Source organism: Paenibacillus sp. FSL K6-1330, assembly GCF_037976825.1.
Lineage (GTDB): Bacteria > Bacillota > Bacilli > Paenibacillales > Paenibacillaceae > Paenibacillus_AQ.
Map to the genome: position 1 here is coordinate 318,015 of NZ_CP150269.1, position 57,671 is coordinate 375,685.

Genomic DNA, 57,671 nt, shown 5'->3' on the forward strand with positions numbered 1-57,671 from the left:
GAAGCCTTCCGCACTCTTCACGCCGCGACCGCCGGAAATGACGATTTTGGCTTCCGAGAGGTCGATTTTTCCCGTGGTTTTGCGAACGACGTCCTTTACCACAGAGCGGAGGGAAGGAGCCGGGTAAGCGATGTCCTCAATACTGGTGCCCGCACCTTCGATGGCTTCCGCGGCGGGAATATTGTTCGGACGCACCGTGACCACCCACGGTCCGTTCTGGAAGACGCGCTTCTCAAAAGCTTTACCCGCATATAGCGGACGCGTGAACACCGCTTCTCCACCTTCAGTCTCGATCGCGATTACGTCGGAAATTTGCCCGGCATTCAGGGAAGCGGCGACAAGCGGTGCTAAATCGCGGCCGATGGCCGTATGTCCGAAGAGGACGGCATCAGGCTGCGCTTGACCGATGACCGCTTCAATGGCCGATATATAAGCTTCGGGATTATAGCTCTCCAGATCATCATGCTCAACCGTATAGATCGTGTCGGCACCGTAGGCTTTCAGGGCCGATACGGCCTCGGTAATATTCGAGCCTGCGACCAGAATGCGGATGCTGTCACCGTCACCAGCAATCAAACGAGCTGCACCAAGCGTCTCGAGGGCAACCTGGCGCAGCTTTCCATCCCGGTTCTCGGCATACACTAATATCGTTTTGCTCATATCATAACCTCCTAGGATCCATTTGAGATTGAAGTGAAGAGAGTTTGACGATTTAACCAGCCTGAGCAACCTAAGCGAATTCAGGAGATTTCCTCCGACCGCTGCTGCTCCGGATTCCCGAAACGTATCAAGCGAAAAGCGTGCATGACGGACATCCCGTAAACCATACAATCAGAATACATAAGGAATGATGACATGGCCCTCTGTCGGTTCCGTGTAACCGCATTCAATAGCGGGTGTCAAAGGGTACACCCGTACACCCGTTCATTAGATCACTTTCGACTGGGTACGGAGCAAGGATACCAGCTCATGTGCTACTTCGGCGGGCTCACCCTTCAGAATACGTCCGGCACTTCGCTCCGGCGGCAGTGACAGCTCGCTTTGCTTTGTTGCCGGCTGGATATCAGCTTCCGATAGCCCGAGATCATCTAGTGTCAACGTCTGAAATGGCTTTTTCTTAGCCTTCATGATGCCAGGCAGCGATGGATAGCGGGGTTCGTTCAATCCCTGCTGTGCCGTGAAGATCGCCGGGAGCTGAACCTCCAGCACTTCAAGATCGCCTTCGGCATCCCGATGCACTTCAGCCGTGGTACCGTTCAGTGTAAGCTTGGTAATGGAGCCGGCATGCGAAATACCGAGAAGGCTTGCCAGGCGAATGGCCACCTGACCCGAACCGCGGTCTACGGAGAAGTTGCCGCCAAGGATCAGATCCGGGCTTTCCTTGGACAAATACGCATGCAGCACCTTCGATACCGCATATTCATCGTCCGGAATTCGCTCGTCGGAGATCAGCACGGCATCATCAGCGCCCATGGCCAGCGCAGTCCGCAAGGCCTCTGCCGTACGATCCGGTCCGACGGACAGGAGTGTCACGCTGCCGCCGTGGTCATCCCGAAGCTTCACGGCTTCTTCCACCGCATATTCGTCATACGGATTGATTACGAATTTCACCCCATCCTCGGCAATCGATCCGTTCTCAATCGTAATTTTTTCCTCCGTGTCAAAGGTCTGTTTAAGCAATACCACAATCTTCATCGGTTAAACGCTCCCTTCAATATGAATATCAGCGGGACTTATTGTCCGCTGGAAACACCGTTCAGGAAAAAGCTAAGCGTCTCATCCGCCTGATCGGACAGAGAATACTTGCGGCCGGAGATCAGCCAAGAGGTTACCGCTTCATCCATCGCGCCAAAAATCAGGTTGCGCACCAGTTTGACGTTCAGATCGGAACGGAATTTCTGTTCTTTGATACCCTGTTCCAGGATATTCTCGATCAGCACAATATATGGCTTCAATGCGCTGCCGATTTCCTTGCGCAGCTCCAAATCGCTCTGCCGCAGCTCAATCTGCGTGACATAAGCAAGCTCAGGATTGCTCTCCAGCTCTGAGAAATGGATGCTGCAAACCGTCCGCAGTGCTTCCACCGCGTCCGTGGTTCCTTCCACGCTTTCGTGGAATTTGCCGACCAACTCGCCAAGCTTTTCCTGAAACAGGCGGATCAGGATATCCTCCTTCCTCTTAAAGTATAAATAGATGGTGCCGTCAGCCACGCCGGCGGCCTTGGCGATCTTGGATACCTGGGACCGGTGGTAGCCGTTCTCGGCGAATACTTTCAGGGCGCCCTGGAGAATAAGGTGGTATTTTTCATTTTTTTTACTTGTCATATGCTCACCCCGATGTTAGAATACAGTTAAAATTATGAATGAATACTCATTCATTTCTTGTATCCATCATAAAATACGTTCATGTCGTTGTCAACGATGGGTTACGAAGAAGCGCGAAATGGATGAAGCAGATGGATCAGAGCAGCAGAATAAGGCGTTCATATCAGAGCAATAGACGGCAGTTCAACCGGAAGAAACAAGTCACTGGGTATCCGCAGGCAAGTACAGATGAGAGCGTTGTACGGATGAAGAGATGCAGCCAGAAAAGATGAAGTTCGGTTTAGCGTGGTCGGCACGGCACGATGTGGAGGTCTATTTTTGTTCTCGCAATGAAAGCGCTTCATATATTATCCCGACCTGGACATATGACGAGAGTTAGGAAGGAGTGACAGGAGCTTCGGAAAATGGGACGCTGCACCAGACTACCAGAAGAAAGAAGGATTTTTTAACGCAAGGGGCTGAGAGAGATGTTTCTAACCTTAATCAACGCACTGCTCTTTGTCTTGATCACCGGTTGGGCGGTGTACATGTTCGCCACCGTAGTGTATCGCCGGTACCTGTATATCCGTTTGGGCAAGCCAGCGAATCTGAAGAAGGACCTGAAGGAACGCCTGAGCCAATTCGCTATCCAGGTATTCGGACAGAGCAAGCTCTTTAAGGACCGCAAGAGCGGCATCATGCACTTTATCGTTTTTTACGGATTTATCATTTTACAGTTCGGTGCGCTCGACATCATCTGGAAGGGATTGTCCGGCCACAGCCTGCCGATCCCGGGGCACGCCGGCTTTATCCTTATGCAGGAGATTACGGTTGCGCTGATCCTGCTCGCTATCGGTTATGCGGCCTATCGCCGCTATGGCGAGAAGCTGAAACGGCTCAAGCGGGGCTGGAAGCCAAGCATTGTCGTGTTTTTCATCACCACGCTGATGGCTTCGGTGCTGCTGACGATGGCTTTTGAACGGCTCATGGAAGGACTGGCGTGGTCGGCAATGGCCCCGATCTCATCCAGCGTTGCGGCCGTGTTTGCCTGGATGCCGCCGGTGGCGGTGACGGTTTGTTATTACCTGTTCTGGTGGCTGCACCTGTTGATTCTGTTGTCTTTCCTCATCTATGTGCCGCAATCGAAGCATTTTCACCTCATTACAGCGCCGATCAACATTCTGGTCCGCCGAACCGATCCCCCGGGCAAGCTCAGCAAGCTGGATCTGGAGGATGAAGAGGCGGAGGAATTCGGGGTAGGCAAAATCGAGGACTTCACGCAGAAGCAGATGCTCGATTTCTATGCCTGCGTCGAGTGTGGAAGGTGCACCAATGTATGCCCGGCATCGAATACAGGCAAGCTGCTGTCGCCGATGCATATGATTGTGAAGCTTAGGGATCATCTCACGGAAAAAGGTGCCGCGCTCACCTCCAAATCAGCGTGGATGCCAGCCTCGGTGTTTGGATCGCCCGGCGTCCATACAATGGCTGCGACAGATCTGGCGCTTGTTGGCTGGAAGGGCGAGGGCGTTACCGATATCGGTCCGACGATGGACGTGCAGAAGCGCTCTTGGCATCAGGTCGAGGGCGTAGACCCGAAGGACATTCAATTGATCGGCGGCGTCATGACGGAAGAAGAGATTTGGGCGTGCACGACCTGTCGCAACTGCGAGGATCAGTGCCCGGTCGCGAATGAGCATGTTGACAAAATCGTGGATCTTCGGCGTCATCTCGTTCTAATGGAGGGCAGCGTGCCGCAGGAAGGCCAGCGCGCGATGCAAAACATCGAGCGACAAGGCAACCCTTGGGGAATCAGCCGCGCGGACCGGAGCAAGTGGGTGAAGGAGGTCGACCCGGAAGGGACGTTGGATCTGAAGATTCCGACCGTGAAGGAAAACCCGGATTTCGACGTGCTGTTCTTTGTCGGCTCCATGGGCTCTTACGACAATCGCAGCCGCAAGATCACCAAGGCTTTTGTCCGGCTTATGAATGAAGCGGGTGTCAACTTCGCCATTCTCGGCAACGAGGAGAAGAATTCGGGCGATACGCCGCGCCGCATGGGCAATGAATTTCTGTTCCAGCAGCTGTGCACGGAGAACATCGAGACATTCCAGAAATACGATGTGAAACGAATCGTTACAGCTTGTCCGCATACCTTCAATATTTTGAAGAACGAGTACCCGGAGTTTGGGCTTGAAGCCGAGGTCATTCATCATACGGAGCTGCTGGACCAGCTGGTGAAGGAAGGGCGTCTTCAGCCTAAATATCAGGTTCAGGAGAAAATTACTTATCATGACTCCTGCTACCTGGGACGGTATAACGATGTGTACGATCAGCCGCGCAGCGTGCTTCGCGCCATTCCTGGCGTTGAGCTCCTGGAAATGGAGCGGAATCGCGAGAACGGGATGTGCTGCGGGGCCGGCGGCGGGCAGATGTGGATGGAGGAAGACGCGGGCAAGCGCGTGAATCTGGCACGCACCGAGCAGGCGCTTGCCGTATCCCCGACGATGATCAGTTCAGCCTGTCCGTTCTGTCTGACGATGCTGGAGGACGGCACGAAGCTGAAGGAAGTGGAAGAAAGCGTAAAAACGCGAGATATCGCGGAAATCCTGGAGTTATCCGTATTCGGTCTATCCGAAATCCATGAACAGGAGGTCGTTGTGCAATGAGTAATACCATTACCAAGGAATCCGTCAGCGGTTCCGGTATCGCCAGTCGAAACATAACCAAAGCCGCCGTGATCGGCTCGGGCGTCATGGGGTCGGGGATCGCCGCCCATCTCGCCAACGCAGGCATTCCCTGCCTGCTGCTCGACATCGTTCCGAGTTCCTTAACCGCGGAAGAGGAAAAAGCCGGATTGTCGCTGGATCATCCGAAGGTACGAAACAGGCTGGCCTCCAAAGCGATTGCCGCTCTCCCTAAATCCAGCACGGCTCCGCTGTACAGCGCTGATTTTGTGGGCCGGATCACCCCGGGCAATACCGAGGATCATCTGAGCCAGCTGAAGGACGTGGACTGGATCATTGAGGTGGTCACGGAGCGTCTGGAAATCAAGAAAAGCATCTTCAAACAGATTGAGAGCGTGCGTAAAGAAGGATCGATCGTCAGCACGAATACCTCCGGCATTTCCGTTAATGCGATGGTCGAGGACTGCAGCGAGGAATTTCGCAGCCACTTCCTGGGGACCCATTTCTTTAATCCGCCGCGTCATATGAAGCTGCTGGAGATTATCCCGGGCTTTGATACCGATCCGGACATTACGAAGTTTATGGTTGATTTCTGCACGAAGCGCCTTGGTAAAGGGGTTGTGCTGGCGAAAGATACGCCGAACTTCATCTCGAACCGGATCGGCACCTACGGGCTCCTGGTCACATTGCAAGAGATGGTGAAGAACAGTTATACCGTGGAGGAAGTCGATGCAGCCACCGGTCCTGTTCTCGGGCGTCCGAAGAGCGCCACCTTCCGTACGCTGGATCTGGTCGGCATCGATACGTTTGTCCATGTGGCCAGAAATGTGTACGACTCCGTTCCGGACGGGAACGAGAAGGATGTGTTCACGGTTCCCGATGTCATGAATGAACTCGTCACCCGCGGCTGGATCGGTGAGAAGGGCGGCCAGGGATTCTATAAAAAAGTAAAGAGCGAACAAGGCAGCAAAATCTTATCGCTTAACCTATCCACGATGGAGTATAATCCGAGCGCCAAAGTGAGCTCTGCTTCCATCGAAGCCGCCAAAGCGGTGAAGGGAGCCAAGAGAAAGATCAAGGCATTCCTCGGTACGCAGGACCGTTACTCGGAACTGGCTTGGAATGTATTGAAGCAAGTGCTTGTCTATGCGGCCGATAAGTTGGGAGAAATCGCCGATTCCATTCAGGACATTGACAACGCAATGAAATGGGGTTTCAACTGGGAGCTCGGTCCATTCGAGACGTGGGATCTGATCGGACTGCCTGAATCCGTGCAGCGTATGGAAGCAGAGGGCATGACGGTTCCGGCTTGGGTGAAGGATTGGATTGCCGCCGGCAACAAGTCCTTCTATCAGCAGAAGGACGGCGAGGTGTTCCATTATTTCAAAGGTGAGTATAAGGGCGTTGAGGTTCAGCCTGAGCTGATCTCGCTGCAAGCACTCAAATCGCAAAACCGGGTCATTCGCTCGAACACGGGGGCGAACCTGATCGACATTGGGGATGGCGTAGCGTGTCTTGAATTCACTTCCCCGAACAATGCAATCGGTGCCGATATTCTGGTCATGATCCAGCAGAGCGTAGAAGAGGTTCGGGCGAATTATCGCGGGCTGGTGCTCGCGAACGAAGGCCGCAACTTCTGCGTCGGCGCCAATCTGATGCTCATGCTGATGGAAGCGCAGAGCGGCGACTGGGATGAGGTGGATGACATCATCCGTCTGTTCCAGGGCAGCATGATGAAGCTGAAAGCGCTGGAGAAGCCGGTTGTGGCTGCACCTCACCGGATGACACTTGGCGGCGGCGTGGAAGCATGCCTGCCGGCCGACCGGATCATCTTCTCGGCGGAGACCTATTTCGGCCTGGTGGAGACGGGCGTGGGCCTCATTCCGGCAGGCGGCGGCTGCAAGGAGCTGGCGCTCATGACCAGCAACCGTCATCCCGACAAGGACAGCGACCTCCAGCCGGAGATCAACAAAATCTTCGAGATGGTGGCGATGGCGAAGGCGTCAACCAGCGGACATGAAGCGATCCGCATGGGTTATGGGCGCAGCGGGGATTCGGTGGTCATGAACCAGGACTACCGGATTTATGAAGCGAAGCAGGCGGTATTAGAGATGGACCGGGCAGGCTATGTTCCGCCGCAGCCGGGCAAAGCCCGCGTTGTTGGCCGTGATGGCCGGGCCGTGCTCCAGATGGGCGCCATCGACATGAAGCGCAGCGGTTATATCAGCGATCACGATCTGTTGATCGCGAAGAAGCTGGCGCACATCCTGACGGGCGGCGATGTTCCTGCGGGAACCGTGGTGAGCGAGCAGCATCTGCTCGACCTGGAGCGCGAAGCCTTCCTCAGCCTGCTCGGCGAGGTCAAGACCCAGCAGCGCATGCAGCATATGCTGGCGAAAGGCAAGCCGCTGCGGAATTAGGGCTTTAAGAGAGCTGCTTCAGCTAAAAGAGATACACCATCTTTCGCAACGTGCGATTCGCCAAATCGACGCTGCATACAGCACATGGTGGCAGGTTATCCATGCTGGCGAAGTTTAATGATGGAGACTCTTTAATCAGTTCCGCCGTTACGAATTCATTTCACGGCCGATTAGCGGCCCGCAATCATATCGGTATTGGATCCAACCATTTCAAGTTGATGAGGTGAATGGCATGAGAGAAGCAGTCATAGTATCCCTTGCCCGTACTCCGGTGGGGAAGGCGAAGAAGGGCAGTTTTGCCCAGACGCGCGTGGAGGATCTCGGCAAAGCCGTACTGGAAGCCGTCATTGAGCGTGCGCCGGGCCTGAAAAAAGAGGACGTCGAGGACATCATCCTCGGCTGCGCGATGCCGGAAGGCGAGCAAGGCCTGAATGTCGCGCGGATTATCTCGCTGTATGCGGGATATCCCGTGACGGTACCCGCGCTGACCGTCAATCGTTTCTGTTCCTCGGGACTTCAGGCGATCGCTTTCGCGGCGGAGCGCATTATGCTCGGTTATGCCGAGGTGATCGTCGCTGGCGGCGTCGAGAGCATGAGCCATGTGCCGATGACCGGCTTCAAGCCGGCGCCGCATCCGACGATTGTCGAAGAGATGTCAGAGGTGTACATCGGCATGGGGCATACCGCGGAAGAGGTGGCTCGCCGCTTCGGCATCACCCGCGAGGCGCAGGATGCCTTCGCGGCCAGCAGTCACCGTAAAGCTGCCGCCGCTATCTCCGAAGGCAAGTTCCGGGACGAGATCGTACCGGTGAACGTAACGCTGGCTGCGGCCGACGAGCAGGGCAAGGTGCGCAGCAAAACCTTTGCCTTTGATACGGATGAAGGGGTTCGGCCGGACACGACTCCGGATGTGCTGGGCAAACTGAAGCCGGCCTTTGCCCTCGGAGGCTCAGTTACCGCGGGTAACGCGTCGCAGACGAGTGACGGCGCGGCGGCGGTTGCCGTTATGAGCCGCGAGAAAGCGGAGCAGCTGGGCCTTACCCCGCTGGCTACCTTCAAGTCGTTTGCCCTGGCAGGCGTAGAGCCGGAAATTATGGGCGTCGGCCCCGTCGAAGCGATCCCGAAGGCGCTGCGCATGGCGGGGATCGAGCTGGATCAAGTGGATGTGTTCGAGATTAACGAAGCGTTCGCTTCGCAATGCCTCCACATCATTCGCGCTTTGGGTATCGACGAGAGCAAAGTCAACGTCAATGGCGGCGCCATTGCGCTCGGCCATCCGCTCGGCTGCACCGGTGCCAAGCTGACCGTCAGCCTCGTCTCCGAGCTCGCCCGCCGCGGCGGCGGCTACGGCGTCGTGAGCATGTGTATCGGCGGCGGTATGGGCGCCGCGGGGGTGTTCGAGGTGCACGCCGCAGGGGCGTAAGGAGTAGGTTGTGGCAAGAAGAAATTTCCTTCCATACCCCAAAGGGGCTTGGGGAGGGATTCCCGCATTAGTCCTTGCCGCTGCTCAGCGTGGTTCGATTCGCGCTATCAGTTCTCAAGGAACTAGTAGCTCCCAAGCAAGGTGCTAGGGAATTTTAGTTCAACAATGCTTCTGAATGTATTCAATGAACCAGATCTAGGTTTTCGATATCTAAGTTCAATGATCTTCTAATGATGCATGACTAGCCAATTCACACTGAGATGTAGTCTTAGTGCGGTGTCCGTTCCGTACCCGGACCGGACACTGCACCACTCACTCCAACCACAGGGGAGTGCAAGGATAGCCGTCGGTACGGCTCAGGACCTGAGTGCTCTAGCCTAGCGGAGAGAGCGGAATTGTACTGGAGAAACGAAGTGGTCGCCTTTGAGTTTGGATTTCTTCTACTTATAGAGCCATTCCTTGAAATCCAAACTCAACAGCGATCGGAAGTACAATCCGCACGCGGAGCGCCACTAATGAGCCACGAGTTATACCTCTATGCCCAGCCCGCAACCTAGCAATACCAAGGCAGTCCTTGCACTCCACCTTATTCCACATTCCGAAAGGGGAAATCAATCATGAGCGATAACCAAACCAAAGAACCGAAAATCAAAGGCGGCAGCTTTGTCATCGATAATCCCGATATGCAGCGCATCCTGACACCTGAGGATTTCACGGAAGAGCACCGCATGATCGGCGAGACGGTGCGTGATTTTATCGATGGGGAAATCGTGCCGCACGATGAAGAGCTGGAGAAGCTCAATTACGAGATGACGGTAGATTTGCTTCGCAAAGCAGGCGAGCTGGGCCTGCTCGGGGCCGATGTGCCGGAGCCGTTCGGCGGGATCGGTCTGGATAAAGTCAGCTCCACGATTATTAACGAAAACTTGGCGAAGGGATCGTCCTTCGCGCTTTCCTTCGGGGCTCATGTCGGGATCGGTACACTGCCGATCGTGTTCTTCGGCACGACCGAGCAGAAACAGAAGTACCTGCCGGATCTGTCGACTGGCGCGAAAATCGCGGCTTATTGCTTGACGGAGCCAACCTCCGGCTCGGATGCGCTGGGTGCCAAAACGACGGCACGCCTGACCGACGACGGAGACTATTATATTTTGAACGGATCGAAGCTATATATAACTAACGCCGGATTTGCGGATATCTTTATCGTCTACGCCAAGATTGACGGAGAGCACTTCACCGCGTTCATTGTCGAGAAGGAGATGGAAGGCTTTACACTCGGACCGGAGGAGAAGAAGATGGGCATCAAGGGCTCATCGACGCGTCCGCTCTTTTTCGAAGATGTGAAGGTGCCGAAGGAGAACCTGCTCGGCGAGATCGGCAAAGGCCACCGGATTGCATTTAACATCCTCAACATCGGAAGGTATAAATTGGCAGCCGGCACCGTCGGTGCGGCAAAGGAATCCATCGAGCTGAGCGCGAAATATGCTAACACCCGTAAACAGTTCGATACGCCCATCTCGCAGTTCCCGCTCATGCGCAAGAAGCTGGCCGAGATGAACATCACCACCTTCGTGATGGAAAGTATGGTGTACCGTACGGCAGGTCTGCTGGAGGAAGCGATGCAGGACATCGATTACAACAACGAGGATGCCGGAATCCACTCGGCTGCCGCGATCTCCGACTATGCCATTGAATGCTCGATCAACAAGGTGTACTGTTCGGAAGGACTGGATAACGTAGCAGACGAAGCGGTGCAGATTCACGGGGGCTATGGGTATATCCAAGAGTACAAAGTAGAACGCATCTATCGGGACTCCCGCATCAACCGCATCTTTGAAGGCACGAACGAGATCAACCGGCTCCTGATTCCGGGCACGCTCGTGAAGAAGGCCATGAAAGGTGAAATCGCACTCCTGCAAAAAGCGCAAGGTCTCCAGGGTGAGCTGCTGCAGCTGGTACCTGGTCAAACCTTTGAAGGCACACTGGAGCAGGAAGCGCACTTCCTGGACATGAGCAAGAAGATTTTCCTCCTCGCAGGCGGCTTGGCGGTACAGAAGTTCGGCACGAAGCTGGAGAAAGAGCAGGAGGCCTTGTCTAATCTGGCGGATATGATGATTGATATTTATGCCCTCGAGAGTGCGCTGCTGCGTACCCGCAAGCAAATCGAACGCACCTCGGAGGAAAAGGCAGCCAGCATGATCGAGATGACGCAGGTGTTTGCATACGAGGCGTTCCAGCGCATTGAAGCACTCGCAAAAGAGACGCTGGCCTCGGTGGAAACCGGTGATATGCTCCGCATGCAGCTGTCGGTGCTCAAGAAACTGACACGCAGCACGCCGGTCGATACGGTGGCCCTCAAGCGCAGCATCGCGGCCCGTGTCGTCAAGAACGAACGGTACACCGTGTAGCATCCGGCACCGAAAGAGATGTGAATGTAGTCTGAAAAGAGAGAGATTTTTCTTGGAGTAGGAAAGAAGGAGCATTCCTTAGGAAAGGGTTGGTTTTGTATGGATACAAAGCCTTGGCTGCCGTTTTATCCGCCCGAAGTAGCCCCCGCTTTTGATTATCCGAAACAGAATTTGGCATCATTTCTCGTGACGTCGGCACAGAAATTTCCGAATCGGCCGGCCATGTATTTCATGGGCAAAACGATCAACTATAGGAGTCTGCTGGAGTCGTCCTATCGTATGGCGAACGCGCTCCGCAGCAAAGGGATTAAGAAGGGCGACCGGGTAGCGATTATGCTGCCCAACTGCCCACAGGTAGTGATTTCGTATTATGGCGTGCTGCTCGCAGGAGCCGTGGCCGTTATGACCAACCCGCTCTATATGGAGCGGGAAATTGCACATCAGATGAAGGATTCCGGAGCTAAGATCATCATCACGATGGATATGTTTGTGTCCCGCGTTGAAAAAGTCATCGAGGAGACGGAACTGGAGCATATGATCGTCACATCTGTGGCGGATTATCTACCATTCCCCAAGAATCTCCTCTACCCGATCAAAGCCAAGAAGGAGGGTCCCCTTCCGGTCGTCAACTATGGAAGCCGCGTTCATGCCTTTAAAAAGCTGCTTGCCAGTGCGCCGAATGACCCGATCTGCGAATCCGTGAAGGCGGAGAAGGACTTGGCCCTGCTCCAGTATACCGGCGGCACGACCGGTGTTCCCAAAGGCGTCATGCTGACGCATATGAATCTGATCGCCAATACTGTGCAGTCTGCGAACTGGTGCTTTCAGGTGGAGGATGGGAAGGAGCGGTATTTGGCGGTTCTCCCCTGTTTTCACGTATTCGGGTTGACCGTACTGCTTAACCAGGCGATCTACCGTGCCGGCATGCTGATATTGGTACCGAAGTTCGAAGTGACGATGATTCTGAACCTGATCAAAAAAATGAAGCCGACGCTCTTCCCGGGCGCGCCGACCATGTATATTGCACTGATTAATCATTCACGGATCAAGGAATATGACCTGTCTTCGATCAATGCTTGCGTCAGCGGCTCTGCCGGGCTTCCGGTCGAGGTGCAGGATAAGTTCGAGGAACTGACCAAAGGGCGGCTGATCGAAGGCTACGGCCTGACCGAAGCGTCCCCGGTTACCCATGTGAATCCGATCTGGGGAAGGCGCAAAATCGGTACCATCGGCTTACCTGTCCCGGATACGGACGCCAAGGTGGTCGATCCCGATACGGGCGAAGAAATGCCGGTCGGCGAGCCTGGCGAGCTGATCGTGAAAGGACCGCAGGTGATGATGGGGTACTGGAACCGGCCGGAGGACACGTTCGACACGCTGCGCAACGGCTGGCTGTTCACGGGCGATATGGCAACGATGGACGAAGAGGGGTATTTTACGATCATCGACCGCAAGAAAGACATGATCATTGCAAGCGGTTTCAATATATACCCTCGGGAGATCGAGGAAGTGCTGTATGAGCATCCATCCGTGAAGGAAGCCGTCGTGGTCGGAACGAAGGACGATTATCGCGGCGAAACCGTGAGAGCTTATATTGTGCTGAAGGATGGCGCGTCTCCGGACCCTTCGGGCCTCGAGAAGTTTTGCCGCAGTCAGCTGGCTGCCTATAAAGTGCCGCGTGAGTACGTGTTCCGTGATTCGCTGCCGAAGACAATGGTAGGCAAGGTGCTGCGCCGCAAGCTGCTGGAGGAGGAAGAGGAAGGCAGAACGGGCTGATGCGCAGAATAGCGGAGTAGGCACGATAAGCGATTCATGTTATCCCGCTGGAATGGATACAGTACTAACGACGTCAGAAGAAAAAAGGAGGCGGCCTGATGAATCATACCAATGCCAATCCGGAGACGAAGGCCGGACAGCCGGAATTCGACCGGGAGGCGTACATTGAAGCCATGACCCAAGCGGCGGAGCCCACCTTCTGGGGATATCTCGGCTGCAAGCTTGCGTCTGCCAGCTCGGAGGCGGTTGTTGTGACGCTGGATGCCCAGCCTCATCATATGAATATGGCGGGCATCGTGCATGGCGGCGTACTCTCCTCATTGATGGATAACGCCATGGGCATTGCCGTCATGCTGGAGCGCCCTGGCGAATCAACAGTGACGAGCAATTTGAATGTGCATTTTGTCATGCCAGCCAGAGCAGGTATTCTCACCGTAACGGCAAGCATCGTGCATCAGACGCACCGTTCGGTCACGACGGAATGCAGAATTACGAACGAGAAGGGCGAGCTTGTGGCGATCAGCACAGGATCCTTCCGAGTGAAATAAAGCAGCCTTGGCTGCTATGAAACAGGTGGTCTGCCAACGCTGGAGGGGCAGGCCATTTATTTTTTTGGTGAGCTGGAAATTTTGTGGGTGAGTAGTTTGAGTAACTATTGGTCAGTAGCTTCCCGTCAATTGAGCTTATGACAGGAGGGGGCGCTAACCCCCGTCCTCTCACACCACCGTACATGCGGGTCCGCATACGGCGGTTCCAAAAGGTTAACAAAGCTCCAGATCCACCTGGTACGGGGTCTTCTTTATGGGATTAAAGCCGAGAAGCAGAGATGGCATGTTCGTGGTTGGAGTTATGAAGCGATTCCCCCGTACTCCTTGTCAGGTCGATAAAGCTGTGGTACAATAAGAATGCTGTTTTTCATGTAGAATCTAGAATGTCTCTTAAGATAATAAATTCAGATGTTTACATACGTAGGAGGTGGAAGTCATGGTTGTATTTTTTGAAGTGTTGCTTGTTATTTTCTCCATCGGGTTGATTACTGTCGTTCTTCTCCAAAAAGGGAAAAGCGCAGGTCTTGCCGGTGCCATCTCCGGCGGTGCGGAACATCTTTTTGGTAAAACAAAGGCTCGCGGTATGGATCTCGTACTGCAGCGTACAACGGTAGGTCTTGCAGCAGGATTTATGATTTTGGCCATCGTTGTTGCTATGTTGAAATAACAATGAACGTTACCCTCGCTTTTTCACTCTTGGAAGAGCGGGGGTTTTTTATTTGCCTGAATTTTGGAATACATAGGTGAAGACGGTGTTCGGAAGGATACCGGAGATTAAATTCGTGTATACTAGGGTATGAGTATATGAAGGTAAAGAATGGATAGCGGAACGATGAAATTGCAGGTTCCCCGAGGTGATAATGATGATAACTGAAGAAATATTACTGAATTTTATGCGGGAAACTGCATACAAACCGATGACGTACCAGGAATTGGAGCAGCATTTTGCCATTAAGGATGCTCATGAATTCAGGGAATTCTTGAAGCTGCTGAATGAACTTGAACAATCCGGAAAAATCATTCTGACCAGCACCCAGCGTTATGGCGTGCCGGAACGGATGAATTTGCTGCGCGGACGTCTGCAGGCACATGCAAAGGGTTTTGCCTTCTTGATTCCTGATGATCGCGAGCACCCGGATGTGTACATTCATGCCAATGACTTGAAGAGTGCGATGAATGGAGATATCGTGCTTATCCGGATCAGTTCCAAACAGAACGATGGCGGCAAAATGGAAGGCGAAGTGGTCCGTATCGTGACGCGAGCCGTCACCCAAGTCGTGGGTGTATTCCAGAACCATGAAGCCTATGGCTTCGTGCTGCCGGATGATAAGCGGATCAACCGGGATATTTTTATTCCGAAGCATGCGATTAACGGAGCCGTTGATGGCGTGAAGGTCGTGGTGAAGCTGGTCAGCTATCCGGAAGGAAGAGCTGCGGCGGAGGGTGAAGTAGTGGAGATTCTGGGTCACAAGGATGATCCGGGTGTCGACATTCTGTCCATTATCCGCAAGCATCAGCTGCCGGAAGGCTTTCCGGAGGAAGTGCTGGCCGAAGCGGATGCAGCGCCCGATGCCATTACGGAAGAAGAAATCGTACAACAGGGCCGTCGCGATTTGCGCGGTCTGAACATCGTGACGATTGACGGCGAAGATGCCAAGGATCTCGATGATGCGGTGAATGTGGAACGTCTGCCGAACGGGAACTACCGTCTGGGCGTTCACATTGCCGATGTCAGCTATTACGTACGCGAGCGCTCCGAGCTGGATAAGGAAGCTTACGATCGCGGCTGCAGCGTGTATTTGGTGGATCGGGTCATTCCGATGCTGCCGCACCGTCTGTCCAACGGGATTTGCAGTTTGAATCCGCAGGTGGATCGTCTGACGATGTCCTGTGAAATGGAATTCAACGAGCAGATGAAAGTCGTGAAGCACGATATCTTCACCAGTGTTATTCGTACGAAAGAACGGATGACGTACAATAATGTGCGCAAAATCCTCGTCGATGAGGATCCAGAGCTAATCGAGCGCTACGGTGACCTCGTGGAGGATTTCCGTTTGATGCGCGAGCTGGCGCTGAAGCTGCGGAACCGCCGGATGCGCCGGGGCGCGGTGGATTTTGATTTTGTGGAATCCAAGGTCATCGTGGACGAGAACGGCAAGCCCGTGGATATCGTCAAAAGAGAACGCTCCATTGCGGAGCAGATCATTGAGGAATTCATGCTGGCAGCCAACGAAACCGTGGCAGAGCATTTCCACTGGCTCAAAGTACCGTTCATCTACCGGATCCATGAGGACCCGGATCAGGAGAAGCTGCAGAACTTTATGGCGTTTGCGGCCAATTTCGGGCATCAGGTGAAGGGTCGGGGCAACGCGATCCATCCGCGCGCCCTGCAAAACCTGCTGGAAGCCATTCAAGGCACGAAGGAGCAAACGGTGCTCAGCACGATGATGCTCCGTTCGATGAAGCAGGCGAAATATGATGCGGAGAGCACGGGCCACTTCGGTCTTGCTGCGGAATATTACTCTCACTTTACGTCTCCGATTCGGCGTTACCCCGATCTGGTCATTCACCGGGTCATCCGGGAAGTGCTGGAGAGCGGCGGCGCACTCGATGAGAAGCGCCATGAGCATCTGGCCGGCCGGATGGCTGACATCGCTCAGCAATCCTCCGAGCGCGAGCGTGTGGCTGTAGATGCGGAGCGGGATACGGAAGCGCTCAAGAAAGCGGAGTTCATGCTGGATAAGGTCGGCGAAGAGTTCGAAGGCATTATCAGCAGCGTGACCAGCTTCGGCATGTTCATTGAACTGGAGAACACGGTCGAAGGCTTGATTCGTCTCAGCGCGATGACCGACGATTATTATCACTTCGATGAGGGTCATATGGCGCTGATCGGGGAGCGGACCTCGAAGGTATACCGCATCGGTGATGATGTGAAGGTTCGCGTGGCGAAGGTGAACATGGACGATCACACCATCGATTTTGAGATGGTGGATATGAAGCCGCGCCGTCAAGGGCGCGGCGATGGCGACCGCGGCGGCAACGGTGGCCGCGGATTTGGTGCCCGCGATGGCGCAGCCCGCGGGGGTAAGGGCCGCGGCGGTAAGCGCGGCGCGGCTGAAGCTGGCGCGCCAGGCGGACGCCGCAATGACAGCGCCGGCGGCCAGGGTGGCCGCGGCAAGCGCAGCGGCGAGGCACCAGCTGGAGCGGGCGCTGCTGCTGGTGCCGACGAGCAGCAGGCGTCGAACTTCGCCTTTGGCTCCGGCAAAGGCGGCTACAGTTCCGCAGGCGGCGGCGCACTAGGCTTCGATCGTAATGCTCGCAGCTCTGGCGGTGCCGGCGGGAAGAACCGGCGCAAGAAGACGGCGGGCAGCGGCATTTTCATCGGCGAAGGTCCAACTCCAGGCGGCAATGCTGGAGGCAACTCCGGCGGCGGCGGTGGCCGCAAACGGAAGAGCAAGGGCGGAAACGGCACGGCAGCTTTTGTCCGGAAGAAGAAAAAGTAAGCTTTTCCTCCTGTTCTAACGCTGGAGGCACTTGCCCCACCTTGCTTTTGGAGGCTGACGTTTGATACAATGGACTTCTGGTGAGATTGCAATTGGCGGTCTGCCGGAAGTCCTTTTTCCATTATCATTGTTGATGACGAGGGGTGAGACCATGGGTAAGAAAAGTGACGGGAAGGTTCTGGCCCAGAACAAAAAAGCTTCCCATGATTATTTCATCGAGGATACGTATGAAGCCGGAATGGTGTTGACCGGAACGGAGATCAAATCCATACGGAACGGCCGTGCCAATATTGGAGATGCGTTCGCAACCATTCGGAATGGCGAGATTCATATCCATAACATGCATATTAGCCCGTTCGAGCAAGGAAACCGTAACAATCCGACGGATCCTACGCGTACACGGAAGCTGCTGCTGCACAAGGAGCAGATCCGCAAGCTGCTGGGCTTGTCCAAGCAGGACGGCTACGCGATTGTACCGCTTAAAGTCTACATCCGGAATGGCTATGCCAAGTTATTGCTGGGCCTGGGTAAAGGTAAGCGTCAGTACGACAAGCGCGCCGATGCCGCCAAGAAAGACGCACAGCGCGATATTCAGCGTGCGCTGCGCGAGAAGCAGAAGATTGCAAGGTAATGGAGCAACTAGCAGGATGGCAGCTTTTAGCTGTGTTACCTGCAATGTATATATCATTTTGATGTAAAATGTGATATACTAAGTGATGTGAGAGAGATCAATAAGATCTTTGACAATCAGCATACAGCTTGCGTTTTCTTTCTTGGAGGGAAAGAATGCGCATAGATTGACTGCTATGACTGAATACATTCTTTGATTTAATCCGATAGCCCTTTTTGGCAGGAACGCTCAGGTGCAATGCACCAGCATTTCTCCAACTTAAGGGGGCGTTTTTGGATTCGACGGGGATAGTTCGGGCATGAGTAGCGGGTAGTGGGGACGCGTCCACTTCATCAACGCTAAAGCCAATTAAACGGCAAACAACAAAACAACTACGCTTTCGCAGCTTAATAACCTGTGAGCGTGCTCTCGCTCTGTATCGCCCATGTACCGGGATGAGGGCTCAACTTTAGTGGGATACGCTGTCTAGTCTCCGCCTGGGGCTAGCTGAAGAAGACAATCAGGCTGACCTGAAGGGAATCCGGTGACAGGGAGTCTCTAGGGTGACATCAAATCTGTCACTACACCCGTAGAAGCTTGTGTTGTCGTTATCTTCGGACAGGGGTTCGACTCCCCTCGCCTCCATACATAACAATGATAGAGCCATCAGCCAGTGATCTGGTTGGTGGCTCTTCTGTTTATGATATAATAAGCGTAATTAGAAAACTGGAGGGGACTCAGGATGGTTGCCAATCGAGAGCAGCTCCAAGAAATTCTGAAAAAAGCGAATCAACATGCACGCAAGCAAGCTAGAGAGTCAGGGGCATCCATTTACTATATCAAGAATAATAAACGAGTACGTGAGGATGCTAACGGTAATAAGTTCGAAATCATTTATGATGCAACCGGAAAACGACATGAGTTCGAATATCATGAATAAACTAAAACCAGTTATGACGGTTTTTGCAGGAACAAATGGGGCGGGAAAAAGCACGCTCAGTATGCAGATGAGAGCATGGTTAGGCGAGTTGGTTGACCCTGATCAGATTGCCCGTGAACTAAAACCAGATGATCCAAGAAGTGTCGATCTTTCGGCGGGAAGAGAAGCGGTCAAAAGAATCAGATCGTTGATAAAAAGACAGGAGCATTTTGCAATTGAAACTACACTATCAGGTACATTTGTTCTAAAGCATATGCAAATTGCTAAGGAAAGCGGTTATGACATCGTCATGTACTATATTGGACTTCAAGATGTGCAAATGCATATTGACCGTGTGGCCTCTCGTGTCGAGCAGGGTGGACATTGGATTGCAGAAGAGGATATTCGTTTTCGATACGGTCAGTCATTGCAAAATTTAAAGCCTGCACTAGCCATTGCAGATCAGGTTTTTATTATAGATAACACAAACCAACCAACGATTGTTGCTGAAATCGCAGAAAGTAAGCTGATATATTGCATAGAGAATATACCTGCTTGGTCTGCGAATGTTATTAGGGATCATAGTTGGTAGTGCGTTTTGGGGTGTTATGGCAATTAGCTTAATAACCTTGCACGTGTGCTCTCGCTCTGTATCGCCATTGTACCGGGATGAGGGCTCAACTTTAGTGGGATACGCTGTCTAGTCTCCGCCTGGGGCTAGCCTGAAGAAGATAATTAGGCTGACCTGAAGGGAATCCGGTGACAGGGAGTCCCTAGAGTGACATCAAATCTGTCACTACACCCGTAGAAGCTTGTGTTGTCGTTATCTTCGGACAGAGGTTCGACTCACCTCGGTTCCATCATAAAGAACACCATCCGCATGAGGATGGTGTTTTTGTTTTATATTAATACTATAGGTTAGAACATGTCGTACAGATGGAGTGAAATCGATGAATCATAGTCATGATGGAGAGGAACCATTGATAACGGTACTCAATATGGATGGTCAACAACTAACACCATGTTTACCCCATCGGGCTTGGCGGGAAGTTGAGCGAGCGCGAGCTGTCTGGATTGATGAGCAGACGATCCAATTGCTTTATAATCCGTTCTTATTTCGATACTATCGAAAAGCTGCACTGAAACGAGATCATCACATTTGTTTGTGGTGCGGACGCCACGCCACGACAGTGGACCATATTATCCCCTCAAGCAAAGGCGGCTCGGATCTTCCGCAAAACCTGATCGCTTCATGCAGCGAATGCAATACGAAACGAGGAAACCGTTCTGCATTGTCCTATCTCAAAGAAAACGCACACTCTGTTCCAAATCTTATGAAGCTTTGCTGGCGTATCTTTCTAGCTAAATACAGACATCGTCAAATGAAAAAAGGGTCACTTGAGTAAAGGCTTAGATTTATGATTTTGGGAATCGTGGTGCAGTGAGCTTCAATGATCGCAGCCGTTTGTTGACGATCGAATTGATGGTTAACCATATCCACTGTAAAATTTTCGGCTTTTTTGCATCCATCTTGAAGTGCAGGCCATTTAAAGCGTAGGATGCCTGTGACAATCACCAATAATCACGGACGTTCTTAACTCCAATGAATAGGTAGAACAAAATGGTGTGGCTTCTTACTGCAATGTTAGCTAATTGACAATTGAATACAATATTTTTAGCCGCGAATTTCATGCAACGCTTCCACATGAGAAAGGGTCACGGACATTACCTATTTTCCCTTCGGACAATCGTTCCTGTACCTATAAGGAATACTTTTTTCGAACGTTAAAATGAGGTAGAACGCGTTCTAAAGATTGGTTGTTTTTCCTGTAACAACATACAGAATCAAATATTAAGAAATACACTCTTCTCTTGCAACTATACGTATACCCGTACCACATATTGAAATTGCATATGGTAGTATTATCTAATAAGTAACTTAACACAATGAGAAGAGGAGAATCCCATGCCAAGCTTCCTGGAATCCCTATATTACGGAAATTTGAATCCTGTAGAGAAGGCTGTTTCCACCGACCCTCAGTATCGCCAATTGAGTCGGCAAATATCCGAGTCCATGGATGCCTGGAAGAAGAGGCTTTCCGATGATGATTTTCATGAGCTTGAGGAGTTATCAGATTTGTATCGACAAGTACAAGGGCTGGAAATGGCGGCTTCTTTTACTGATGGTTTTAGGCTGGGAGCGACGATGATCATTGAGGTGTACTCTGAATAGTGTGATCAGTAAGAACACTCATAGAAATGCCGTAAAGACACGAACCGTGTCTTTTTTTATATCGTAAAATATTGACTATCAGCCCCTACTTCAGACATCATAAAAAACGAATTTCACACGCAACAACTCCTATAAAAGGTATCCTCGCTCTATATTTGCTCCACACGGCAGGAATATATCCCCAATTTATAGAAATCTCTCTATATAACATCGATTACAGATACAGAGAGGCTGCTATGGACCAAGAGAAATTTATGATGATTGTTAAAGGTGATGACAAAACACAGGATGTATCTTCATACGAAAAAGATCCTCCAATAGTAAGGATTGTATATAAAGGTTATCCCGAGGTTTATACATATAAGTCGAGTGATATACAGTTACTAACGCCGACCGTTCAGGATATAACGGAGGATATGGCTGTTTTTCATAATGGGTATCCCTTTTATAATGTAGAGCGGGTGCTAGATTTCGGTCCAAAGATTCGGGTGTGTTTCAACAATGGGAGTATTCGTACATACGATAGTCGACGTATTCAAGTTAGAAGTAGTAGTACCCAAAACGCTGAAGGGCGTCAGATTCTGGACTATTGGCGCGAGATTTCAAAACATGTGAAGAGTGAGGATGAACAGGAGAACAAGGAAGCTTTTTTGGCCAAGCAATTTGCAAAACTACATTATGTAGATCCGGATAGTGCTTTGAGCCATTATCTTCTGAAAAAACCTATAAAGAGCGATATCCCGGTTACAAGCGAACCGATTTTCCCGTTCAGGTACAATTTGAGTCAAAGGACCGCGCTTGAACAGGCTTTAAAAAGCACCATCAGTATTATCGAAGGCCCTCCGGGCACGGGTAAAACCCAGACGATCTTAAACATCCTTGCGAATCTGGCGGTTATGCAAGGGAAAAAGGTAGCGGTTGTTTCCGGTAACAACGCTGCAGTTCTGAATGTGCAAGAAAAGATGGAACGGCAAGGGTACCACTTTTTTGTAGCTAGTTTGGGCAACCAAGAGAACAAGAAAAAGTTTTTTGCTAATCTACCCGATTGGGATGTATCGGAATGGTCAAGTGACGTGCCAGAGGACGAATTAAACGCCAAACTACAAGATTTGGATCTACGTATTCACCGCCTGATGGAACTGGATCGGGAGAAGGCACAGCTTATGCAGAAGCTGTCGGCTTATTTGCTTGAACAGGAGCATTTTGAGCATTATTTTGCTAGGCAGGATGTTCAGCCTATAGAGAAGTGGTCATTTTATCGGCAGACACCAAAGCGGATTTTGGAGTTTATGAAAGACAGTTTTCTGGCTGTAGAGGTGAAAAGGAAATATAAGCTCCTGTACCAATTCAAGTTATTCTTCAGGCATGGTTTTACGGATTTCAAACGATTGAAGGAGCAGGGGCTGGATGTCATCTTGAATGTTCAGCGTGAATTTTACACGTTAAAAGTTGAGGAGCTATCAGATCGTATACAGGAGCTTGAGAAAGAATTAGAGTCCCAGGACTATCAAGCCTTAATGGATCAGCACCAGCAGTTCTCCGAAATGCTTTTTCGGCACCGATTACATGAGAAATACCATAACCGTTCGGCTGTGGGCTGCAATGAGAAGACATACACTCACAACAACAAGTTTAAAACGTTTATCGAGCATTATCCGATTGTGCTTAGTACAACGCATTCTTTGCGGAATTGTATACCTGCGAATTACTTGTTTGATTATTGCATCATTGACGAATCCTCGCAGGTTGATCTGCTGACAGGGGCTCTGGCCTTGTCCTGCTGCAAGCAGGCTATTATCGTGGGCGATACCAAGCAACTGCCGCATATCGTGGGGAAGGAGATTGAACAGAAGATCCAGAGCCAGGCGGCTCCTGACATGGATGAAGCTTACAGTTATATCGAGCATAATTTGTTGTCGTCCATGTTGGCTTTATACGGGGACTCCGTTCCGAAAGTGATGTTACGAGAACATTACCGCTGCCATCCCCAAATTATTGAATTCTGCAATAGGAAATATTACGACAGCGAATTGATTGCTTTTACCGATCCGGGGATTTCCGAGTCTCCTTTATTGATCTACAAGACGTCACCGGGCAATCACATGAGGGAAGTGACCCATGGCAAAAAAGGAAAGTTCAATGCCAGGGAACTTGATGTCATTGAACAGGAAATTCTGTTGGGGTACCTCGAAGCGGCAGCCGGTCATGCGGATATCGGCTTTGTGACGCCATATCGAAAGCAGGTGGAGAAAGCGACCCAGCAATTCACTGCTGATATAGAGAGTGACACGATCCATAAATATCAGGGACGTGAGAAGTCCGTTATGATCATGTCTACGGTGCTTGACCGAACGAGAGCAGGAGGCATGGGGATGAAGTTTGTTAATGATCCTTGCATGATTAATGTGGCTGTGTCCCGTGCGCAGGAGAGGTTTATTCTGGTGACCGATCAGTCTGCGTTTCGCAAGTATGGGAATGAAGTGGGAGATCTCATGCGATATATGGAATATAGCACACTGGACAACAATGTCGTGGAGAGCGAGATTCATTCTATATTTGACTTGCTATACAAGGAATACTCGGATAATCTCCAGGAATTTCGAGAACGCGTTCGTTTCTTTAATAAATCAAGGCATCGGAGCGAGAATATTATGCACGCCTTGCTCGACCAGATATTACAGGAGCCTATGTTTAAGGATTTTGAACTAGGGAATCAGGTTTTACTAATGAATTTGTTTACCGACCTGGAACGGTTAAATGAGGAAGAGCGCAGATTCGTCAGAAATCGTTCTTCTGTTGATTTTGTGATTTATCATAAACTGGACAGATCGCTAGCGCTGGCGATCGAAGTCGATGGATTTGCCTTTCATGAGAACAATCCTGAACAACTAAAGCGAGATGAGAAAAAAGGAGAGATTTTCAAGAAATTTGGAATGGAATTAGCAAGGTTCCGTACAAACGAGAGCGGGGAAGAACAGAAGATTAGGGAGCTATTAAGCTCTATGTTGTATTAGGTGGAATGAATTAAATAGAGCTAATCATCACCGATTCAACTTATTAGTTGCAGGTTTTACCTTTTAATGTTCGACTCCCCTCGCCTCCATACATAAAATTTTAAAATCCACAACCGCCTGAGGTTGTGGATTTTGCTTTTCCGGCATCTACAACTTTACGATAAGCCCCGCATGTTCATTGAACTTGGATAGCAGTTGACGTAGACTACTTCTGCATGAGACACACACGTGTTTGTTATGAAAATGGTGAGTATGCTTTTAAACCACATCCTTAGAAATAGATATAAAGACCTATCTTGCTGTCGAATTAAGTCGACCGATAAGTCTTATATGGGCTTTTCTATAAAAAAGGAGTGGGGTTCATCATGAGGATTTCTACTTGGATTAAAACGATGAGCGGAGTGTTTATTTTACTTACAGTTCTGAACGGAGTTAGTGTCTATTATCTTCAAAAGAGCGTAGCGCTTGAACGCGAAACAGTAAAAATGCAAGCAGAATTCAAGCAATTAGGTATTGATTTAGCCAGCTCCTCGGATTATTTGAGTAATGAAGTAAGAGCTTATGTGCAGTTCGGAGAAAAAGTTCACTATGACAACTACTGGAAGGAAGTAAACGAGACCAAAACGAGAGATCATGTAGTGGAGAGTTTAACTGCATTGGGCGCGCCTAAAGAAGAGCTGGATCTTATAGAAGAGTCAAAACAAATTTCGGATACCCTTGTCGAGCTAGAAAATGTGGCAATGAAAGCTGCGGAGGACAAAGATTTTACCAAAGCTCGGGAACTCATGTTTGGCAGCGAATACGATACTATTAAAGAGACCATTATGGAGCCGCTGCAGCAGTTTCAGGAAAAGATGAATACTAGGACGGAAAATGAAGCAAACGCTGCAAAGCAAAAAGCGAGCCTGATGCTTACGGGAACTATTGTTTTGCTTGTAATTACATTCGGGGCATTACTTGTGATTTTTGCTGTTATTTTCATCAAGTTGAAGCCACTTAAATTAGTCAATGAAAAGATCGCCGAAATTGCACAGAGTGGAGGCGATCTTACCGGACGACTGGATTACTCCGGCAAGGATGAAATAGGAGAAATTTCAAAATCCTTAAATGCCATGTTTGAGACTCTGCAATCCATTATTAAAGATGTCCGTAACGCTTCCCACAGTGTATTGAATTCGTCAAGTAAATTGGTTGAAAATACGAAAGAAACTGCAAGCGCGACAGAGGAAATTACGAGACAGGGGGCCAGTATTGAGCAAGGGGCGACCACCTCAGTGCAGAGCACACTTGATGCTTCGCATGCAATCAATGAAATGTCCATAGGTGTGCAGCGTATCGCCGTATCTGCTGAGGATCTTGCTACTGTCGCAACTGAGACGGAGCGAGAGGCAGCAAGCGGTGTGAACTTTATACAGCAAGTTAGCAAGCAGATGGTCCAAATTAGCGATTCTGTCGGGTCTACAGTAGAAATTGTATCCAATTTGAAAGAACGCTCTTCTCATATCGAGGAAATTGTAAATGCAATTACTGAAATTTCGAATCAAACGAGTCTGCTTTCGTTAAATGCATCAATTGAAGCGGCAAGAGCGGGCGAGCATGGAAGAGGCTTTTCTGTAGTGGCCAGCGAAATCCGGAAATTGGCAGATCATTCCTCTGCTTCAGCGGGGCAAATATTCGGATTGCTGCAAGATATTACGAAAGACTCTCAAGAAACAGAACATGCGATGCAGCAAGTGACGAGTGAAGTATTGACGGGGCAAAAGAAGATGGAAGAAGCAATTGAATCGTTTGAGAACATATTGAAATCCGCTCAGAAAGTGGCCTGGAAAGTTCAGGAGGTCTCCGCTGTTAGCGAACAAATGGCGGCAGGCTCTGAAGAAATTGCAGCATCTGTTTCCGAAATGGCAACTATAGCTGAAGATTCGCTTTCAGGAGTTAAGGCAGTGAACGATATGACTGCAAAGCAGAGCTCTTTAGTTCAGGAGGTTGCTTCAGTTACGGACTTGATTAGCAAAAATTCTCGAAGCTTGGAAGCACTCGTTATGAAGTTTAAAGTCTAAAATGAATAGAACGTGATTCATATGGTACCTAGGTCATTACCCGAAATAATCTCAGCAATATGCGTCGGCGAATTGTGGATTTGCCAAGCCACGGTTCGCCTCCATACATAGAACCCGCTCATTGAGCGGGTTTTTACATTTATATCTGAAACAAAGTATTGAGTATTAGATCTCCGAATTGGATGGATGCATCAGCTCTTTGATCTCAAGAAACTGTGAATTCGTTATTTGTTGGGATTGATGGAGGGCGTTCAGCTTATATTCTATTCTTTCCATTCGAAGTTGCGTATCTTTTTGGAGTTTCTCGGTCTGTTTTTGTGTTTTGGAGTTATCCATGACGACTAAGATGGTCAGACCCGCACTAAAGATCGTTAACCCTCTAGCGATTTGATTTAAATCGATTGAATTCATGGCAATCAGGCAGTCGGCAAATCCTGCTCCTATAAGTAGACCGCCAATCGTGACAATCCCCGTTCTTTTCCATTGTTCTGGGATGATATTTAATGAATGTTTCATGTAGAGATCTCCTTCAGTTAGGTAGTAAACGTGAAATTAGGATAGCTTCATTCTATATTTAATAAAACACAAATCCTGGAACAATAAAAGGAAATACATAGAAGCTTATTGCGTAAACATTAAGGATTCAGTTTGTGGAAATCTAGTGATCAGCGGTAACGTATTATTTGGGAATGACTTGGAAAGAGGAGGCAGGACTGATACTCAAAGCAAGAAGGAATTAGGAGACTTACGGAGAAATTTTCTAGTGGACATTATTTATATGAGATTATCCTGGGTCGACGGATCTTCGCTCACGCGATCAGGTTAAATATGAACTGTAGATTGGCTGGTGATCTGGAATGAGTGAACAATTCTGGTTAGTGGTACAGTATCCTCTGAAAAGTGCAAAAGGCAGCCAACGTGACCACTGGTTAAGAGAAAAAGTAATGGAATATTTAGAAATATCTCTAGCAGATGCTGGTTTAGGCTATGTAGATGGGTTTGACATGGGGAAATGCATTTCCGACCCGAAGAAATATGCGCTTAATATATTTTGTGTTGTTACGGAAGAAGAACGAAGTATTGCCTTGGTGAAAAGAGTGTTAAGAGAGGGTCGACTTGATTATACTCGAATAAAAATCGCTACAATGTCCTATGGGAATGAAGAAACATATACTCTGAAATATGCCTATAAGAAGGGTGTTACGGAATTTTCACTATAGCATGTATTATGTTTATTGGTGTCGCCTTTGTAGCAGTCTAGTTGTAGAAAACAAGGAGGGAAGAGGTTTATGATTACCATTTATGACTGGTTTGGCTGTGAATTGCCCAATCAAAAGCGTTATCAGTTAATAAAAGAAGCTGGATTTGATGGCGTTTTAATATGGTGGAGTGATGGCTTTGGTCGTGACTGCTTTGGTCGAAACGATTATCGCAACGGGCCGCAAATCGCACGAGAAGCGGGTCTATTTATAGAAAATATCCACACACCAATCCAAAACGAAAACAACCTCTGGCTTGACAATCTGGATGGTGAAGCGGCAGCTGAATGCTATCTGCAATGTGTTGCAGATTGTGCTGAATTTGAGATTCCGACAATGGTTGTGCACTTGCCGGGCGAAGACAATCCATATAACGAATTGGGACTGGATAGAATCAAGAGAATCGCTGACAAAGCTGAACAGCTTGGTGTCAATGTTGCAATGGAGAATTTATGGAACTTTTCCAATTTGGCATATGTGCTGGAGCAAGTGGATTCCCTGCGTATCGGATTCTGTTATGACAGCGGACATCACTACCGCCATTACCCGGAGAAAGATTTATTATCCATGTACGGGTCTCGGCTGATGGCACTACACTTACATGATAATAACGGAAGTTATGCCCAGCACGGGTTACCCCTTGATGGCACGATTGATTGGTCTACAACCATGAAAAAAATTGCGGAAACGAACTATTCAGGCCCGATTGCAATCGAGGCCATGAATTGGGATTATGAGGATTTATCGGCACAAGAGTTTTTACATAGAGCGTTTGAGCAAGCCAAAAGACTGGAAGCGTTAAAAACTGATTCCTCAAAGACGACTGTAACAGAATGAAATTACTATAAAACTAGGCACTCTACATCCATCATGCAGAGTGCCTAGTTCATTTATGCCCTTATTCATCTTCCCAAATGGCGTTGAACCAGAGACTGTAGCTACTAATGTCGCGCCTTCCGAACACCTGATAGCCTGTTACACCCGCATTGTCCGTTGAATCATTAATGGGGTCACTTCAGAGATTGTGGTTTTTTGCTGTGTTCGATTAAAAGTGTAAAATCCTTAGCTATAAGTTTGCAAAACAAGGCACCTCAATCAAAGAGTGTCAAATGCACGTTATGCTGAAGAAGGGCCTAGAGGTCCTTCTTTTTTGCTTTCTTTTTTCTGACATTTGTCATAATCGGCTTGTGACAACCCACACTAATTGGTTCTCGCGCTTTTTCAATATAATGAGGACATCAAGTAACGAAAGAAGAAATTAGCGGAGGTTAGTACAAAATGACAAAGGCGATTGAATGTATAAATCTAGTGAAGAAATTCGGCAACTACTGTGCCGTTGATCATATGAATCTATCATTTGAGAAAGGTCAAATAACAGCATTGCTCGGACCGAATGGGGCAGGCAAGACAACAACCATTTCCATGATCCTCGGAATGATCAAGCCAACATCAGGAGAAGTCAGGGTCTTGGGGATGCCGTCTGGAACAAAAGAATTACGGCAACGCGTCGGAGCGCTTATGCAGGATGTTAAAGCTGCAGATGGACTTACGGTCAAAGAAGTGCTTCAATTGTTCCGCAGTTATTATCGTAATCCGATGTCGCTAGAGCGATTGTTAGACATTTCGGGTCTCCACGCGGATCAGAAACGGCGCGCATCCTCGCTGTCTGGAGGACAACGTCGTAGATTAGCTTTCGCCCAAAGCTTGGCGGGAAATCCAGAGCTTCTCCTGCTGGATGAACCAACAGTCGGAATGGATATCGAGGCTCGTGGCCGCTTTTGGGACACCATCCAAGCGCTGGCAAATGACGGACGTACGGTACTCTTAACTACACATCATTTAGATGAAGCGGATGCTGTCGCAGATCATATCGCAGTAATCGCCAGTGGACAGGTTGTTGCGGAAGGGACTCCAGAAGGTTTAAAGGCTCAAACAGCGCTTAGAACCGTTTCATTTCGAGCGGCGAACGCGCCAGCCCATCAGGAATGGCTCACATTACCTGGTGTAGAAAAGGCAGAATGCAACGGCGAGCGAATTCGTCTGTATGCTCAAGAGACCGATGTATTGTTATTTACACTGATGCAGTCTGAATGGGGAATTTCAGATATTGATATACAATCAGCCAGCTTAGAAGATACATTCCGAAGTCTTACAGGCTCAAATAAACAAACAATTATACGATAATAAACATTTTTAGGAGGAAAATAGCCATGTTACATATGTTTGTTGCCCAAACCAAAGCAGAAAGTATACGAATTATCCGCAGTCCATTTTTCTTACTCTTCTCCATTGCGATGCCGCTTGCTTTCTACTTTTTATTTGCGAGTATGAATGGTGTAGATAAATCGATTCAATCAACAACTTGGGGTGTCTTTTCATTGATGTCGATGACTGCATTTAGTTTGATTGGTACAGCCGTATCTCAATTCGGTATCCGTCTATCGTTCGAGCATCAAGATGGGTGGGTACGCTTGTTGAAGCTAACTCCACTATCTCCTGCAGTCTGGATTGGCAGCAAAATTGTATCGCAAATGGCTGTTCACTTGATCGTCATTGTAGTTATATTTTTATCTGCTGGCCTTGTTCATGATATACAATTGACAGCCGGGCAATGGATTTTATGCGGACTATGGTTATGGATTGGGAGTATATCTTTTCTGGCGCTTGGTGCATTGCTAGGAACGCTTAAAAATGCGAATACCTCCGTTGCCATCGGAAATGTATTACAGATGGGACTTGCCATTGTGGGGGGGCTTTGGATGCCGCTTAGTACTTTGCCAAGTTGGATGGGCTCGGTCGGGGAATGGCTTCCATCTCACCGTTATGCCAATGGGGCATGGAATATGATCGCTGGAAAAAATCCAGCAAGTATTGATTTCATAATTTTGACAGGATGCGGTCTCCTCTTTATGCTACTATCAATCTATATATATAATCGACGGGATGCGGTCTAATTGAATAGAGAAAAGTGGCGTCTCTTTCCAAAATCGGAAGGAGTCGCTCCTTATATTTTGTTAACAAATTTAATGATACCCATGTACTTTCTACTCTATGAGCCATCAAGTCTACAGTGGCTTGGCTTTGTTCTGTTAGGCATATTCGTTCTATCCTTTCGACAATCCTACTTTTATGCAAAGTGGGCCACGCCAATATTGATCGTTCAGGTGGGTATACTTTTAATTTTAGCAGCTGTATTTCACCCTATGTATACGTTTATAGGTTTTATGATAGCTGCTCCGCTGAGCAAACAAAAGCTGCCGATATTACTCTCTATAACGATCGTTTTCACTGTAGCTATGGGATTTATCGCTGTTCCTTACTTGGAGAGGATGGGCAGCCTAGTATGGATAGGGCTGGTGCCTATGTTTGGCATCTGTATTCTGCCGTATCTTATACGAACATCGACTCGATTTCAACAGAAGTCTGCGCGGTTGCGGGCAGAAACGGCTGAACGAATGGCACAGCAGGAGGAGCGCCAGCGGATTGCACGTGAACTCCATGATACATTGGGCCATACGCTGTCATTAATCGCACTAAAAGGGGAAGTCGTTGAAAAATTGGTCAATCGCCATCCCGAGAGAGCGATAGCAGAGGCTCGTGAAATACGAGAAACGGCACGCGCAGCCTTGAAACAAATGCGTGAATTGGTTACGGAGATGAAAGTCACATACTTCGCTGACGAATATAAGCATGCTGTATCGTTATGTTCAGCTGCGGGCATACCGCTTTTATTTCAATATCAATCGATTTCTGATCCCAGACCTTCTAATGTAGGGACGGAAGACGCATTAGTGAACAATCCGCTTCCGTTAACACCCTTGCAGGAGACGATTTTGGCGATGTGTTTTCGCGAGACGATTACCAATGTGGTACGACATAGCCGAGCAACAAGTTGCAACGTTCTTCTCGACATTCAGGAAGGGGAAGTTCGTGTATCTGTAAGTGATGACGGTATTGGGGCAGATATGGATCAATTCTATACAAGCAGTAATGGCCTCGCCGGATTGCGGCAACGGTTGGTTATGATCGACGGGCGTATGTCGCTGTCCTCATCCTCAGGCAAGGGGACGGAAGTCACCTTACATATACCTAGGGTAATACGAAATGAAAAGGTAGGTAGTGCTTAGATGATTCGTATTGTTTTGGCAGAAGATCAAAAGTTATTAAGGGGAGCACTGGCAACTTTACTCTCGTTAGAAGATGATATTGAAGTAGTCGGACAAGCTGAAAATGGGGAAGAAGTGATGTCCATGATTCAGCAATATGAACCCGATGTAGCTGTTTTGGATATTGAGATGCCACTAAAAACGGGGTTAGATATTGCGGAATTGGTTCAAAAAAATAAGTTAGCTGTTCGTGTCATCATCTTGACGACATTCGCGCGTCCTGGATATTTCCAGCGGGCTATGCAGGCAGGAGTTTATGGATATCTTCTCAAAGATACGGGCAGCGAGGAATTGGCTGATGCGATTCGTCGGGTCTATGATGGGAAACGTGTCATCAATTCAGAATTGTCGCTCGCGGTATGGGATGATCCATGTCCATTATCACCCAGGGAGCGTGAAGTCATGAAGTTGGCTGCCCAAGGCTTAGTTCTTCAAGATATTGGAGCACAGCTGTTTCTATCCTATGGAACGGTACGGAACTATATGTCAGAAGCGATTGGGAAGCTCGGGGCGAATACACGGATCGAGGCGATAGATATCGCACGTAGCAAGGGATGGTTGGATTAAGGAGAGCTCCGAGGTATGGAGGTAAGCGGATCACCCCTCTCAAGAGATGATGCAGCCAGCCCATAGAGAGCTTTAGAAGCTCTCTTTTTTATGATCCGCTACTTAGCATACCGTAACCTAATCAATACATTCCGGCGAATTGTGGTTTTACACAGCCACGGCTCGCCTCCATACATACCATAAAAAGGCGACCGTGATCGGTCGCTTTTTTGCATTTCCTGGACATGCAGCTTTAAGATAATGTCACATACTCTTATAGACAATCATTTTTTATATGTGACTGACGATGAAATTTCTAATCTCTAACCGCTGGAACTTCCGGTCAGTGACGACGCCTTTGAAGCCAGCCAGCAAATTTCGTAGAGACTAGTATGACATCCTCTTCTTTTTTATATGACTATTCCAATGAATCTTACTAATGAAGTATTCCTTCTACTTTTGATGTACAATTGGAATATATTATTAAAAAGGGGAGATAATCCTATGGATCTACTCAAAGGGCAAAAGATAGAAATTACAAAAGGTAGAAAGTTAACTGCCCTTAGTTTTCAATTTGGTTGGACGAAGAAGGAAGCGACGATGAGCATCGATGCAGCATGTTTTCTTTTATCGGAGAAGAATCGATGCGAGCGGGATGAGGATTTTATTTTTTACGGGAATCCCTTTGATCTTTATGGTGCAGTTTCACATAGTGCAACTACTCAAGGGGACCAAGAGACTATTGAGCTGCATCTATCGAAACTGCCGAAAAGCGTTGCAAAAGTAGCCCTTTCTGTGACTATTCATGCTGGGGACGAGCATGGGCTTACGATAAGTGATGCGTCAGACTTTTATTTACGGCTTGTAGATACGATTACGGGAGAAGAATTATTTCGTTTTGAATATGGGAATGATCTGTCAAAGGAAACAGCGATTGTCGTGGGTGAGTTGTACCGATATAACGAGGAATGGAAGTTTAATGCCATTGGCAGTGGATTCTATGGGGGGTTGGCTGCGCTTTGCACGAATTATGGGCTTGTGGTCGAGCAGGCGGAAGAGATTGTCGAAGCTGTAGCAGTCGCGGAAGAGATCGTATTGTCTAAAATAGATTTGCGTAAGAACATTGTGGCGTACACGTTGGAAAAGAAGAAAATGACCCATCTATTGGCTAGAGTAGGCATCGTGCTAGATATTACAGGATCTATGCGGACCTTGTATAAGAATGGGACGGTCCAAGAAGTTGTTGAGCGTATATTGGCGGTAGCTAGCAAATTTGATGACAATGCTGCTTTGGATGTGTGGGTTTATGATCATGAATTCAGTCGATTACCCACTGTGACGGAGCGAGACTTCATTTCCTATGTAAATACTCAAATTTTAAATAATTCGAATATCCATAAGTATGGTCGCAATAATGAGCCTCGAGTTATGGAGGATGTTATTAAGAAATATACCATCGAAGAGGAATCAAGCCTGCCTGTATTCATTATCTTTATCAATGATGGAGGCGTAGTGAAGCCGACTAAAAAAGTGATCGTAGACTCTGCGACTCTTCCAATATTTTGGCAGTTCGTGGGGATAGGAGATTCTGATTTTGAAGTACTAAAACAACTGGATACGATGGAAGGGCGGATTGTCGATAATGCAAATTTCATTCATTTGAAAGATATTTCGGCGGTATCCGATGAAGTGTTGTATGACCAACTCCTGAATGAATTTCCGAAGTGGATCAAGGATGCGACAGAGAAAAAGATTATTCGATGATCATGCAGCCTTTTTACATTGCCATTCTGCTAGCGGGAAACAATGGTTAAGTCTTGGCTATGTTATTTAGGAGCAGACAAGCAGACAGGTTGACTACTCAACTTCCTCAAACGATTTCAGCATCACATTCCGCGAATTGTTGGTTTTGCACAGCCACGGTTCGTAAACACCATCCGCATGAGGATGGTGTTTTTGCATTTTTTTATTTTGAAATCATGATGCAATGATCTTCAATGATCGTGGCCGCTTGTTGACGATCAAATCGATGATTAACCATATTACCTTGAAATCCTCGGCTTTCTCGGTATCCATCTTGAAGCTCAGACCACTATATCGCAGGAATATAACCAGTGTTGTAAAAGCAGTTCTTTTATTTGCGTTGTGGAATTGAAATTCAACATATCTAATCAACGCTAAAGCCATTTTCTTTGAAATTCTAAATATACATAGTCGCGGAATGCCGGGAATGTCTCTTCCAGAAGCGCTACCGTCCACAGCCCGTACGGCGCCACTATATCCCGAAGAAAGACGGTCGCAAGCGCCCGCTCGGCATTCCGTCGATCCAAGACCGAGTTGTACAGATGGCGTTAAAACTGGTGATGGAACCGAATACTCTACCGGGATTATGCGGTGCATACTCCTGTGCTATAATTAGATATAGCGCAGTTTCATTCAGAGAAATCACATTTCTATACATAAATCTATTGGCAAGGGGTGCATTGACCAACCATGCACGATTATTTGCACCACAAGTTGATTATTATCGGCGCAGGCGCATCAGGACTCATGGCCGCCGTTACTGCGCGGGATTTGGGTATTGATACCGCCATTCTGGAGGGTAACGACCGGATTGGGAAAAAAATCTCAATGACAGGCGACGGTCGTTGCAATATTACGAACGATTCCACTACGACGGGTACGGACGACGAAGCGGTGGTCTTATCGCGCAAGTATCACAGCAGTCAGGCTAAATTTCCGTTGCCTGTGCTGCAGCAATTCGGCATCCGTCAGACCATTGATTTCTTTCACGTGCTCGGGCTGCCGCTTACAAAATTGAAAGAGGGCTTAATGTACCCGATGTCGCTACAGGCTGCATCTGTAGTGGATATTTTCGAGCTTGCTCTAGAGGAGCGGAACATTCCGGTATACCTTAACAACAAAGTGCTGGATGTCACCGTATCGGCAGATCATCCACGATTTAAGATTACATGCCGAACTGAAACAGAGGAGCAGGTTGTTTATACCAGCGAATACCTGTTTCTTTGTACGGGCAGTCTTACCGGCCAGAATGCGGGGACGGATGGGTCTGGGTATACACTTGCCCAGCGAATGGGGCACTCCTTGGTAGAGCCTGTTCCGGCCATCGTGCAATTGAAGGTGAAGTATCCCTATCAGAAGGCGCTATCGGGCATCAAGCTCCAGGGACGAGCCCACCTCCTTGTAAATGGTAAAATCGTTCGCAGCGAAGTCGGCGAAATTCATTTCACCGACTACGGTTTCTCCGGCCCTCCGATCCTGCAGCTCGGGCGGAAGGCAGCCATACATCTCGCGAAAGGGGACTCCGTTACCCTATCCGTAGATTTGATGCCGAACCGCACGGAGGAAGAGGTTATCGAATTTCTGGAGACGAACTGGGGAACGTTCGCGCATCGGACGGTCGCGGAGTCCTTCGTCGGTTTTTTACACAAGAAACTGGTCTCCGTCCTGCTGAAGGAAGCGAAAATTGATCAAGAGCCGAACCTGCTTTGCCAAGATCTTTCGTTGAAAACCAAAAAGATCTTTTATAAGTTATTGAAGTGTTGGGAGTTTAAAGTAACCGAAACCCAAAGCTTTGAGTACGCACAAGCGACAGCCGGCGGCGTCGCTACGAAAGAGCTCGTCGAAGATACGCTGGAATCCAAACTCGTGCCTGGGCTCTATTTGGCCGGCGAGGTGATGGATGTCGACGGGGACTTTGGGGGTTACAACCTGCAATGGGCCTGGAGCTCCGGTTATGCGGCCGCGATGGCGTTAGGGAAACGCATTTTTAGATGAAGCCATTAGAAAAAGGAATGAATTCAACACCTATGTATAAGTCGAAATCTACTATGCACCACAAGCTGTTCATTATCGGTGCAGGCGCTTCAGGTCTTATGGCCGCCGTTACTGCGCGAGACCGAGGGATCGATACTGCGATCATTGAAAGCAACGACCGGGTCGGAAAGAAGGTACTAACGACCGGTAATGGGCGTTGTAACATTACGAACAAATCCACGGCGACAGGTACGGACGAAGCGGTCAATTTATCCAGTAAATATCACAGTAATCAAGCGGAATTTCCGCTACCTGTGCTGCAGCAATTCGGCGTTCGGCAAACTGTCGATTTCTTTAACACACTCGGCCTTCCGCTGATCGCTATTGAGAATGGCCGAATGTATCCGATGTCGCTGCAGGCTGCATCGGTGTTAGAAGTTTTCCGGATTGCACTGGAGGATCGGAATGTTCCGATATACTTCAAAACCAAAGTATTGGACGTTACCGTGTCGAAGGAACATCCGCGATTCACGATTGTGTGCCAGACGGAAACAGAGGAAAAGGTCACATATACCAGCGATTATCTCTTCCTCTGTACGGGCGGCCTTACCGCTCCAAAGACAGGAACGGATGGCTCCGGTTACTCACTTGCCCAACGACTGGGACATACCCTGATCGATCCTGTACCCGGGATTGTTCAATTGAAGCTGGATAGCCCATATCTGAATGAACTTTCCGGAGTTAAATTCGAGGGATGGGGGAATATCATTGTAAATGGTGAAGTCATCCGCAGTGAGTATGGAGAGGTTCTGTTTACGAAATATGGCGCTTCTGGCCCGCCGATTCTCCAGTTAAGCCGAAAGGCTGCATATCAACTCGCAAGAGGAGAAACGGTGACCTTATCGCTTGACTTGATGCCAGACCGAACAGAGGAAGAGGTCGTCGATTTTCTGGATACGCATTGGGGAATGTTCGGACACCGGACGGTGGCTGCTTCCCTAATCGGGATTTTAAACAAGAAGCTGATCCCCATCCTCTTGAAAGAGGCGGGAATCGATCAGGACCAGAACCTGCTGTGTCAGGATCTATCGTGGAAAACCAGGAAAGCCTTGTGTCGCCTCATGAAGCATTGGGATTTCATCGTGACCGATACCAATGGTTTCCCGAATGCCCAAACGACAGCCGGCGGCATCGATACGACAGAGTTAAGAGAAGGAACGCTAGAATCGAAGCTCGTGCCTGGGCTCTATTTGGCCGGCGAGGTGATGGATGTGGATGGGGATTGCGGTGGCTATAACCTGCAATGGGCCTGGAGCTCCGGCTATTCCGCCGCGGTGGCACTTGCTGATCAACTTAGAGGCATCATGGAAAAAGATTGATATTATTTTTTAGAATATGCTAGAAGTGGTTGAGCATTTAAATGCGCAATATATAGAAGGTTAAGGTAGAGGGCACCTAAATCTGAGCCGGGCCAGTCCCTAGTCTAAAGTCTAGGTTCAGATACCCCCTAAGACGGTTATGTCAGCCCAATAAAGCGGATATAATGGATTTATTACTCGGAGCGTGACTTAGCCATAAGGGGTGTTTGAATATGAAGGCAACAGAAGCGGCTGCAACGTCGCGGGCAGGCAAGGTGAATTGGGTGCTTTTTAATCCAAAAACCTATGCAACGATTCTCTATTTCTTACTATCTCTCCCGTTAGGGATTATTTATTTTACAGTAGCGATAACGGGACTTACACTATCCATCGGTTTGACTCCAATATTTATCGGAATACCGCTGTTTTTTGGAATAGCTAAGTTGTTGAATGGGATTGTGAATTTTGAACAAAGCATGATTAGACAAATTTTAGGATTACCTACTCCTTCTGTATCGTATACCTACAATCGACAATCTGAAGTTGGGGAGAACTGGTTGAAGCGAATGGTGAGAGACTTTGAGGGTGGGTTATTCATTCGAAATCTGCTGCTTGTATTATTAAGATTTGTAACAGGCATTGTATTCTTTGTTATTATGGTAACGGCGATTTCACTAGGACTCGGATTAATTGCTCTTCCAGTCGTCCATATCATTTTGATGAATGAAATGCAGCTTGATATTTTAGAGAATAGCGTGTTTAGTTATTTTCATATAGATTGGACTTATAATCAGCAATATTTGCTGTACGTAGGCATTGGCCTTATCCTTTTCTGGGTCGCGCTGCGCGTCGTGAATGGGCTCATGCAAATTCTTCGTAGAATCATGTATGTGGATGAGCCCTATCAGCAGCCGTCAGTGCCGCCAATGGAAGCACACATACATGCGCCCGTTCAGTCGCAATATTACGAGTACCCAGAGGATCACCCCACTCAAGGGATGATGCAGCCAGCCCAAAGAGAGCTTTAGAAGCTCTCTTTTTTAAACTCCACTACTTGAAGCGTGATTTATTTGGACAACTGAAGAGCTTAGCGAAATTCGTCTGACAGGTTTAAAAGATACGATGAAAAACCCGACCGTTTGAGGCCGGGCTTTTGTCTATGCGATTGTAACAATTTTCATATATAATTGAACTGAAGTAATGTCATGCTGTCAACAGCGGTCGGAAGTCAAGTCTTTCGTATTGTGACTCTCCAGGTTCATCCGTAAATCTTTAGATAACTAAAATATAATTAAATGAGGGAAGCGAATGAATTTTTTGCGGGAGTTTTTTGCTAACAATATAGTAAGAAGAATTCTGTTCCTCTTACTTGTCGTTTTATTGCTTTATAGCTTAAGAGGTATGCTCAATTTGCTGTTATTGCTGTTTCTTGTTACCTTCGTCATGGGACGCCTAGAGCACTTTATTACGAAGAAAATATCTAAGCTGTTTCCTATATCGTCTATTGTCGTTAATACGATATTGTATGGGGCTTTAATATTTGGGCTTGTATACGGAATTGCCAATTATGTTCCGAAGCTCATTAATCAAATTTCTGATTTATATTTTTCCATTATCAAATTCGTGAATACACCTCAGTCGGATGAAATTGCTGAGCTTGTCTCCTCCGCGCTGGGTAAGCTGGAATTAGAGCAATACGGAAGCCAGGCATTAAATTATATTCTGAAGATAGGCAAATGGGCCGAGGTTATCATTTTTGTTATTGTATTGAGCTACTTCTACTTAATCCAGAAGAAAACAGTCAATGACTTTACAGATAAGTTGAGCAAAAGCAAAATAAGCTGGGCTTACAATGAGTTTAAATATTTTGGCAAAAAATTCACCTCTTCCTTCGGTAAAGTGATCGAGGTTCAACTGATGATCGCCTTGTTCAACACGATTCTAACGACTATCGGGTTGTCGATTTTGGGCTACCCTTACTTGTTCGCTCTAACGATTATGGTATTTTTACTAAGCCTTATCCCGGTAGTCGGTGTTGTTATTTCCTTCATTCCAATCAGTATTATCGGTTACCAGATTGGTGGTATCTCAACCGTCATTTGGGCGATTGTCATGATTTTGCTCATCCATGCAGTTGAGACATACTTCTTAAATCCGAAGCTGTATGCTCACAAAACGAAGCTGCCGATGTTCTACACCTTTATTGTTCTTATTTTCTCCCAGCACTTCATGGGGATCTGGGGGCTTATTATCGGGATTCCGATCTTTATGTTCCTGCTCGATATTTTTGAAGTCGATCAAAGCAACGCGGTATCATCAAAAAAAGAAGCTGTACAGCTTTCAGGAGAAAACGTAAGTCCTAGAAGTCATCATTTCCAGCACAACGAAGATAAAGAAGAATCCTGACCTCGGAGTCCTCCATGCGGATATTAGCTGGATGGGATAAATATAAGATAAGAAAAATGACTACAGAAAATTCTGTAGTCATTTTCTATGAAAGTCAGAAGATTAAGGAATGACTTTCCACACGTCGGCTCCACCTGGAGTCTCACCTAAAGTCCACCATTTCGCTTCATAGTTCACACCGTTATGGGTTACTTTGCTGCCACCAACATAAACCGTGGATGCATCCCAGGCAGGGTATGTGACAGGTGCGCTAGGTGTCGTTACATTGACAATATTGCTAGCAGCGGATACATTGCCAGCGGCATCAAGAGCTTTTACCGTAAAGGAGTAAGCCGTATTTGGCGACAGGCCTGTAACCGTGTATTCAAGCGCTGAACCCGAAACCGTAGCGACTAATGTCGAGCCTTGGAACACTTGATAGCCAGTTACACCCACATTGTCCGTTGAAGCATTCCACATTAAAGGCACTGTAGTAGATGTAGTTGTACCCATCACATGTAAGCTTGTAGGTGCTGAAGGAGCCTCCGTATCAGGACCTACTACAGCTAGTGTGGTAAAGGATGCAGGATTGCTGGCGGGTGATATGTTCCCAGCAGCATCTACTGCTTTAACGGTGATGTTATAAGTTGTATTCGGTGTTAAGCCTGTTAGATTGTAATTCAATGCACTTGTGGAACCAATTTGGGTTGAGCCGTTAAAAATACGGTAATTCGTAACGCCAACATTATCAGTAGCAGCATTCCAAGAAATTGTTGCACTCGTGGTTGCGACATTGGAAGCTGTTACTCCTGTCGGAGCAGTTGGCGCTGTTGTATCTGGATTTCCACCACCGGTGAAGTTCACATCGATAACGTTATAGAATGCATTTCCTGTGTCCGCAATTTCCCAAACAGCGAGGATGACTTGATACCCCGTTCTGCTCGGTACGTTACAAGTGTCGGAATAAGTATTGGATGGCATCCCTTTATACGGTACATTACAGAAAGGGGTTAAGTCGAAGGATGCACGAGTTAATGGTGCATTCGGGTCCCAGTCCTGCTTGGTAATGTAGTATTTCCAGCTAGCTGTAGCATGCGGCACTTTTAACTTCCAGTCAAAAGTCGTTTGTCCAGGTGAAATGTTTACTTTTGTCCAACGAGTTGCGGATTGCTGATCAAGTGGAGCGAACAAGCCGTTAGCACTTGCAATTTTACCATCGGCTGGACCTGCTGCCGGGAATCCTTTTGCTGCTTCTAAGCTATACGGTTCATAAATAATAAGTCCACAATTCGTATTGACTCCTCTTGCACATAAATCCGCACGGCTGGAAGGATTACTTACATATCCGTGAGCGGATGCTTTGGACTCGAATAAGAATAGTGTCATAACAGCGAGCGTCATTAATAGACCGCCAGCCAAGACCTTCTTAATGAGTCCGGAATTGGGAAAACGTAGGGTTAACATCAATAAAAAAACCTCCTCTTTTAGATAAACTATGCACGAAGAACCAAACGATCATTCGTACCTTGATGGCATAACGACGTGTTTTCTCACCTCCTTCCAGGTCAATATGTATGCTCAATAAGTAAACATAAATAACTAATGGTTGGTGTAATAAATGATTGTGTTGGTGAATAAGAGGGGATTTCTGACGTAGGTGGTAAAATATAAGCGGATCACATTTTAGGATAATTATGGAATTAAAAGTAATTTAAAAACATTTTATAACAGGCTTTTGTGCACTGCAATAGTTAATGAGAACCAGAAGAGTGTGAAACATCCACATCTTCTCCCAGGATTAACTGAAGAAGACATTCAGGCTGACGTTACGGGGTGTCGGGGTTTCGCTTTCGATGCAGGGATTCGACTCCCCTCGGCTCCATAGATAAAACCCGCCCATAGAGCGGGTTTTCGCATTTTTTATGGTTAAAATCTAGTCCGAAACTGTGTGAAGTAAAATAGCCGTAAAGCCGTATATCAAGATGCTGTCCTGATGTTCGATCGTTCGAGAACAGGGTGCAAAGTGAAAACATGCTTATGAAAACAAAGGTTCCGCTATAAATAAAGAACCCGACAGTACATCGGGTTGGATAAATTCGTGAATTGTAAAAAAAATCCTCGCGTTAATCGGTTAAATGAACGGACTCATTGAAAATTTGGTCAACTCGCATTATTACATCAGCCACCCATACCTTTATAACGGTGCGCAAGTGCTTTATGGTAATATTCTTGCTCGGCATATTTATAAAAGAACGGTGGATTGCCCGCGCAAGCCATCTTCATTCGCTCAAAATGTTCAGCTTTCACAAAATGATAACCAGCCATTTGTTCAGGATCGTAAGACCTATTTTGTAAATAAACCGTTTCGGACAAAATAACACACTCCTTTTTAGATTTGGTGTTCGATCTAGGCAATAATAATATATGTCGATAGCCCAAAAATCTCCTGTGATATTAGCCTAATCTAGGTGGAAATACTCGAGGAGATTGAAGAATTTACGCCCCTATCATCCGAACTTTATGAGGGGAAAGGATATCCCATCTACGGCTTTCTTATTTTGCACAACACTTCTCTGGAACACCACATAGGTATTTGTCATATGTTATATAGATGTGTTTTTCAAATTATGACAAAGGAGTATGCAACTCATGAATAGATTTATGTTCTATGGCTATCCGCGACCATATGCCCCATTCCCAGCTCCGCAATATTATCGGAATGAAGATGTACAGCGCAAGGAAACTTCGGTATTACCAAAAAATGTTATGTATACGACAACTGTGGAACCCAAATTCACTGAGCATTTGATCCAGCACATAGGGCTAATGATTGCCATCACGACAACTGTCGGCAAATTGGTAGGTACTCTGGATGATGTTTTCATTGATCACGTAGCTCTTGTAGTCCATGGAAAAAAGCATCACATTCGATTATGTGAAATCGTTTATTTTGAAAAAGCAGAAGAGAAATAAACAATGGACGAGAGCCGATCTACGAGGCTTTGAACGAAATCTTCATCAAGGAAGGGCTAGGAATTGTTCATGGTTAAGATCAATACGAAAAAAGGCACCGTTTCGGTGCTTAGGCTGTCGAGAAAGTCTCGACAGCTCTTTTTTGTATATTTAATTCAACACGACACCGCGTTAATATGGTATAATAATAGTAAATAAACCGTTCGGAAGGGTGTTAAATATGTTGCGTTCGAACCGAGAAAAACAGCAGGCTTACGAGTTCGTTTCGATTGAAGAATTGGTTCCTCAAGATCATCTGCTCCGTAAAGTGGACAAGTATATCGATTTCTCTTTCATCGACGAAAAGGTCCGTCCGCTTTACTGTGCTGATAATGGGAGACCAGCCATCGACCCTGTCGTGTTATTTAAGATGATTTTCCTCGGTTATTTTTACGGCATCCGTTCCGAACGTCAACTCGAACGTGATATTCAGACCAACCTCGCCTATCGCTGGTTTTTGGGGTTAGGTCTGACCGACAAAGTGCCGGACCATTCTACGATTAGCTGGAATCGTCGCACTCGTTTTAAAGATACGGAGATTTTTCAAGAGGTCTTTGATGAGATTGTGCTGCAAGCCATTCAGCACCGTATGGTAGGTGGACGCGTCCTGGTTTCCGATTCGACCCATGTCAAAGCGAATGCGAATAAGCATAAGTACACAAAGGAACAGGTTTTACAAAACACCCGTGATTATGTAGGTGAACTTAATGCCGCCGTAGAGGCCGACCGGAAGGCACATGGAAAAAAGCGCTAAAGCCTAGAGAGGACGTGATGGAGGAAAAGGAAGTCAAAGTGAGCACGACAGATCCGGACAGCGGTTATATGATCCGCGATGGGAAACCGGAAGGATTTTTCTACTTAGACCACCGTACCGTAGACCTGAAATACAATATGATTACGGATGTACATGTCACTGCGGGAAATGTCCATGATTCTATACCCTATTTGTCCCGTTTGGATCGTCAACAACAACGATTTGGTTTTAAAGTAGAAGCTGTTGCTCTGGATTCCGGGTACTTGACTTCACCTATCTGCAAAGGGCTGCAAAGCCGAAACATATTTGCTGTTATTGCTCACCGAAGATTCCATCCGACTCAAGGTTTATTCCCAAAATGGAAGTTCACGTATGAAGCAGAGCGTAACCTTTATATCTGCCCGGCAGAGCACGAACTGCAATACAAGACGACCAACCGCGAGGGATACCGGCAGTACGCTTCAGATCCTCAGCACTGCAAGAGGTGTCCGTTATTAAACGAATGCACGCGGTCTCGCAACCACCGAAAGGTGGTAACCCGTCACGTCTGGGAGGACAGCAAAGAATGGGTGCGAGGCAACCGGTTGAGTCGATCCGGGAAATATCTCTACCGAAAACGAAAAGAAACGATTGAGCGAAGCTTCGCGGACGCAAAAGAGCTCCATGGGTTTCGCTATTGCCGTTTGCGCGGGTTGCAGAACGTCAGGGAGCAGGCCCTGATGACAGCAGCCGTACAGAATATGAAGAAGATGGCGATCCACCTGGATCGCCTGGAAAACAGGGGGTAATCCCCCACTTCCCCTTTTGAAGTGACCATTTGAAATGTGAGAAACCCTGTACTTTGAAAAAAGTACAGGGTTTCTCGACAATTTGGGCACCGTTTCGGTGCTCTTTTTGTTTTCTTAAAAGTCTTACAAATATCCAAATCAACCCGGCGATGTCTTAATCGTTTGTTGTTGACGATCTATTCGGGACAGATAAGGAACCGAGTCATGTACATTGCCCGGCGTAATATGGACATTCGTAATCATATTGTATTTTTATCTGGTTTCCCATCTTTTTAGAAAGCGACTTGTCACTTTTCGAAGAAACGGATCACCTCTCTTTGTTCAATGAATTTTCATTTCATTTGTGTTTTTAATCACAAGCTATGGAGCATGAGGATGCTAGTTTAGAGAAGTAAACAAGATAAAACTTAATCTTTATATATTGAAACAAAACCGAGGTGAAGAACATGAGTGAATTCATTAATAACCGTGAAAATGGAGTTTCTGCTCATCGAACCGGCCGTATAAATATGCTCAAGGATATCATTAAAGAGCTGCACTATGGAAAAAGCGTGGAGGAAGTAAAGGCCAAGTTTAATCAAGCCGTAGGGGAAATTTCCGTTGATGAGATTTCGGAGCTGGAGCAAGTGCTGATGCAGGAGGAAGGAATACCCGTAACTGAGGTACAGCGACTGTGCAGTGTGCATGCTGCCGTATTCAAAGGTTCCATCCAAGACATTCACAGAGCTCATCAACCGGAAGAGCAGCCTGGACATCCAGTGCATACCTTTAAAATGGAGAACCGAGAAATTGATCGACTGGCAAATTTCAGAATCGCCCTGCATCTGGATCAATTTCTTAAGGATCAAGGAGAGGCAAACCGCCTCAAATTGCTAGAGGATTTCAGTCTCCTCTATGATGTAGATAAACACTACAGCCGCAAAGAAAATGTGCTGTTTCCTTTTCTCGAGAAATATGGGATCTGTGGACCGACCAAGGTGATGTGGGCAGTAGATGACGGTATCCGATTGGGAATAAAAGAAGTGAAATCCAAACTCACTCACTTTGATGGCAATGCCGAGACCGTAGTGGATCTGGCAAAACGCGTCTTAACCGAAGTAACAGAAATGATCTATAAAGAGGAACATATCTTATTACCAATGGCTCTGGAAAAGTTGACGGAAGACGAATGGCTTCAAATTGCTGCCCAAAGCGAAGAAGTCGGTTATTGCTTAATTGCGCCCGATCAAGAATGGATTCCCGAAAGAGCAGCTGAACCTGGCGCAGATCAGGGATTGGGGTCTTCTCCGCTGCAAGAGGGATATATCCGAATGAGTACAGGCATTTTATCGGTCAGACAGATGGAATCCATCTTAAACCATTTACCAGTCGACCTAACCTTTATCGATGAAAATGATATCGTTCGATATTTTTCACAGGGAAAAGAACGAATCTTCGTTCGTACCAAAGCGGTAATCGGCAGAAGTGTTCAGAACTGCCATCCTCCGCAAAGCGTTCATGTCGTCAATCAGCTACTTGCTGATTTCAAGGCAGGTGTCAAAGATGCAGAAGATTTCTGGATCCCGGTTAAAGATAAATTTGTTTACATTCGCTATTTTGCCGTAAGGGATGAAGAAGGAAACTATTTAGGTACGCTTGAATTCACTCAAAACATTAAGCCGATTCAGGAACTCACAGGTCAAAAACGGATACTCTCTCCGTAAGTTGTTACGCGAACCCTAAAACCGCATCCAGAGAAAGTAAAGGGCAAAGCTGGGCCGATTTCCCGCCACCGTCATAGCAGATGCCGGATATGCGTCCTTTCCATAAAAGAGGGCTGTCCTTCAAGTAGAATATCTACTTGAAGGACAGCCTTTGTTGTTAAATCGTAACGGATTTCCTGCTAATGATGAACTGTACGGTTAGTCATGATTTAGGTCATTTGGCATAAGGTACTTTACTTTTAACTGGACGCTTTGGGTTTGAATTCGTAATCGGCTCTGTCCTCCGACTATGGGAAAAGGGAATTGGTTCCAAGGACCTAACGATTTTTTTGCTATTCTGTTACTTGTTCCTTTTGTGAAGATGGATAACCTTTACTAGAATAATTACATTAATCTGTATATTGTTGAGGTGAGTGCCATGGGCAAAATATTAGTTCCTCCGGAAAGACTTATGGAGATATCCCAACAATTTGCACAGGCCAGGGAGATCGGGGTGCAAATTTGCAACCACCTTACCCAGCAGATTCATATCCTTGAAAGTGGATGGGAAGGTACGACAAGGCAGCAATTCTATCAAAATTTCCAGCTTGCCCGTCAGCAAATGGATAATTTTACTGCAGCGGTGGGTTCGGTCAGCACGGAATTACATACGATTGTCAACCGCTTTAAAGAGGCCGATTCCACTCAAGCTTCGTTACAGGCAAGGACGGCCGCCGATCCGATTGATCAAACCCAGAACGTGTTAGACAGCTCGCTTGAAGCAAGAGATAATCTGGAAAAGTGGGGAACTCTCCTTTACAGCTCTGTGGGCGCTTCCTTAGTCTTAAGTAAGACGGTACAATTCAGAGTAGATCCCAGAAATCCGTCCCGAGCCAAAATTCATAATGCGCCATGGGTTAAAGGCAAAGGTAACAATACGTTCTTGAAGAACCTGGCAAGAGGCATAAATCGCCAGATTGTGAACCCAGGCCTCATGATGAAAGGAATCAAAGGCTTTGATAGAGTGGCAAGCAAATTCGGTCTCAATTTTGGGTTAGGCTTTAGTCAAGCTAAGAACTTTCCTCAATGGACTAGACAGGTCATAGCCGGCGTAGAAAAAGGTAGATATGGGATCGCCACCAAGAAAATTCCAGGTATGATCGCCAAAAAGATATTCCCGATTAACGCAACCTTTAATGTGATCGGCGAGGCTTCCGGCCTTGTCAGTAAGTATCGTGAAGGCAAGCTTAACGGCGAAGAAGTAGCTGTAGCCGCATCCAACGTTGTTGTAAAAACAGCCGCGACCTATGGCGGGGCTGTAGCAGGCGGAGCCGTCGGTGCGATGATTGGTGGCCCGGTTGGTGCGGCCATCGGTTCCTATGTAGGTGGTACGGTTGGAGCTTTTGTCGGTGATGGCGCAGCTAAAGTTGTCGAAAAGGGAGTTCGCTGGATTAGCGGACTGTTCAAATAATTTCAGGAAGGCGCTAAATTATGAACGCAATATCTTATCGGAAATCCGTGGCATGGGGCAAATCACTTGGCAGTTTACTGTTTGTGTTGGCCTGCCTGTTTCTGCTGTACGCGGCTTTTTTTATGGATACTTCCTTTATTCGTAAGTTTTTTTGTATCACATCAGCCATAATAGGGATTCCGTTTTTTGGAGGATATTTGGTTGTCAGCTTGCCAAAGGCGCTGAAATCAGACACGCAGCTGCTCACCTACGATCAAAATTCCATTTCAGATGGTACGCGGACTGTAGCCTGGACGGAGATTACAAGCATCAGCTACAGCGGCCCTTCCATTCGGAAGTGGCTGCTTCCGAAATTTCCTGTGCTGATTTTTCATTTGAAAAACAGAGAGACCTGGACGGTGAATACGTATTATTTGTTGACCGATACCGAAATCCAGTCTGTCATGAAGCGCCTGCGGGGGCTGATCAGCCGTAACGGAAAGGAAACGAAATAGATCTGTACTGGAGGATTTGCTTACATGAGCGAGCATACCTATATATTTTCATTAGAAGAGCTGGGATACACCTTGGCCGTTCATCAAGGGGAGGAAATGGCTGCAGGACTTATGAAGGCATACTATGGAGACCTGTCTGAAGACAGATGGGAGCTTCTATTTCAGGCAGCTACACATAGTTTGATGTCCAAAGGCTTTATAGAATCGATTGATGAAGAGAACGGAGTGGTTCGTTTTACTTCCGAAATTACGCAAATGATTCAGCACTTGCTGCAGAGCAATTATATGCTGAGAGGGATTACCGATCGGAATTCTAGCAAAGTACTGACCATCCACGAGCTGCAGCAGCGGTATTTGTACCACTTGTCTGACAATAACACGCTTCATTTTCTATCCTGGACAGAGCCGCAGGATTGGGAAGAGGAGCTTGTACGTTTCTATGGAGTGAAGCCTTCGAAAGCTGAAGGGATGACTTTATCCGAATCCAAGGTTGTGATCACTGAAGAATTGTGGAACCGGCTGACAGCTGGTGAATCCCCTGCCTGCCCTCTCTATGACGAGCTTTCATCCGACCAACAGCGGCTGATTGCAGAATGGCAGCAGGATTTTCAAACCAATGCCCGTACCATGGACAATCTAAGCACGATAAGAATTGGAAGCGGAAACCAGACGGCAATCGAGGATATTTTGTTTGTGCTTCCTGCCAAAGAAGGGGTCTGGATTGTATGTAATCAGGAAGCGGACAGGAATGAGGAACCACAGATTTGCATTGAGCTGCAATCCTTCTCTGCATGCAGAAAGACGCTAGGCTCTTTTGCTGGAGCTTTGACTTAGGGAATACGGTAAGTGTAGTACTGCTCATCTGAAAGGTCTTCTATGCGATCCATAATCTTAGCACCCTTCGGCCATATCGAATCAGACTAAGAGAGCACCCTTCCGGTGCTCTCTTTTGTTTTTCAAACAGACAGTCTTACCCTAGCTTATTCCAAATCAACCCATCGATGTCTTATCTTGGACTTTGCGTGGTAATAGAATTCAATTTATAATAATAGGCTAATCTTAAACTACGTCAGGAGGAAATAATGGACTTTATCAAAAACCAACTAGACGGATACGGCATGAGCGAACCAACCATTGGATATCTCTCAAATATGATCATGGTTGTTTTTATAGCCGTTGTCTCTATATTAGCCAATTTTTTAACCAAAAAAATCGTATTGAAGATCATAATTCATATTGTCAATAACAATCGTTATACATGGGATAATATCATTGTCGAGAAAAAAGTATTCCACAAGCTGTCACATCTCGTGCCGGCGATCATTATTTATTTTTCGGCGTCCATCTTTCCGCCCTATCAGATTCTGATTGAAAAGGCGGCAATGACGTACATGATTATCGTAACCATCACGGTGCTCAATGCGCTGCTTAATGCCTTTGATGACATCTATCGTTCGTTTGAGGTCTCCAAGATCAGGCCGATCAAGGGATACATTCAGGTGGTGAAGATCGTTCTCTTCATCATCGGCGGCATTGTGGTGATCTCAAACCTCATCGGTCAGAATCCGTTGATCATTCTCAGTGGGCTTGGTGCTTTATCGGCCGTGCTGATGCTAATCTTTAAGGATTCCATATTAGGCCTGGTGGCAGGCGTTCAATTATCGTCGAATGACATGGTGCGTGTCGGCGACTGGATTGAAATGCCGAAATACGATGCGAACGGCGACGTGATCGACATTACGTTAAACACGGTAAAGGTGATGAATTTCGATAAGACAATCACCATGATTCCGAGCTACGCTCTCATCTCCGACTCGTTCAAGAATTGGAGAGGCATGCAAGTATCCGGCGGCCGAAGAATTAAGCGAAGCGTCTATATCGATACGACCAGCATAAGTTTTTGTACGAAAGAAATGATTGAGGAATTCCAGAAGATTCACTACCTTACCGATTATGTCACGACAAAAATAAATGAAATTCATACGTATAACATCGAACACCAGATTAATACGGATAGCAAAGTGAATGGCCGACAACTTACGAATATCGGTGTATTCCGAGAATATATCCATCAATATCTGAGGCATCATCCGAAAATTCATCAGGATATGACGCTGATTGTCAGACAGTTAGCACCGGGAGATAACGGACTGCCGTTGGAAATCTACGCTTTCAGTAATGATACCGCCTGGGGAGTGTATGAATCGATTCAAGCGGATATTTTTGACCATATTTTTGCCGTTGCGCCGACATTTGGGCTGCGTGCTTTCCAAAACCCAACCGGCCATGATATCGTTCAACTCAAAGAAAGCCCGGAATATTCGCGAGGATATTGAGATCTGATCGTAGGCGTCGAAACGAGTTGAAAAGTAAGGCCTGAATAAAATAAGTCTGTAACGGCGATATGAGGGGCATGAGTTCGGTACTTTACCGGATTCATGCCTTTTAGCTTCGCCTTAATTCCCTTGTCATGGAAGTAATCTAAGACCCGGTTCAATATCTCATCTTGAATATGCGTTCCGTTGGAGGCGATTACGCCGATTCCCGTAGGGTGCATTTATTCGATATTGGCCATGGAGAGAAGTGAAATGGGGGTTGACGATTTCACGCGGGAGGAGAATGGCTAACCGGTGTAGAAGCAATGGTAGAACATGGCCATATCTCAATCGAGCGTCATTGGTCGGCGGGTGATAGACATTGCTCGAACTCGACATGTCCGCTAAGATTATCCGCGCTAGGCAGGAAGTACAAGCCAATGAAGGCCGAATCGCTTTGCAGCGCGGCCCACGTCATATATCACTCAGATTGAGTCTTGGTCATGTATGAACTAAGCGCAGCACAGGAGAGGAGTGTCTACCATTGAACATTAACAATCCGATCATACCCGGCTGGTATGCAGATCCCGAAGCCAGAACGTATGAGGGGAAGCACTGGATTTATGCGACGCGGTCCTTCACGGAATATACGATGCAGATGAATCTGGACGCATTCAGTTCCGACGATCTGGTCCATTGGGAGAAACACGAAGGCATTATCGAAATGGCGGATTTTCCATGGATATGGAGGGCGGTTTGGGCACCGACCCATATCGAGCGCCAAGGGAAATATTATCTCGTGTTTGCATCGAACGATATTCAATCGAACGAGGAAACCGGCGGCTTGGAAATCGCCGTTGCGGACCGTCCGGAAGGGCCGTACAGAGGCTACTTGGGGAAGCCGCTCGTGGATAAGTTCATTCATCAGGCACAGCCGATCGATGCGCATCTATTCAAGGACGAAGACGGAACGATCTATCTGTATTATGGCGGATGGGGGCACTGCAACGTTGCACGGATGAACGAAGAGATGACGGGATTCGTTCCATTGGCAGACGACGGCAATGAAATTTTCCGTTCCATTACGCCGGAGGGATACGTGGAAGGTCCTTGTATGATTAAGAAGGACGGACTTTATTATCTCATGTGGTCCATGGGCGGATGGACGAATGGAACCTATCGCGTTGCCTATGGCGTAAGCGACAGCCCGCTCGGTCCATTCAAGAATGAAGGCACGATTCTAGAGCGACAGGAGCCGATTGCCGAAGGACCCGGTCATCATGGCTACTTGCATCTGCAAGAGAGAGATGAATGGCTTATCGTATACCACCGCCGAATCATTGGAGACACCGAGCCGGGCCATCGCCAGCTATGTATGGATCGGATGCGGATCGGCAACGGCAAGATTGAGCCGGTCATCATGACTTAATTAAGGGAATCCATGGTGAAAAAGCGGCGCGCAATCGGTCGTTTTTTTGCGTCTTCGTAAGGGTTAGGTGTTGGGAAATACCGGAAATAATCCGTATGATATAATCTAGTTATATCTTTTGACCATGGCAGGAGGATAGAACCCGAAATGGCTATATTGAAGAATGACTGGGCGTCATATTTAGAGCAAGAGTTTACGAAACCATACTATTTACAGCTGCGGGAATTTCTCATTGAGGAATATCGGACGAAGACTATTTATCCTGATAAATACGATATTTTTAACGCGCTGCACTATACGTCGCTGGCCGACACCAGAGTTGTCATTTTGGGCCAGGATCCTTATCATGGACCGGGACAGGCCCACGGCTTAAGCTTCTCTGTCAAAGAGGGCGTCAGCACGCCTCCTTCCTTGCAAAATATGTTCAAGGAGCTTCAGGATGATCTGGGCTGCTTCATTCCCAACAACGGCCATCTGCTAACATGGGCGCAGCAAGGGGTACTCCTTCTAAATACGGTTCTCACTGTAAGGGCCCATGAAGCGAATTCTCATAAAAACAGGGGATGGGAAAGCTTTACGGATAAGGTCATTGAGACGATCAATCGGAAAAATGAGCCTGTCGTGTTCCTGTTATGGGGAAGCCACGCCCAGAAGAAGGCGGAGCTCATTACGAATCGGCAGCATACACTGATTCGTTCGCCGCATCCGAGTCCGTTGTCTGCGCACCGAGGTTTTTTTGGCAGCAGGCCGTTTTCACGTGCTAACGAATGTTTACGCAATATGGGGCTTCAAGAAATTGATTGGCAAATTCCTAACTTGTAAGAGGAAGGAGAGGGGCCATCCATAGTGAAACCTCTTCATCCCGCAAGCAATTGTATCTGGACAATGAAAAACCACATCCGCATGAGGATGTGGTCTTTTTCCGCTGGAATGTCTGCTTGTGATAGGCTCGGGATGCTCCATTCGCTATGTTATTAGTATAAATTCGTACAAATAAGCTGTTGGTCCAATACTATTTTCTCCTTCAATCATAAGATACATAGAATACGATTAAAGGAGGACTTATAATGGCTGAACAAGTTAGAGTGAGCCCGCAATTCAAAAGGCTCTGTACCCAATTTGCAAGAATTCTGGGAGGCGAATCGGAAATCGAGGAAGGTCCGGTTTGTTTTGTCACGCGTATGACGAACCTAAGGGAATCCATCTTGGGAAGAAGAACGCGCTCCCCTTTGGTTCAGATGCAAATGTTTTCCTTCGAATCTCTTGATAAATCGGGCCGCGCGCTTTGTTTGGGTGAGACTGCCGTTCACCAAAATCAGGTGAATCGATTGATGTCGAATCTCCGCAAACGTGGGATAAAAGTAACAGCGGTTCATAATCACTGGCTAAAAGAACAACCTCGTTTAATGTATATGCATTGGGAATCTATTGACAATCCTGTTGCGTTTGCAAGAAAAACAAAAGAATCCATTGCATTCTTGGGTTAATGCCGTTGAGTGATTTTGCTCGTATTTCTATCATTTAATGAGAGGATGATTTCGTATGGCGGAAGTGAAGGCAAGTCCTCGCTTTAGAAGATTATGTAACCAATTCTCGGCCATTCTAGGCGGAACGGAGCATGAAATAACAAAAGGACCGGTTTGTTTTGTCTCCAGAAATCGGAGAATAAGAGCATCTATTTTAGGAAGACGGACGACTTCCCCTTTGATCCGTTATCAATTATTCTCCTTTGAAAACCTGGACAGTTCCGGTCGCGCACTTTGTTTAGGGGAAACCGCTCTCTTACAAAGTCAAGTAAATCAATTGCTGACCAATCTTCGCAAAAATGGGATTAAAGTGACAGCGGTCCACAATCACTGGCTGTTTGAGAACCCGCGTTTAATGTATATTCACTGGGAGTCGATCGATGATCCCATTGCATTTGCAAGGAAAGTAAAACGCTCCATTGCATTCTTGGGTTAATGTAAGGGCAAAATGAAGGCCCTTGAAATAGACAATTCAGCCGTTAATTATGTGAGGTCAAGGTGAATATTATTCAATTTGTACCCGTAGAAAAGCGACCGTGATAGGTCGCTTTTCTACGTTTTCACATTTGAAAGGAAGGTAAACAACGCGTGTTCATGGAGTTCAGACGGTGCTAACGATCCTAATGATAGTTCTTGGATTCATTTTCTTTGTATTTGTCATCGCTGTCATGCAGCGCTTGTTTCCGGCGATCGTTGCGAGCCTGCTGCTGTTGCTGGGCCTCATGGCTGTTCACGGGTGTCTCTGCCAGCTGTTCCACCGTGTTGATAAGGTTCTTGTCCGGTTGGTTTGTGCTCAATTGAAAGCTCCTCCTTGTATACTTATATAAGTTAATGAGGATTATTATGTGCTGGCCGTTGTACGGATATACGTGTTGTAGATCTACAGTGGACGTTTGATGGCAACGATTCGTGAATGTATGGAACAAGATTATGTTATTGAGCACATAGAGCAGCGATTTCATTGCACGGTATTATGATATCCCTTCAATTTATTGTATTTGAGAGGATTGTAATGGTTTATGGATGAAAGAAAAAGCCCCGAAAATTTCAGGGCTTATATGCTATAATTTGGAATGTACAACACACCTTGAGTGGGCGCAACCTCCGAAAGGAGGTGATGCGATGAACATTTCGTTTGGTGAAGTGCTTACCTTCGGGTTATTCCTGTTGGCATTGCTAACTTACATCGATAAACGAAAGTAACCCACTCTTAGGTTGTCGCCGAAGTGGGTTACTTTCTGATCACACCTGATCTTGGAGGGAACTCCACTCAAGATGTTGTACTGAGGACGGTTGGCACACCGTCCTTATTTCTATTCTTATCTTATCATACCCGTTTTTAGTCCTCAACGATTGTGTTTAGCAAATTATTATCCGGATGATCCCTCAACCGAAACTGCACTCTTTTCAGCAACTTCAAGACTTTTTCACATATTCCTATACAGAATTTGTTACTATGATAGTACATAGATGCCTCATACCTAACGTTAGAATTCGTCAGGCATTTACTAATCTTTCTTCATTATCAATTGGATACAGGAGAAAACAAACGGGAGGGAATATATTGAGTACACAGAGAATGGGAGCTCCTTTGGAAGGCTTTGCTGAGTTTAGCCGAAAGGTCGCTGCCGAAGGTACCGTATTGTTAAAGAATGAAGGACAGGTGCTTCCCCTTCAACCGAACGAAACCGTTGCTGTTTTTGGCAGAACGCAAATTAATTATTACCGCAGTGGTACGGGTTCGGGTGGGAGCGTTCATGTTTCCCATACAACGAATCTGCTCGGCGGCCTTCGGGATAAGAAGAACATCACCGTCAACGAACAATTGGCAGCTGCCTATGAACAGTGGATCGAACAAAACCCTTTCGATAATGGCGGCGGCGGTTGGGCGGCTGAACCGTGGCATCAGAAAGAAATGCCTCTGACCGATGAGCTGGTATCCGCAGCAAGACAGGCATCCGATAAGGCGATTGTTGTTATCGGGCGAACAGCGGGTGAAGATCAGGATAATGCCAATGAGCCGGGCAGTTACCAGTTAACGTCCGAAGAAAAAGCGATGCTGCAGCAGGTGACCACGCACTTCGAGCACACGATAGTTGTCCTGAATGTGTCCAACATTATCGATATGAGCTGGATACGCGATGATAGTTATGTGCACCCGATTTCCTCTGTGATTTATGCTTGGCACGGTGGAATGGAAGGCGGTAACGCGATTGCGGACGTATTGGTTGGCGAGGTGACGCCAAGCGGCAAATTAACCGACACGATTGCTTATGCGATCGAGGATTATCCATCGACCCGCAATTACGGCAACGAGCTCAAGAATGTTTATCAAGAAGATATTTATGTCGGCTACCGTTTTTTCGAAACGTTTCGACCCGCTGCCGTCCAGTATGAATTCGGCTTCGGTTTGTCGTATACGTCGTTTGAAATCGAGCCACAAGAAGCCAGGTTGGTGGTTAGAGAGGGAGCGCAATACGTTGAAATCGGAGTAAACGTAAAAAATATCGGGACCACTTATACAGGTAAAGAGGTTGTGCAAGTTTATTACGAAGCGCCGCAAGGCGTCCTGGGCAAGCCTGCCAAAGTATTGGCGGCATTCGGAAAGACGCAGGAGCTTGGGCCGGGGGATTCGCAGACGCTCACGATCAGCTTCCCGGTCCACGCCATGGCTTCCTATGATGACGCCGGTGTGACGGGACAGGCTTCCGCTTATGTCTTGGAGGCCGGAACCTACCGTTTGTATGTGGGAACCAGCGTGAAGAATGTGAAGCCTATCGGTTTGGATGGCCAAGATGGTTACGTTGTAGAAACGCTGCAAGTTGTGGAGCAGCTGCAGGAAGCCATGGCGCCAATGGAAGGCTTCACCCGAATGAAGCCGGGCAGTCGCAAGGAAGACGGCTCATACGAACTGACATATACAGAGGTGCCGCAGCGCAAGATTAACATGGAGGAGCGCATTCACCAAAACCTGCCGCTTACCTTGGAGCAAACGGGCAATCGAGGTTATACCTTAAGGGACGTTTATGGGGGAAAAGTCAGTTTGGAAGCCTTTATCGCTCAACTAAGCGATCAAGATCTGGCGGTGATCGTCAGAGGAGAAGGCATGAGCAGTCCGCTGGTTACAGCGGGAACGGCTTCGGCTTTTGGCGGGGTGAGCGACAGCTTGCTCGATTACGGAATTCCGGTGGCTTGTACGGCGGATGGGCCGTCCGGGATTCGGATGGACAGCGGACAGCAAGCAACGCAGGTGGCTATTGGAACCCTGCTTGCGGCAACCTGGAACACTGAGTTGGTCGAAGAGCTCTATGTTATGGAAGGCCGAGAGTTGCTTAGCTATAACATTGATACTTTACTTGGACCGGGTCTGAACATTCGGCGCAGCCCGCTGAATGGACGTAATTTTGAATATTTTTCGGAAGATCCGCTGATCTCGGGAGTATTTGCTGCTGCATGCACACGCGGGATTATGAAGGGCGGCTCCAATGCCACCCTGAAGCATTTTGCCTGCAACAACCAGGAGAAGCATCGCAGTAAAGTCGACGCTGTTGTGTCCGAACGCGCCCTTCGTGAAATTTATCTGAAAGGCTTTGAAATCGCGGTGAAGCAGGGCGGGGCAAACTCCATCATGACCTCGTATAACCCGATCAATGGACACTGGGCGGCTTCCAATTATGATTTGAATACCACTATTCTACGGGGAGAGTGGGGATTCCAGGGCATCGTGATGACCGACTGGTGGGCCATTATGAACGATGTAGTGAACGGAGGCCCAGCCGATCGCAAAAACACGAACTGGATGGTCCGCGCCCAAAATGATCTCTACATGGTGGTTATGAATTACGGTGCGGAAATCAATGCATGGGAAGACAATACCTTGGCATCCTTGGAAAATGGTACGCTGACTCGCGGAGAGTTACAGCGTAGCGCCATGAACATTTGTCGGTTCCTGATGCATGCGCCGGTATTTTCAAGAAAACAGGTGATCGAGGAAGCCGTAGGTACTTTTAAATCCGCTCCTTCTCTCGCGCCGGAACAAGCACAAACTTTATCGAAGAGCACGCAAGTAAAGCCGGTAGCAGCGGGGTCGACTTATGTGAAGGTCGAAGAATCCGGCGAGTACCGGATCATTGTGCGCATTATGTCTCCGGAATCCGAACTGGCCCAAAGCGCGTGCAACGTAACGCTGAACGACCAACCGGTAACCACGATTCAAACGAATGGTACCGACGGCAGATGGATCAGACAGAAGCTTGTCAAAGTAGATCTGGAAGCGGGGTATTATGAGATGAAGCTGGACTTCGTCAAGCCCGGCTTGCAGATCGACTGGATTGAATTTAAACAGGTGTAAATTTAGAAACAAAGGGGTATCCAACAGATCTAGGATCTTTTGGATACCCCTTTTTCCTACTGATGTCCAATATGTGTGACGAATGTCATCGAGAAAATATTTGAATTTTGAATAATAAGGGTGATGCAAGAACTTAAAGAGATGAAAGGGTGTGAGACGTTTGGCAGCAGCAATCCGTGAATGTGTGGAACAAGACTATGTTATTGAGCATGTGAAGCAACGATTTCATTGTACGGTATTATGGTGTGAAGGGCGTGCATGCCTGGAATATAACGGCGAGGAAGAGCTAGCGCGAATATCGGATTACGTAAAACAAACGTTTGATAAAGAGCTGCTTGACGTATTTTTCACAGCTATTGAAAGCCTTCCGCTGGATGCTTAAAGCATGATTATCTCATGCATTCCCTTGGCTGTCTTCGGACAGGGGAGCGACTCCCCTCGTCTCCATACCTTA

The 57,671-nt window shown here is 47.6% G+C and carries 46 protein-coding genes, 1 other RNA gene and 1 pseudogene (1 of these 48 only partly in view); 41 read left to right on the forward strand and 7 right to left on the reverse strand.

What is annotated here, in order from left to right; genetic code table 11:
- The 3 genes from NYE54_RS01465 to NYE54_RS01475 form a co-directional block, all read right to left on the reverse strand.
- On the reverse strand, window positions 1-660 hold the 5' portion of the coding sequence (locus tag NYE54_RS01465) for an electron transfer flavoprotein subunit alpha/FixB family protein (RefSeq protein ID WP_339269481.1). The gene continues 318 nt to the left of window position 1, outside the view; only the first 660 of its 978 coding nucleotides appear in the window; it begins with the start codon at window positions 658-660; its stop codon lies beyond the left edge, outside the window.
- 267 nt (window positions 661-927) lie between these two features.
- A complete protein-coding gene (locus NYE54_RS01470; RefSeq protein ID WP_076322611.1) occupies window positions 928-1,695 on the reverse strand; it encodes an electron transfer flavoprotein subunit beta/FixA family protein in 768 nt (255 codons plus the stop codon).
- Between the two features lie 38 nt (window positions 1,696-1,733).
- Entirely contained in the window at window positions 1,734-2,324 is a 591-nt protein-coding gene (locus NYE54_RS01475) for a TetR/AcrR family transcriptional regulator (protein ID WP_076322610.1), read from the reverse strand.
- Window positions 2,325-2,791: 467 nt separating this feature from the next.
- On the opposite strand from NYE54_RS01475, the gene NYE54_RS01480 reads away from it, so the two are divergent.
- The 16 genes from NYE54_RS01480 to NYE54_RS01555 all read left to right on the forward strand — a co-directional run bounded on the left by NYE54_RS01480 (window position 2,792) and on the right by NYE54_RS01555 (window position 25,904).
- The gene (locus NYE54_RS01480; RefSeq protein ID WP_339269484.1) at window positions 2,792-4,972 is read left to right on the forward strand and encodes a (Fe-S)-binding protein; all 2,181 of its coding nucleotides are present in this window, start codon (window positions 2,792-2,794) and stop codon (window positions 4,970-4,972) included.
- A complete protein-coding gene (locus NYE54_RS01485) occupies window positions 4,969-7,410 on the forward strand; it encodes a 3-hydroxyacyl-CoA dehydrogenase NAD-binding domain-containing protein (RefSeq protein ID WP_339269486.1) in 2,442 nt (813 codons plus the stop codon). Before NYE54_RS01480 ends, NYE54_RS01485 begins: the two co-directional genes overlap by 4 nt.
- Before the next feature lie 232 nt (window positions 7,411-7,642).
- The gene (locus tag NYE54_RS01490) at window positions 7,643-8,833 is read left to right on the forward strand and encodes an acetyl-CoA C-acyltransferase (protein WP_339269488.1); all 1,191 of its coding nucleotides are present in this window, start codon (window positions 7,643-7,645) and stop codon (window positions 8,831-8,833) included.
- 617 nt (window positions 8,834-9,450) lie between these two features.
- The gene (locus NYE54_RS01495) at window positions 9,451-11,241 is read left to right on the forward strand and encodes an acyl-CoA dehydrogenase family protein (RefSeq protein ID WP_339269490.1); all 1,791 of its coding nucleotides are present in this window, start codon (window positions 9,451-9,453) and stop codon (window positions 11,239-11,241) included.
- Window positions 11,242-11,340: 99 nt separating this feature from the next.
- Window positions 11,341-13,017, forward strand: a complete 1,677-nt coding sequence (locus NYE54_RS01500; RefSeq protein WP_339269492.1) for a long-chain fatty acid--CoA ligase — start codon at window positions 11,341-11,343, stop codon at window positions 13,015-13,017.
- 98 nt (window positions 13,018-13,115) lie between these two features.
- Window positions 13,116-13,565: a PaaI family thioesterase gene (locus NYE54_RS01505; RefSeq protein WP_076322604.1), complete on the forward strand. Its 450-nt coding sequence runs from the start codon at window positions 13,116-13,118 to the stop codon at window positions 13,563-13,565.
- A 436-nt stretch (window positions 13,566-14,001) separates the two neighbouring features.
- Window positions 14,002-14,232: a preprotein translocase subunit SecG gene (gene secG, locus NYE54_RS01510; RefSeq protein ID WP_009593367.1), complete on the forward strand. Its 231-nt coding sequence runs from the start codon at window positions 14,002-14,004 to the stop codon at window positions 14,230-14,232.
- Between the two features lie 196 nt (window positions 14,233-14,428).
- On the forward strand, window positions 14,429-17,068 hold the full coding sequence (gene rnr / locus NYE54_RS01515) for a ribonuclease R (RefSeq protein WP_339269495.1): 2,640 nt from the start codon (window positions 14,429-14,431) through the stop codon (window positions 17,066-17,068).
- Between the two features lie 151 nt (window positions 17,069-17,219).
- Window positions 17,220-17,699: an SsrA-binding protein SmpB gene (gene smpB, locus NYE54_RS01520; protein WP_023966984.1), complete on the forward strand. Its 480-nt coding sequence runs from the start codon at window positions 17,220-17,222 to the stop codon at window positions 17,697-17,699.
- Window positions 17,700-17,961: 262 nt separating this feature from the next.
- Window positions 17,962-18,326: a transfer-messenger RNA gene (ssrA, locus tag NYE54_RS01525) on the forward strand.
- A 94-nt stretch (window positions 18,327-18,420) separates the two neighbouring features.
- Entirely contained in the window at window positions 18,421-18,618 is a 198-nt protein-coding gene (locus NYE54_RS01530; protein WP_053490481.1) for a hypothetical protein, read from the forward strand.
- Window positions 18,611-19,189, forward strand: a complete 579-nt coding sequence (locus NYE54_RS01535; protein ID WP_192570046.1) for a zeta toxin family protein — start codon at window positions 18,611-18,613, stop codon at window positions 19,187-19,189. Before NYE54_RS01530 ends, NYE54_RS01535 begins: the two co-directional genes overlap by 8 nt.
- A gap of 358 nt (window positions 19,190-19,547) precedes the next feature.
- Window positions 19,548-20,003, forward strand: coding sequence for an HNH endonuclease (locus tag NYE54_RS01540; RefSeq protein WP_339269498.1), 456 nt, complete (start codon window positions 19,548-19,550; stop codon window positions 20,001-20,003).
- Window positions 20,004-20,563: 560 nt separating this feature from the next.
- Entirely contained in the window at window positions 20,564-20,830 is a 267-nt protein-coding gene (locus NYE54_RS01545) for a DUF6809 family protein (RefSeq protein WP_339269500.1), read from the forward strand.
- A 611-nt stretch (window positions 20,831-21,441) separates the two neighbouring features.
- A complete protein-coding gene (locus tag NYE54_RS01550) occupies window positions 21,442-23,844 on the forward strand; it encodes an AAA domain-containing protein (RefSeq protein ID WP_339269502.1) in 2,403 nt (800 codons plus the stop codon).
- 365 nt (window positions 23,845-24,209) lie between these two features.
- A complete protein-coding gene (locus NYE54_RS01555) occupies window positions 24,210-25,904 on the forward strand; it encodes a methyl-accepting chemotaxis protein (RefSeq protein WP_339269504.1) in 1,695 nt (564 codons plus the stop codon).
- Between the two features lie 165 nt (window positions 25,905-26,069).
- Here the strand turns inward: NYE54_RS01555 and NYE54_RS01560 are convergent, their stop codons facing one another.
- The gene (locus NYE54_RS01560) at window positions 26,070-26,420 is read right to left on the reverse strand and encodes a hypothetical protein (protein ID WP_339269506.1); all 351 of its coding nucleotides are present in this window, start codon (window positions 26,418-26,420) and stop codon (window positions 26,070-26,072) included.
- A 341-nt stretch (window positions 26,421-26,761) separates the two neighbouring features.
- Between NYE54_RS01560 and NYE54_RS01565 the strand changes: the two genes are divergently transcribed.
- From NYE54_RS01565 to NYE54_RS01620, 12 genes and pseudogenes are all read left to right on the forward strand, one after another.
- Window positions 26,762-27,124 carry a hypothetical protein gene (locus tag NYE54_RS01565; protein WP_076322596.1) on the forward strand — a complete coding sequence of 121 codons (363 nt, stop codon included), beginning with the start codon at window positions 26,762-26,764 and terminating at the stop codon, window positions 27,122-27,124.
- Between the two features lie 69 nt (window positions 27,125-27,193).
- Complete coding sequence (locus NYE54_RS01570) at window positions 27,194-28,000, forward strand: sugar phosphate isomerase/epimerase family protein (RefSeq protein WP_339269509.1); 807 nt, start codon at window positions 27,194-27,196, stop codon at window positions 27,998-28,000.
- 441 nt (window positions 28,001-28,441) lie between these two features.
- Window positions 28,442-29,347, forward strand: coding sequence for an ABC transporter ATP-binding protein (locus tag NYE54_RS01575; RefSeq protein ID WP_339269511.1), 906 nt, complete (start codon window positions 28,442-28,444; stop codon window positions 29,345-29,347).
- 26 nt (window positions 29,348-29,373) lie between these two features.
- Window positions 29,374-30,117 carry an ABC transporter permease gene (locus NYE54_RS01580; RefSeq protein WP_098741436.1) on the forward strand — a complete coding sequence of 248 codons (744 nt, stop codon included), beginning with the start codon at window positions 29,374-29,376 and terminating at the stop codon, window positions 30,115-30,117.
- Window positions 30,118-31,290, forward strand: coding sequence for a sensor histidine kinase (locus NYE54_RS01585; protein ID WP_339269513.1), 1,173 nt, complete (start codon window positions 30,118-30,120; stop codon window positions 31,288-31,290).
- Complete coding sequence (locus tag NYE54_RS01590) at window positions 31,291-31,896, forward strand: response regulator transcription factor (RefSeq protein ID WP_054404444.1); 606 nt, start codon at window positions 31,291-31,293, stop codon at window positions 31,894-31,896.
- 483 nt (window positions 31,897-32,379) lie between these two features.
- Window positions 32,380-32,847: pseudogene (locus NYE54_RS01595) on the forward strand (TerD family protein); the annotation flags it as partial.
- Between the two features lie 180 nt (window positions 32,848-33,027).
- The gene (locus tag NYE54_RS01600; protein WP_339273357.1) at window positions 33,028-33,639 is read left to right on the forward strand and encodes a VWA domain-containing protein; all 612 of its coding nucleotides are present in this window, start codon (window positions 33,028-33,030) and stop codon (window positions 33,637-33,639) included.
- A gap of 729 nt (window positions 33,640-34,368) precedes the next feature.
- Window positions 34,369-35,673 (forward strand): NAD(P)/FAD-dependent oxidoreductase, encoded by a 1,305-nt coding sequence (locus NYE54_RS01605; protein ID WP_339269517.1) that lies wholly within the window; start codon window positions 34,369-34,371, stop codon window positions 35,671-35,673.
- A 32-nt stretch (window positions 35,674-35,705) separates the two neighbouring features.
- Window positions 35,706-37,031, forward strand: coding sequence for an NAD(P)/FAD-dependent oxidoreductase (locus NYE54_RS01610; protein WP_339269518.1), 1,326 nt, complete (start codon window positions 35,706-35,708; stop codon window positions 37,029-37,031).
- A 212-nt stretch (window positions 37,032-37,243) separates the two neighbouring features.
- On the forward strand, window positions 37,244-38,038 hold the full coding sequence (locus NYE54_RS01615) for a sensor domain-containing protein (RefSeq protein ID WP_339269520.1): 795 nt from the start codon (window positions 37,244-37,246) through the stop codon (window positions 38,036-38,038).
- Between the two features lie 373 nt (window positions 38,039-38,411).
- Window positions 38,412-39,416, forward strand: coding sequence for an AI-2E family transporter (locus NYE54_RS01620; protein ID WP_339273359.1), 1,005 nt, complete (start codon window positions 38,412-38,414; stop codon window positions 39,414-39,416).
- A gap of 102 nt (window positions 39,417-39,518) precedes the next feature.
- Here the strand turns inward: NYE54_RS01620 and NYE54_RS01625 are convergent, their stop codons facing one another.
- The gene (locus NYE54_RS01625) at window positions 39,519-40,859 is read right to left on the reverse strand and encodes a lytic polysaccharide monooxygenase (RefSeq protein WP_339269522.1); all 1,341 of its coding nucleotides are present in this window, start codon (window positions 40,857-40,859) and stop codon (window positions 39,519-39,521) included.
- Between the two features lie 714 nt (window positions 40,860-41,573).
- On the reverse strand, window positions 41,574-41,768 hold the full coding sequence (locus tag NYE54_RS01630; RefSeq protein WP_339269524.1) for a hypothetical protein: 195 nt from the start codon (window positions 41,766-41,768) through the stop codon (window positions 41,574-41,576).
- A gap of 276 nt (window positions 41,769-42,044) precedes the next feature.
- Here NYE54_RS01630 and NYE54_RS01635 point away from each other — a divergent pair, with 276 nt between their 5' ends.
- The 11 genes from NYE54_RS01635 to NYE54_RS01685 all read left to right on the forward strand — a co-directional run bounded on the left by NYE54_RS01635 (window position 42,045) and on the right by NYE54_RS01685 (window position 53,302).
- A complete protein-coding gene (locus NYE54_RS01635; protein WP_339269526.1) occupies window positions 42,045-42,368 on the forward strand; it encodes a DUF2642 domain-containing protein in 324 nt (107 codons plus the stop codon).
- Between the two features lie 220 nt (window positions 42,369-42,588).
- Window positions 42,589-43,949, forward strand: a protein-coding gene (locus tag NYE54_RS01640) for an IS1182 family transposase (RefSeq protein ID WP_339265776.1) whose coding sequence is annotated in 2 segments (ribosomal slippage) — window positions 42,589-43,156 and window positions 43,156-43,949 — 1,362 coding nt in all. Because the reading frame shifts where the segments join, the coding sequence is not laid out codon by codon here.
- 446 nt (window positions 43,950-44,395) lie between these two features.
- Window positions 44,396-45,652: a DUF438 domain-containing protein gene (locus tag NYE54_RS01645; RefSeq protein ID WP_339269528.1), complete on the forward strand. Its 1,257-nt coding sequence runs from the start codon at window positions 44,396-44,398 to the stop codon at window positions 45,650-45,652.
- A gap of 418 nt (window positions 45,653-46,070) precedes the next feature.
- Window positions 46,071-47,102, forward strand: coding sequence for a WXG100 family type VII secretion target (locus NYE54_RS01650; RefSeq protein ID WP_339269530.1), 1,032 nt, complete (start codon window positions 46,071-46,073; stop codon window positions 47,100-47,102).
- Window positions 47,103-47,122: 20 nt separating this feature from the next.
- The gene (locus NYE54_RS01655) at window positions 47,123-47,596 is read left to right on the forward strand and encodes a DUF5381 family protein (RefSeq protein WP_339269532.1); all 474 of its coding nucleotides are present in this window, start codon (window positions 47,123-47,125) and stop codon (window positions 47,594-47,596) included.
- Window positions 47,597-47,620: 24 nt separating this feature from the next.
- On the forward strand, window positions 47,621-48,430 hold the full coding sequence (locus tag NYE54_RS01660) for a hypothetical protein (RefSeq protein WP_339269534.1): 810 nt from the start codon (window positions 47,621-47,623) through the stop codon (window positions 48,428-48,430).
- A gap of 248 nt (window positions 48,431-48,678) precedes the next feature.
- Entirely contained in the window at window positions 48,679-49,932 is a 1,254-nt protein-coding gene (locus NYE54_RS01665) for a mechanosensitive ion channel domain-containing protein (protein WP_339269536.1), read from the forward strand.
- Window positions 49,933-50,455: 523 nt separating this feature from the next.
- Window positions 50,456-51,340, forward strand: a complete 885-nt coding sequence (locus NYE54_RS01670; RefSeq protein WP_339269538.1) for a glycoside hydrolase family 43 protein — start codon at window positions 50,456-50,458, stop codon at window positions 51,338-51,340.
- 147 nt (window positions 51,341-51,487) lie between these two features.
- Window positions 51,488-52,162, forward strand: coding sequence for a uracil-DNA glycosylase (locus NYE54_RS01675; RefSeq protein WP_339269539.1), 675 nt, complete (start codon window positions 51,488-51,490; stop codon window positions 52,160-52,162).
- Between the two features lie 245 nt (window positions 52,163-52,407).
- Window positions 52,408-52,827 carry a DUF1259 domain-containing protein gene (locus tag NYE54_RS01680; RefSeq protein ID WP_339269541.1) on the forward strand — a complete coding sequence of 140 codons (420 nt, stop codon included), beginning with the start codon at window positions 52,408-52,410 and terminating at the stop codon, window positions 52,825-52,827.
- A gap of 55 nt (window positions 52,828-52,882) precedes the next feature.
- Window positions 52,883-53,302: a DUF1259 domain-containing protein gene (locus NYE54_RS01685; RefSeq protein ID WP_098741451.1), complete on the forward strand. Its 420-nt coding sequence runs from the start codon at window positions 52,883-52,885 to the stop codon at window positions 53,300-53,302.
- A gap of 184 nt (window positions 53,303-53,486) precedes the next feature.
- On the opposite strand, the gene NYE54_RS01690 is transcribed toward NYE54_RS01685, so the two are convergent.
- Complete coding sequence (locus NYE54_RS01690; RefSeq protein WP_215162802.1) at window positions 53,487-53,663, reverse strand: hypothetical protein; 177 nt, start codon at window positions 53,661-53,663, stop codon at window positions 53,487-53,489.
- 767 nt (window positions 53,664-54,430) lie between these two features.
- On the opposite strand from NYE54_RS01690, the gene NYE54_RS01695 reads away from it, so the two are divergent.
- Both NYE54_RS01695 and NYE54_RS01700 read left to right on the forward strand, forming a co-directional pair.
- Window positions 54,431-57,217 carry a glycoside hydrolase family 3 C-terminal domain-containing protein gene (locus tag NYE54_RS01695; protein ID WP_339269543.1) on the forward strand — a complete coding sequence of 929 codons (2,787 nt, stop codon included), beginning with the start codon at window positions 54,431-54,433 and terminating at the stop codon, window positions 57,215-57,217.
- 151 nt (window positions 57,218-57,368) lie between these two features.
- Entirely contained in the window at window positions 57,369-57,599 is a 231-nt protein-coding gene (locus tag NYE54_RS01700; protein WP_306024461.1) for a hypothetical protein, read from the forward strand.
- Window positions 57,600-57,671 lie beyond the last annotated feature (72 nt).

What these genes read in the sequence shown, in the direction of transcription:
- NYE54_RS01580 (WP_098741436.1), top strand. Translation starts at nt 29,374, where the DNA reads ATGTTACATATGTTTGTTGCCCAAACCAAAGCAGAAAGTATACGAATT.
- NYE54_RS01665 (WP_339269536.1), top strand. Translation starts at nt 48,679, where the DNA reads ATGGACTTTATCAAAAACCAACTAGACGGATACGGCATGAGCGAACCA.
- NYE54_RS01685 (WP_098741451.1), top strand. Translation starts at nt 52,883, where the DNA reads ATGGCGGAAGTGAAGGCAAGTCCTCGCTTTAGAAGATTATGTAACCAA.
- NYE54_RS01475 (WP_076322610.1), bottom strand. Translation starts at nt 2,324, where the DNA reads ATGACAAGTAAAAAAAATGAAAAATACCACCTTATTCTCCAGGGCGCC.
- NYE54_RS01500 (WP_339269492.1), top strand. Translation starts at nt 11,341, where the DNA reads ATGGATACAAAGCCTTGGCTGCCGTTTTATCCGCCCGAAGTAGCCCCC.
- NYE54_RS01570 (WP_339269509.1), top strand. Translation starts at nt 27,194, where the DNA reads ATGATTACCATTTATGACTGGTTTGGCTGTGAATTGCCCAATCAAAAG.
- NYE54_RS01615 (WP_339269520.1), top strand. Translation starts at nt 37,244, where the DNA reads ATGAAGGCAACAGAAGCGGCTGCAACGTCGCGGGCAGGCAAGGTGAAT.
- NYE54_RS01560 (WP_339269506.1), bottom strand. Translation starts at nt 26,420, where the DNA reads ATGAAACATTCATTAAATATCATCCCAGAACAATGGAAAAGAACGGGG.
- NYE54_RS01590 (WP_054404444.1), top strand. Translation starts at nt 31,291, where the DNA reads ATGATTCGTATTGTTTTGGCAGAAGATCAAAAGTTATTAAGGGGAGCA.
- NYE54_RS01485 (WP_339269486.1), top strand. Translation starts at nt 4,969, where the DNA reads ATGAGTAATACCATTACCAAGGAATCCGTCAGCGGTTCCGGTATCGCC.
- NYE54_RS01540 (WP_339269498.1), top strand. Translation starts at nt 19,548, where the DNA reads ATGAATCATAGTCATGATGGAGAGGAACCATTGATAACGGTACTCAAT.
- NYE54_RS01530 (WP_053490481.1), top strand. Translation starts at nt 18,421, where the DNA reads ATGGTTGCCAATCGAGAGCAGCTCCAAGAAATTCTGAAAAAAGCGAAT.
- NYE54_RS01565 (WP_076322596.1), top strand. Translation starts at nt 26,762, where the DNA reads ATGAGTGAACAATTCTGGTTAGTGGTACAGTATCCTCTGAAAAGTGCA.
- NYE54_RS01470 (WP_076322611.1), bottom strand. Translation starts at nt 1,695, where the DNA reads ATGAAGATTGTGGTATTGCTTAAACAGACCTTTGACACGGAGGAAAAA.
- rnr (WP_339269495.1), top strand. Translation starts at nt 14,429, where the DNA reads ATGATAACTGAAGAAATATTACTGAATTTTATGCGGGAAACTGCATAC.
- NYE54_RS01490 (WP_339269488.1), top strand. Translation starts at nt 7,643, where the DNA reads ATGAGAGAAGCAGTCATAGTATCCCTTGCCCGTACTCCGGTGGGGAAG.
- NYE54_RS01650 (WP_339269530.1), top strand. Translation starts at nt 46,071, where the DNA reads ATGGGCAAAATATTAGTTCCTCCGGAAAGACTTATGGAGATATCCCAA.
- NYE54_RS01625 (WP_339269522.1), bottom strand. Translation starts at nt 40,859, where the DNA reads ATGTTAACCCTACGTTTTCCCAATTCCGGACTCATTAAGAAGGTCTTG.
- NYE54_RS01600 (WP_339273357.1), top strand. Translation starts at nt 33,028, where the DNA reads ATGACCCATCTATTGGCTAGAGTAGGCATCGTGCTAGATATTACAGGA.
- NYE54_RS01660 (WP_339269534.1), top strand. Translation starts at nt 47,621, where the DNA reads ATGAGCGAGCATACCTATATATTTTCATTAGAAGAGCTGGGATACACC.
- NYE54_RS01480 (WP_339269484.1), top strand. Translation starts at nt 2,792, where the DNA reads ATGTTTCTAACCTTAATCAACGCACTGCTCTTTGTCTTGATCACCGGT.
- smpB (WP_023966984.1), top strand. Translation starts at nt 17,220, where the DNA reads ATGGGTAAGAAAAGTGACGGGAAGGTTCTGGCCCAGAACAAAAAAGCT.
- NYE54_RS01635 (WP_339269526.1), top strand. Translation starts at nt 42,045, where the DNA reads ATGAATAGATTTATGTTCTATGGCTATCCGCGACCATATGCCCCATTC.
- NYE54_RS01645 (WP_339269528.1), top strand. Translation starts at nt 44,396, where the DNA reads ATGAGTGAATTCATTAATAACCGTGAAAATGGAGTTTCTGCTCATCGA.
- NYE54_RS01505 (WP_076322604.1), top strand. Translation starts at nt 13,116, where the DNA reads ATGAATCATACCAATGCCAATCCGGAGACGAAGGCCGGACAGCCGGAA.
- NYE54_RS01680 (WP_339269541.1), top strand. Translation starts at nt 52,408, where the DNA reads ATGGCTGAACAAGTTAGAGTGAGCCCGCAATTCAAAAGGCTCTGTACC.
- NYE54_RS01575 (WP_339269511.1), top strand. Translation starts at nt 28,442, where the DNA reads ATGACAAAGGCGATTGAATGTATAAATCTAGTGAAGAAATTCGGCAAC.
- secG (WP_009593367.1), top strand. Translation starts at nt 14,002, where the DNA reads ATGGTTGTATTTTTTGAAGTGTTGCTTGTTATTTTCTCCATCGGGTTG.
- NYE54_RS01655 (WP_339269532.1), top strand. Translation starts at nt 47,123, where the DNA reads ATGAACGCAATATCTTATCGGAAATCCGTGGCATGGGGCAAATCACTT.
- NYE54_RS01495 (WP_339269490.1), top strand. Translation starts at nt 9,451, where the DNA reads ATGAGCGATAACCAAACCAAAGAACCGAAAATCAAAGGCGGCAGCTTT.
- NYE54_RS01620 (WP_339273359.1), top strand. Translation starts at nt 38,412, where the DNA reads ATGCTCAATTTGCTGTTATTGCTGTTTCTTGTTACCTTCGTCATGGGA.
- NYE54_RS01610 (WP_339269518.1), top strand. Translation starts at nt 35,706, where the DNA reads ATGTATAAGTCGAAATCTACTATGCACCACAAGCTGTTCATTATCGGT.
- NYE54_RS01675 (WP_339269539.1), top strand. Translation starts at nt 51,488, where the DNA reads ATGGCTATATTGAAGAATGACTGGGCGTCATATTTAGAGCAAGAGTTT.
- NYE54_RS01545 (WP_339269500.1), top strand. Translation starts at nt 20,564, where the DNA reads ATGCCAAGCTTCCTGGAATCCCTATATTACGGAAATTTGAATCCTGTA.
- NYE54_RS01605 (WP_339269517.1), top strand. Translation starts at nt 34,369, where the DNA reads ATGCACGATTATTTGCACCACAAGTTGATTATTATCGGCGCAGGCGCA.
- NYE54_RS01535 (WP_192570046.1), top strand. Translation starts at nt 18,611, where the DNA reads ATGAATAAACTAAAACCAGTTATGACGGTTTTTGCAGGAACAAATGGG.
- NYE54_RS01555 (WP_339269504.1), top strand. Translation starts at nt 24,210, where the DNA reads ATGAGGATTTCTACTTGGATTAAAACGATGAGCGGAGTGTTTATTTTA.